This is a genomic window from Flavobacterium sp. MEB061 (assembly GCF_000834715.1).
Classification (GTDB): Bacteria; Bacteroidota; Bacteroidia; order Flavobacteriales; family Flavobacteriaceae; genus Flavobacterium; species Flavobacterium pectinovorum.
In genome coordinates this window covers 1-57,671 of the sequence record NZ_JXQR01000004.1, presented here as the reverse complement: position 1 = coordinate 57,671, position 57,671 = coordinate 1, and the positions used below count along the sequence as shown (strand labels likewise).

The window sequence follows — 57,671 nt, the reverse complement described above, 5'->3', positions numbered from 1 at the left end:
GGTGAAATTGCTACAACAGCCGGAACATCTGCAGTTGTTTATGCCGTAAGCGATCAGGATGCTTATGACAAACAAAACAGAATCAATACTTTTTTACACGTTAACAATACAGAAACTGAAAAGAAAAATGGCGTAATGCTGTGCATCAACGGTTCTGGAATTTTATACCAATGGTTGCGTAAAATCATGTCTGTTGACAGAGCTGATTTAATTGCTTACGAAAAATTAAATGCCGAAGCTGCAAAAGTCGAGGCGGGAAGCAACGGACTTCGTTTTTACCCTTTCGGAAATGGTGTTGAACGTATTTTTAACAATAAAAATGCAACATCAGGAATTCAGAATTTAAATTTCAATATTCATCAGCCATCACATTTAGTGCGCGCGGCCTGCGAAGGAATCGTGTTTGCAATGAACTACGGTTTTGATGTTATGAAAGAAGTTGGCGTTTCCGGAACTGTGGTTCGTGCAGGAAATTCAAACTTATTTTTAAGTCCGGTTTTTAGGGAAATCTTCACTAATACCACCCAAACTACTTTAGAATTATACAATACTTCGGGAGCAGAAGGTGCTGCAAGAGGCGCCGCTTACGGATTAGGATATTACAATTCGCTTGACGAAGCTTTTTCAGGATTGCAGTGTTTAGACCGAATTGAACCCAACAAAATCCTGACTTCACAATATCAGGATTTCTATCAGGAATGGAAAAATCAAATTAAAATAGAACAATAATAATGAGCACTACCAATCAATATTTTAAAAACATCGATACAATTAAGTTCGAAGGCAGAGAAAGTGACAATCCGTTAGCTTTTAAATGGTACGATGAAAATCGTGTTGTTGCAGGAAAAACTTTGAAAGAACATTTACGTTTTTCAATGGCTTACTGGCATACGCTATGTAATACAGGTGGAGATCCGTTTGGAGCTTCGACTGAAACTTTTGCATGGGATAAAAATGAAAATGCAATTTTAAGAGCTAAAGACAAAATGGATGCGGCTTTTGAATTCATGACAAAATTAGGTTTGCCATATTATTGTTTTCATGATGTTGATGTTGTGGATGATGCGCCAACTTTGGCAGAATTTGAAACTCGTATTCAGACAATGGTTGAATATGCAAAACAAAAACAACAGGAATCCGGAATTAAATTGTTGTGGGGAACTTCAAACTTATTCAGCAATCCGCGTTATATGAACGGTGCGGCGACAAACCCAAACTTTGATGTTTTGGCTTACGCCGGAGCTCAGGCAAAAATTGCTATCGATGCTACTATCGCTCTTGGTGGAGAAAATTATGTTTTCTGGGGAGGTCGTGAAGGATATATGAGTTTGTTAAACACAGACATGAAAAGAGAATTAGACCACTTGGGAAGATTCTTAAATACTTGTAAAGATTATGCTCGTAAAGAAGGTTTTAAAGGAAACTTCCTTATCGAACCAAAACCAATGGAACCAACGAAACATCAATATGATTATGATGCAGCGACTTCATTAGGTTTCATTAATAAATACGGACTTCAAAACGATTTCAAATTAAACTTAGAAGTAAACCACGCAACACTTGCCGGACATTCTTTCGAACATGAATTACAGGTTGCTGTTGATGCCGGAATGTTAGGAAGTATTGACGCTAACCGCGGAGATTACCAAAACGGTTGGGATACAGATCAGTTCCCAATCAATCTTCAGGAAGTAACACAAGCTATGTTGGTTATCCTTGAAGGTGGCGGAATACAAGGCGGTGGAGTAAACTTTGATGCTAAAGTGAGAAGAAATTCAATCGATTTAGAAGATAAATTCATTGCGCACATTTCAGGAATGGATGTTTTTGCAAGAGGATTAATCTGCGCAGATCAAATTTTACAAAATACAGATTACAGAAAATTACGCACACAGCGTTACAGTTCGTTTGACGGTGGTAATGGAGCTAAGTTTGAAAATGGAGAATTGTCTCTTGAAGATTTAAGCAAAATTGCACGTGCAAGCGGAGAGCCTCAGCCACTAAGCGGCAGACAAGAATTATTCGAACAGATTATTTCGAATGCGTATTAAATAATTACAGGTAACTAACTATAAATTTAAACCAATTCTTAATTATTATGAAAAGCAAATATTGTATAAAAACAACAATGCTGCCATATTACATGGCACTATTGCTTAGCTTATTTATGATACAATCTGGTTTTGCCCAAGAGCAATCCAAGTTTGTAAGCGGAAATGTTATTTCGGCAGATGATAACATGGGAGTTCCGGGTGCCACTATTTTGGTACAGGGAACTAAGACAAGTACTGCCACTGATTTTGATGGATTATACAAAATTGAAGCGAAGACCGGTGATGTACTGGTATTTAGTTTTATGGGATATAAAACGCAAAAAATCACTGTTGGAGAAAATAAAAAAATAAATGTAACCATGCAGGCTGAAACTGCAGAACTAAAAGAAATTGTAGTTATTGGTTACGGTACACAAAAGAAAAAGGTAAATACAGCAGCAACTTCACTTGTATCTGGAAAAGATATTCAGCAAGTTGCGAGTCTTGATGTTACCAATGCTTTGCAAGGTCAGGCATCTGGGGTAAACGTTACTTCATCTTCAGGGCAACCGGGAGCTAATATGGTGGTAAATATTCGTGGGGCCGGTACAGCAGGAAAAAGTGATCCGCTTTATGTGGTAGATGGTGTTGTTGTTGATAACGGTATCTCTTATCTTGATCCTTCGGTTATCGAAAGGGTCGATGTACTTAAAGATGCTTCTGCGGCTTCAATCTACGGAGCAAGAGCAGCAAACGGAGTTATCTTAGTTACAACTAAAAAAGGTAAAGACGGAAAAATGAATGTGTCATTTAATTCTTATACAGGTTTTCAGCAAGTTGCTAAAAAACTTGATTTGATGAATACACAGGAATATACTACAATCATGAATGAAGCTCGTGTAAACTCTGGGCTTACGCCATTATACACGCCAGCTCAGGTTGCAGCATTGCCAAATCACGATTGGCAGGATGATTTGTTTAATGAAGGAGCAATGAAACAAAATCACTCTCTTTTAATTACAGGTGGTGATAAAAAATCGACTATTGCTACAGGTGTTTCATACTATGGTCAGGAAGGTATGATTGGTGGTGCAAACAGCCAGTCTCAATACGATCGTATTACTTTTAGTGTGAATTCAACTTCAGAAGTAATTGAAAATCATTTGAAAATTGGAGAAAACTTCACTTTATCAAACACAAAATCTAGTGGAGTTGCAGATGATGGTATTTACAGCAACGGAATTAGAAGTTTCTTAAACGCGGCTCCAATTGACGCGGCGTATGATGCTAATGGAAATTTTGCTAAATCAACTATTTCTGCAGATGTGAGCAACCCGGTTGGTTCATTGTATTACAATAACTTCAACCAAACAAAGGTTAACCGTTATGTTGGGAATATTTTTGCAGAATTAAAATTCCTTAAAGATTTTACTTTCAGAACTAGTTTTGGTGTCGATATGACAGATAGTAACTATCGTTCTTTCAGACCTGTTTATTCTTTATCTTCAAGTGATAACAATACAGTTTCAAGTGTTACACAAAGTGGAACTAAAAGTTCAGGATGGATTTTTGAAAACACACTTCAATATAAAACTACAATTGCTGGCGCACATAATTTTGACTTTTTGGTAGGTACTTCTGCAAAAAAGAATACTGCAGATTATATGGAAGGTCAGGGTAGAAATTTAATTTTTACTGATTTCGAACATGCTTATTTAGATAATGCTAAAGATCCAACATCAAATGTGGTAAAAGGAAATCGTAAAGATTATGCAATCCAATCTTACTTTGGACGTATGTTATACGACTACAACAACAAATATTTATTTTCTGCAACAGTACGTAGAGATGGATCTTCAGAATTTGGACCAAATAACAAATATGCAATTTTCCCTTCATTCTCTGCAGGTTGGAATTTAGACCGCGAAGCTTTCTTTAAAGAAAATGCAGTTGTAAATACATTTAAACTTAGAGCGAGCTGGGGACAAAATGGTAACGATCAGTTCTCAAGAACATTTGCTTACATGTCAACAATTAGCTCAAAAGACAAAACATATCATTTTGGTACAGGAGACGAAACTTTACTTGTAGGTTCAAGCCCTGATCAGCTTTCAGATCCTAACTTAAAATGGGAAACGTCAGAACAATTAGATTTCGGTTTTGATGCTACATTGTTTACTAATTTTAGTTTGACATTTGATTATTACGACAAAAAAACAAAAGACTGGTTAGTATTGGCTTCTATCCCAACTTATGCCGGAGCTTCTGCACCTTATGTTAATGGTGGAGATGTAAGCAACAAAGGTTTTGAGGTTGCAGTAGCATATCGTAAAAGTTTCGGAAACTGGAATTTTGGTATCAATGCAAACGTTTCTCATAACAAAAATGAAGTGCTTAGAATTGCAAACAACGAAGGAATCATTCACGGAGAATCTAACTTATTGTTTCAAGGTTTAGACGAGATGAACCGTGTTGAGGTTGGAAAACCAATGGGTTATTTCTACGGATTAAAAACAGCTGGTATTTTTCAAAATGCAGCAGAAGTTGCAGCAGGAGTTCAGCCAAATGCACAACCTGGAGACGTTCGTTTTGTTGATTTAAACAAAGACGGACAAATCGATGCTAACGATAAAACAGAAGTTGGTAACCCAAATCCTGATTATACGTATGGCGTTAATTTTGATTTATCGTACAAAGCATTTGACTTAACGGTTAATACTTACGGATCTGCAGGTGGTCAAAACGTTTTTGGAATTCATGATTATACTCGTGCTTATACAAATAACACAACTGAAGTTTTAAACAGATGGACTTCTGAAGGAACTTCTAACACAACACCGAGAGTAACTTACGGAACAGATCCTAATGGAAACTATACTAAATTCTCAGATTTATATGTTCAGGATTCTGATTTCTTCAGAATTAAGAATATTACTATCGGATGTGATTTGACAAAATTAACAAACAAGTTAAATTTCTTTAGCAAATTCAGATTGTATGTTGCTGCTAATAACCTTTACACTTTCACAAAATATAAAGGTATGGACCCGGAAATTGGTTTCGGAAATACTACTGTAGGACAAGAATGGGCAAGAGGAATTGATGTTGGATTTTATCCACAGCCAAGAACGTATATGATGGGTCTTAATGTTAACTTTTAATTTATGAAAACGATGAAAACATATATAAAATTATTTGCGCTTTCAAGCTTATTGGTTTTAGGAGCTTGTTCGGAAGATTTTTTAGAAAATGAGCCTTATACAGATAAGGTAACAGACAATTTTTATAAAACGCCATCTGACGCTTTTGAAGGATTAGTTGCTGTTTATGATGTGTTGCAAAGAGAAGCATACGGAACACAATTAATTGTAAGCGAGCAGGCGTCTGACGATTGTTTTGGAGGATTTGGTATTGCAGATCCAACAACAGATTTACAATGGGATCGCTTTCAGTATACGACAGATAAAGATATGAATGCACTTATCTGGACCAACTCTTATTTGGGAATTTACAGAGCTAATATTTTATTAGAAAATCTTGATAAAGTAAACTGGGGATCTCAAACTGCCCTGAAAACACAATACGAAGCTGAAGCTCGTTTTTTAAGAGCGCACTTTCACTTCCAGGCTGCTAAAATGTTTGGAGAAATTGTTCCGTTAGACCACACCGTGACTACAAGCGAATTTCAATTGCCAAGACAGGCGGCAGAGGTTACTTATGCCTTAATTGCTAACGATTTAAAATTTGCTGCAGATAATTTAGGACCTGAGAATTATTCTAAAAAAGGAAATGCAAACTTCGGACGTATCACAAAATGGGCAGCAGAAGCTTATTTGGCAAGAACTTTTTTATTCTACACAGATTATTATGAAAAACCTGATTTAGCAGGTGTTGTTACCAAAGATCAGGCGATTACATACATAAATGATGTAGTAAGCAATAGCGGACACGGGTTGGTTCCGGATTTTGCTAATCTTTGGTTAGCAGCTTCTTTCGCAAATTTTGCAGGAGAAGATAATACAGAAATGGTTTGGGCTGTTCGTTTTAATAGTTCTGGAAAAGGAAATTGGGACTTACATGAAGGAAACCGTTTCCAGGTAAACATTGCACCACGTGGTGGAAGTGTTAACAACAAATATGCTACAGGATGGGGAGGAGCAACCGTTAACCCTAAATTATATGAAGCATATGAGGGAGGAGATACTCGTAGAGATGCAACTATTATTGCTTATGCAGAAGAAAGTTTAAGTTTTGATGCAGAAGCAAGAGAACAACGTCAGTATACAGGATATTCATGGAAAAAATATTGCCCTATTACTGACGCAGCAGGTACAGCAATTGTTGAAACAAATGGTGGAAATTTCCAAATTGATAATTATCAGGATCTTGCAATGATTCGCTATGCTGATGTATTGCTGATGGCTGCTGAATTGAATTTACTTTCAAATCCAGGGTTAGCACAAGCAGATTTAGATAAAGTTCGTGACAGAGCTTTTAAAAGTACTACTAACAGAGTTGTTGTTTCTAAAGAAACTATTATGACAGAGCGTCAATTAGAATTAGCATTAGAAGGGCAACGTTATTTTGACTTAATCAGACAGGATATGACTGTTGCTAAAGCTCAAATTGACAATACTGATGGTGGATCTGATTTTGCTGTAACTTTTAGACCAGAAACTTTAGGCTGGTTCCCATTACCACAATCTCAAATTGTACTTTCTAATGGAACTATCAAACAAAATCCAGGTTGGTAATAACTAAAAAACAAATGATTATGAAACGTATATTATATATAGTAATAGCAGCAATAACCATAGGCTCATTTTTATTTTCATGCGAGCCTGTAGAAGACCGTGAAAGTTTAGATGCCATTACATTAACACCGGCTACTACTAAATTTTCGGTTGTTCAAAATCCCGCGAACGATCACGAAGTGGCGATTAAAAATGAAGATCCAAATGTAATTCCATACTGGCATTATATCGACAGTAAAGGAAATGAGTTAGGACATTCTAACAAAGGTGATGATAAAATCATTTTACCTTTTGGCGGAACGTATAAGATTTTTTATACTGCTTATACAAGAGGTGGTGCTGTTGAAGCTCCTCCGGTAACGGTTACAGTAGCAGAAAATGACGAAGCTTATTTCAGTGATGAAAGATGGGGTCTTCTTGCCAACAGAACAGAAGGAAAAACATGGGTATTAAACATGGTAAAACCTCTTGAGTTTGTTGATGCAAAGTACATAAACAGTACACTTAGCCCTGCAGGCTGGTGGCCATTACTTTCAGAAATTCCTTGGGCAAACTTAGAGAATAAAGATTGGGGAGAAATCACTTTCGACCTTAAAGGGGGGTACAATGTATCAGTAACACAAACTAATCCAACTTTAGGAAGTACAGAAAAAACGACTAAAACAGGAACATTCAACTTTGCATTTTCAGATCAGTCAAAAAATGACAGGTTAATTTTTAATGGCGGACTCGAAATGCTACACCCAAATGATGCTACATATTTTAGTTCTTCATTTAGTTTTACAAATGTAAGACTGGTTGAGTTAACAGAAACTACTTTAAGTTTTATAGCTATCAGAGCTGATGGAGGTTATTTATCTTATCACTTAATTGCTAAAACAAATACACTATAATTATTTAATTCTATAGTCTCAGTTTTAAAGCGTTTATAACGTTCTCTAAAACTGAGACTTAAATTATTTTATAAGAAATAAAGCAATCATTTTTATTTCTAACTTCAATTTTCCAAAACAAAAAAACAGTACCAATGCGTAAAAGAAAGAATTTAAGCAGTCCACTTTTCTTATTAACATTAGTAACAATAATTCTTTTTGGTTCTTGCAGCAAAAAAGAAGACACTTTTGTTAACCGCAAAGTTTCTTTTAATTCAGATTGGAGTTTTCATCTAAATGATAGTCTGGCAGATAAAGACACCATTGGAACTTCAACCAAATGGCGAACCCTAAACGTGCCGCACGATTGGAGCATTGAAGGAAAATTTGATGAGAAAAGTCCGGCCGGATATGGGGGCGGAGCACTTACCGGAGGCTTAGGGTGGTATAAGAAAACTTTTAAATTAAATACCTCTGATAGTAGTAAAGTTATATCAATTGCCTTTGATGGTGTTTACAGAAACAGCGAAGTTTGGGTAAACGGACATTTTTTAGGAAAACGTCCAAACGGATATATTAGCTTTCAATATGACATGTCACCGTATTTAAATTATGGGGAAAAAAGCAATGAAATTATTGTAAAGGTTGACAATTCAAAACAGCCCAACTCACGATGGTATTCAGGATCAGGAATTTTTAGAAATGTCTGGATCGAAACCACCGATAAATTACATGTAGCAAATTGGGGAACTTACGTTACAACTCCAAAAGTGACTGCCGAAAAAGCTTCGGTACAATTTGAAACTACCATTCAAAACAAATATTCAGCTTCAAAAAAGGCAACAGTAACAACAACTATTTTTAAAGAAGATACCAAAGTAACGTCCGTTACGCAAAATATAACCATTGGTGCAAATGCCAATCAAACTATCAAACAAGAAACTCAGGTTGAAACACCAGTTTTATGGTCGGTTGAAAAACCTGAATTGTATACAGCAGTTACAGAAATTTCGGTAGACGATAAAATTGTAGATCAATACAAAACCAATTTCGGAATCAGAGATTTTAAGTTTGATGTTGATAAAGGTTTTATCCTTAACGGAAAACAGGTTAAAATAAAAGGAGTTTGCATGCACCACGATTTAGGACCTTTGGGTTCTGCAATCAACACGCGTGCAATCCAACGCCAGTTAGAAATTTTGAAAGAAATGGGCGTAAACGGAATCAGAACTTCTCATAATCCGCCTGCACCTGAACTTCTTGATCTTTGTGATAAAATGGGTTTCATTGTCATGGATGAAGCATTTGATATGTGGAAACAAAACAAAACCAAATACGATTATGCAAATGATTGGGACAAGTGGCATAAAAAAGATCTAACCGATCAATTGCTGCGTGACCGTAACCATCCAAGTATTTTTATTTGGAGTATTGGAAACGAAATTCCCGAACAATGGAACGAAAATGGTGTGGCAATCGCCAAAGAATTAGCAGCCATTACACGTCAATATGACAAAACACGTCCGTTGACCGCAGCGATGAATCCGCCGGTAAACATGAATATTGATGAGGTAACGTTACAATTCGAAAAAAAGAATGTTCAGTTTAATGCAATCGCAAAATCGGGAGTTTTAGATCTTATCGGATACAATTATGCACACCAAACGTATGAACATCATAAAAAGAATTTTCCGGGAATTCCGTTCATTGCAACCGAAACAACTTCTGGTTTACAAACCCGCGGTTATTACGATGCCGTTTCAGACACCATTAAAAAATGGCCGGTAAGATGGGATCTTAAATTTACTGGTGGAAATCCGGGAAACACGGTTTCGGCTTACGATCAGGTTCAGGCGCCTTGGGGTTCAACGCATGAAGCGACCTGGAAGGTTATTAAAAAACACGATTTCCTTTCTGGAATGTACATCTGGACAGGTTTCGATTATATCGGAGAACCAACTCCGTACGAATGGCCGTCGATCAGTTCTTATTTCGGAATTGTAGATTTAGCCGGTTTCCCAAAAGACGTATATTATATGTACCAAAGCGAATGGACAGACAAAACCGTGCTGCACATTTTTCCGCATTGGAACTGGAAAGCAGGACAAACCGTAGATGTTTGGGCATACTATAATAAAGCCGACGAGGTGGAACTTTTCCTTAACGGAAAATCAGTTGGAATTAGAAGTAAAAAAGGAGATGATTTACACGTAATGTGGAGAATTCCATATCAACCCGGAACTCTAAAAGCTATTTCTCGTAAAAACGGAAAAGTGGTTTTAGAAAAAGAAATAAAAACAGCCGGAAATCCATCAAACTTAAAATTAACAGCAGACAGAAGTACGATAAAAGCAGATGGAAATGATTTATCATTTGTAACGGTAGATATTTTAGATGAAAAAGGAACTTTGGCACCAAATGCTAATAACGAAATCAACTTCTCTCTAAAAGGAAATGGAAAAATCGTTGGGGTTTCAAGCGGAGATCCTGTAAGTCATGAATCGTACAAAGGTTTAAAACATACAGCGCTTAACGGAAAATGTCTGGTTATTGTTCAATCTGGAGATAAAACCGGACGATTAGAATTAACCGCTAAAGCGAATGGATTAAAACCGTCGACAATTGTAATTACAGCAGAATAATAGTTAGTTGTCATTCCTACAAGGTTTTCAAAACCTTGTAGGTATAATTAACACATAGAATAGGGCAACACAATACCTACAAGGTTTCGAAAACCTTGCAGGATATAAAGTAATAGATTACAGCAGAATAACCACAAATAAATAAAACTTAAAAAACACACAATGAAAAAAATAAAGATAGCCTCATTATCTCTATTCATGGGTTTTGGATTGCTTTCGCCAAAAGCGTCGGCACAAATTCAGAACGCCGATGTGCTAAATGCTCCGATAGATATCAGCAAAGATTTTCAGAATTATCTGAACACGTTTTATTTTGCCGATGAACTAAAAGCGTTTGATCCTGCTACAGGAAAAGGGACAATAAAATATTTGCGATACAATTATAAAACACGTCAGGCTTTCAACAATATGATGATGAAGCCGGACTCTGTTGCTGCAAACGAATTCCCGGCAACAGAATACGAAGCTTCGCCTTTATTGCCGTTTGAGATTCAGTTTATTTCTGATAGAACCATTAGAATAAAAACTACTTCAGGACCGCAATTTCATCCGCAAAAAGAATCTTTAATGTTGGTTGACGGTGTTGCGCCTAATCACCCGGAATTATGGAAGTATTCTAAAATCGAAGGCGGTCACAAATACACCAGCAAACATGGAGTTGTCGAAATCTTAGTAAAACCCTGGCACGTAAAAATTTACGATGAAAAAGGAAAACTGCTAACTAGTACATTGCACGATACCGATTTTAAAAATACGTATACGCCAACACTTCCGTTTTCTTATGTTCGTAGAAACAGCGATTATTCAAGAAGTATGGGCGCAGCTTTTAGCTTAGAGCCAGACGAAAAAATATTTGGCTGTGGAGAATCATTCACACAATTCAATAAACGCGGTCAAAAAGTAGTTTTATGGGCAGATGACGCCAACGGAATTCAGAATGAAACGATGTACAAACCGGTTCCATTTTATATCAGCAGCCGTGGTTACGGAGTTTTTATGCATCATTCAACACCAATTACAGTTGATTTTGGAAGATATTATTCTAGTGCCAACGAAATGTATATTGGAGATGACGAAGCCGATTTATTTTTCTTTATTGGAGAACCAAAAGACGTTTTAGACCAATACACAGATTTGACCGGAAAAGCAGCAATGCCACCACTTTGGTCATTTGGTTTCTGGATGAGCCGTATCACTTATTTTTCTGAAAAAGAAGGTCGTGACGTAGCAAGAGATTTACGTAAATATAAAATTCCAACAGATGTAATTCACTTTGATACAGGTTGGTTTGATGTAGACTGGAGAAACAATTACGAGTTTGCAAAAGCCCGTTTCCCGGATGCACAAAAAATGATGACCGATTTGAAAAAAGACGGTTTCCAGGTTTGTTTATGGCAATTGCCTTACTTCACACCAAAGAATACGTTGTTTAATGAAATCATGGATAAAAATTTAGCAGTGAGAGACCGTAAAGGAAATCTTCCGTACGAAGATGCTGTTCTGGATTTCTCAAATCCGGAAACTGTAACCTGGTATCAAGGAAAACTGAAACATTTATTCGATCAGGGAGTTGCGGTTTTCAAAGTAGATTTTGGAGAAGCTGCACCGCCAGACGGAATTTACCATTCAGGAAGAACAGGTTTTTACGAACACAATTTATACCCATTAAGATATAATAAAGCAGTTGCTGAAATTACACAGAAAGAAAAAGGTTATACTTTAATCTGGGCAAGAAGTACCTGGGCAGGATCGCAACGTTATCCATTGCATTGGGGTGGAGATGCTGAAACTACAAATGGCGCAATGTCGGCAGAATTACGTGGCGGACTTTCATTAGGTTTAAGCGGATTCAGTTTCTGGAGTCATGATGTTGGAGGATTTGCAACAAAATCGCCAGAGAATTTATACAGAAGATGGGCACCTTTCGGAATGTTTACTTCACACGTAAGAAGCCACGGTGAACCTCCGCGCGAGCCTTGGTTGTACAGCAAAGATTTCCTGGAAGGATTTAGAAAAGCAGATAACATGCGTTACGAATTAATGCCATATATCTACGCTCAGGCAAAAGAAAGTTCTCAAAAAGGATTACCAATGATGCGTGCTTTATTTGTAGAATATCCAAATGATCCGGGAGCATGGTTGGTTGATAATGAATATTTATTTGGCTCAAGCATGTTAGTTGCACCACTTTTTGAAGAAGTTACAGAAAGAGATGTTTATCTTCCGGAAGGAACATGGATTGATTACCAAACTAAAAAAGTATACCAATCCGGCTGGCATAAAATCAAAGCGGGCGAAGTGCCAATCGTAGTTTTGGTAAAAGACGGAACAGCTTTGCCTCACATCGCATTAGCACAATCTACAAAAGACATGGATTGGAGTAAATTAACGTTGAAAGTTTACGCAAGTGACAAAACAACTTCGGCGAAAGCCAAAGTATTTTTACCGGATGGCGATGCCGTTCAGGAAATTACAGTAAACAAAAACGGAAATGCATTTGACGTAACACCAAACGCATTAAGCGGAAAAACCACTTTTAAAACGGAGTGGGTTAAATAGAAAAAGTTAGCGACAGATAAAAGAATTAAAAATTGAGAATTAAAAATTAAAAATCTGCTCAATCTGCAAAATCTGCGTAAAAAAAAATAAACACATAGAAACATAGGATTTTTGTTAGTGAATAAAAGAAAATAAAAAGAAACTAGTTTCTCACACATAGACTATGTTTGTTTAAACTAGTGAAACGCCTTTTTTAAGTTTCCAATGAGCTATGATTCTATGTGTTAAAAAAAATTAAGGCACAGATCAAAAAAATTAAAAATTAAAAAATCTGCTTAAATCTGCAGAATCTGCGTGAAAAAAAACATCCCCAACAGGATAAAAATAAGTTTTAGTTTAGTTTAGTTTTAAATCGGATGAAGTTTTGAGCGCTTCATTCGATTTATTTGAGAATTCAAGAAAAAAAATCATGAAAAAAAACCTAGTCCTTTCCGCCGTATTACTTTCTATTACGATTGGATACAGTCAGAAAAATAAAAATGCTTACGAACTGGCTTCGCCAAACGGGCAGAATAAAATCAAATTTGAGTTAGTAAAAAACGCTCCAAAATATGCTGTATCTCACGGAAAAACCGAAGTGATTACACCATCAGACATGGGATTTTTATTAAAAGGAAATGAAAATTTAAGTTCTGACTTTGAAGTAAAAAGCGTAAAAAATACTTCTTTTGATGAAACCTGGGAACAAGTTTGGGGCGAGAAGAAAAACATCAGAAATAATTACAATCAGCTTTCTGTTCAGTTACAGCAAAAAAGCGGGAACAAACGTAAACTTGAAATTCAGTTTCGTGCGTTTGATGACGGAATTGCTTTTAGATATGTGTATCCAAAACAAAATGTAAAAGACAGTATTTTCATTATGGATGAAAAAACGACTTTTAACTTAAAAGAAGATGGAAAAGCATGGTGGATTCCGGCAAACAGAGAAAACCGTGACGAATATCTTTTTAAAGATGCAGCGGTAAGTACTTTAGATACAGTTTTGACTCCACTTACAATCGAAAGCAAAAGCGGATTAGCATTGAGTTTTCACGAAGCAAATTTGGTAGATTTCGCGAGTATGACTTTGGTTAATACTACAGGAACACAACTTAAATCAGATTTAGTGCCTTGGGCAGATGGTGTAAAAGTTCGAGTAAAAGATACATTTACGTCTTCTTGGAGAACACTTCAAATTGGAGAAACTCCGGCAGATTTAATTACGTCTTATTTGATTTTAAATCTGAATGATCCAAACAAATTAAAAAACACAGCAAGTTATTTTAAACCATACAAATACTTCGGAATTTGGTGGGGAATGCACATTGGGAAATATACATTTTGGGAAAGCGACAAACAAGGCGCAACAACCAAACATGCCGAAGAATATATTGATTTTACAGCAAAAGAAGGATTTCATCATTTATTGATCGAAGGCTGGAACAAAGGCTGGACACCGGCTTGGTATGAAAACCACATGCACATGTTCAGTTTCACAAAAAGTGCTGACAATTTCGACTTAGAAAAAGTGGTAGAATACGGAAACAAAAAAGGCGTTGCCCTTATTGGTTACCATGAAACAGGTTCAAACTTGATTAATTACTTAAAAGAAGTTGACGAAGGTTTTGCATTGTACAAAAAGCTAGGAATGCATTCCGTTAAAATTGGTCACGTAGGTTCTAAATTAAACATGAAAGAAAATCACTTCGGACAATTTGGGGTGAATTATTTCAGATATATTTTAGAAAAAGCAGCACAATATGATTTAGCTGTTTTATATCATGAATCAATAAAAGATACAGGAGAAAGAAGAACTTTCCCGAACATGGTTTCGAGAGAAGCAGCACGTGGACAAGAATATAACGCGTGGAGCGAAGGAAATCCGCCAAATCACTTAACGATTATTCCGTTTACAAGATTACTTTCAGGTCCAATGGACTTTACACCCGGAATTTTTGATGTTGAGGTAAAACAAGGTTTCCCTGGAAAAAGAGTGCACGGAACAGCAGCACAGCAATTGGCTTTGTATGTAACGATTTATGCACCAATCCAGATGATGGCAGATCTTCCTGAAAATTATGAAGGAAAACCAGCTTTACAATTCTTAAAAGATGTTCCGACAGATTGGGAAGATACAAAAGTATTAGAAGGAGCAATTGGGCAATATATCACAACCGTTCGTAAAGACAGAAGCAGTGCTGACTGGTATTTAGGAACGATTACAAATGAAAACGCAAGAGACGTAAATGTTGCTTTATCATTTTTAGATCCAAACGCAACTTACGAAGCTCAGATTTATGCTGATGCAGAAGGAACTGATGAAACACATAATCCTGCAGAAATTGCAATTTCTAAGAAAACCGTTAAAGCATCAGATTCATTAAAATTACATTTAGGTGGTGCTGGAGGAACAGCTATCCGTTTCAAAAAACTATAATTTATAGACATTTCAAACCCGACAGGTTTTTAAAACCTGTCGGGTTTATTTAACGTAACGATTAGATTTAAATAGCATAATTTATAAAAATTTCAAACCCAAGATTTTCAAATCCGGGTTAAATAACCACAAATTTTTAAGTGAAAAACCTCATTCTACATATCGTTTTTCTTTTGTCGGTCAATTTGATGTTGTCGCAGCAAAAACAATATCCTTTTCAGGATTCTAAATTAGATACTGAAAAGCGTATTGATACTTTGTTGTCATTGATGACACTCGATGAAAAAGTTCAGGCTTTGAGCACAAATCCATCGATAAAAAGATTAGGCGTTACAGGAACAGGTCACGTAGAAGGTTTGCACGGTTTAGCTCTGGGCGGACCGGGCGAATGGGGCGGAAAAAATAAATTGCCAGTAACAACAACTACTTTTCCTCAGGCTTATGGTTTAGGAGAAACGTGGGATGTTGATTTACTTCAAAAAGTGGCACAGGTTGAAGGTTATGAAGCACGATATGCTTTTCAAAAATACCATCGTGGCGGATTAGTCGTTCGAGCTCCAAATGCAGATATTGCAAGAGATCCACGTTGGGGTCGTACCGAAGAAAGTTACGGAGAAGATGCTTTTTTTAACGGAACAATGACCGTTGCATTTGTAAAAGGATTGCAGGGAAATAATCCAAAATATTGGCAAACGGCTGCGTTAATGAAACATTTTCTGGCCAATAGCAATGAAGATGGCAGAACCTATACTTCATCTGATTTTGATGAAAGGCTTTGGCGTGAATATTATGCTTTGCCTTTTCAAATGGGCGTTGTTGATGGAGGATCCCGTGCTTATATGGCAGCTTACAATAAAGTAAACGGAATTCCGGCAATGGTACACCCAATGCTAAAAAATATTACCCAAAAAGAATGGGGACAAAACGGAATAATTTGTACAGATGGAGGCGCATTCAAATTGTTGCTTTCAGATCATAAATATTATGCTGATAAATATCTCGGAGCTGCAGCATCCATAAAAGCAGGAATTAATCAGTTTTTAGATGAATATACAGAAGCAGTTTATGGCGCGCTTTCGCATGGATATTTAAAAGAAAAAGATATTGATGCCGTTATTCGTGGAAATTATCGGGTAATGATTCAACTGGGAATGTTGGATGTTTCAGATGAAAATCCGTATGCAAAAATCGGAACCGGAAAAGATACTATTGATCCTTGGAAAACAGAAGCACATAAAAAAATCGCTTTACAAGCAACACAAAAATCGATTGTTTTGCTTAAAAATGATGCTCAATTTTTGCCTTTACAAAAAGATAAATTAAAAACGATTGCTGTAATCGGAAATCGTGCTGATGAAGTGCTTCTGGATTGGTACAGCGGAACGCCACCTTATACAATTACACCTTTACAAGGAATTAAAAATAAACTAGGCAATAATGTCGAAATACTTTACGCCAAAAATAATATAGACGGCAAAGCGGCAGAAATAGCCAAAAAAGCAGATGCAGTTATTGTCATCGTCGGAAATCATCCGGTATGTAACGCAGGCTGGGCAAATTGTCCCGTGCCAAGCGAAGGTAAAGAAGCTGTTGATCGTCAATCACTGACTTTAGAACAGGAAGATTTAATCAAAATTGTGTATCAGGCCAATCCTAAAACTGTTGTGGCATTGATAAGCAGTTTTCCTTATGCCATAAACTGGACACAAGAACATGTTCCGGCAATTGTGCATATAGCGCAAAACAGTCAGGAAACCGGAACCGCTTTGGCCGATGTTTTATTTGGAGATTACAATCCGGCTGGACGCTTAACACAAACTTGGGTTAGGGATATTACTGATTTGCCGGATTTATTAGATTACAACATTCGAAACGGCAGAACGTACATGTATTTTAAAGGCAAACCTTTATATGCTTTTGGTCACGGTTTAAGTTATACAACTTTCAAATACAATTCTATTGAAACAAATTCAGAAACCATTTCTAAAAATGGAGAAGTAAAAGTTACAGTTTCTGTTACCAATACAGGATCTAAAGACGGAGATGAGGTAATTCAGTTGTATGTAAAACAATTGCAGTCGAAAGTAGAACGTCCTGAAAAAGAATTAAAAGCATTTCAGCGCGTTTTCTTTAAAGCGGGAGAAACTAAGAATATTTCTTTGGTTTTGAAAGCCAAAGATTTAGAATATTGGAATACAGCAAAGCAACAATTTGAATTAGAAAACAATACAATTGAAATTCAAATAGGAAGTGCTTCAGATAGAATCCTTTTAAACAAAAAAATAACAGTAAAATAATTTACAATGAAAAAAAATCTAACGTTACTTTTTATTTTACTTTCTCTAATCAATGTTCCGTTGTTTGGACAAAATGCTGCTGAAAACAGAACCATAAAAGTTGATTATAATAAAACAGCAGGAAAACTGAACACCATGTTCAAAGAATGCATTGGTGCCGGAAGAGCAAACGAAGGTTTACGTGCAGACTGGCAGCAGCAATTGGCAATGACCAAAAAAGAATGCGATTTTAAATACATCAGAATGCACGGTTTATTGTCTGATGATATGGCAGTTTACAGAGAAGATTCAAAAGGAAATCCGGAATACAATTACCAATATATCGATGCTTTGTATGATTTTCTTTTAAGTATAAAAGTAAAGCCTTTTGTAGAATTAGGATTTATGCCTAATGCATTGGCAAGTGGAAAAGAAACTATTTTTTGGTGGAAAGGAAATGTAACACCTCCAAAAGATTATAAAAAATGGGAAGATTTAATTCGAAACCTAACCCAGCATTTCAAAGAACGTTACGGAGACGAAGAAGTAAAAACATGGTATTTTGAAGTTTGGAATGAACCTAATTTATCTCCGGGTTTCTGGACAGGAACTCAGGCAGAATATTTCAAATTATACGAATATGCAGCGCGAGGCATCAAAAGTGTAAATCCGGCATACAAAGTGGGAGGGCCAGCAACGGCAGGTGCAGGCTGGGTTCCGGAAACAATTGATTTTTGTGCTAAAAATAATGTGCCTTTAGATTTTATTTCAACGCATACTTACGGTGTAAAACAAGGATATTTAGACGAATTCGGAACTTCGGGAACGGTTTTAAACAAAGAAGATTCCAGCATAAGCGGTGAAGTAATTACGTCTCGCGAGCAAATTTCAAATTCGGCTAAGCCAAAATTAGAATTACATTATACAGAATGGAGTAGCTCATACACACCGTCAGATCCAATTCATGACAGTTATCATTCGGCGGCGTATATTCTTCAGAAATTAAAACAAGTTGGAAATGCTGCGAACTCAATGTCGTATTGGGTTTTTACCGATATTTTTGAAGAAGCCGGACCAAGATTTACCCCATTTCACGGAGGTTTCGGATTATTGAATACGCAGGGGATTAAAAAACCAGCTTATTTCTCGTATTCCTTTTTAAATAAATTGGGCGAAACAGAACTTCAAAATAAAGACACTTCTTCATGGGCGACTAAAAATGCAAAAGGCGATGTTCAACTATTGGTTTGGGATTTCACCAATACACATCCCGGAGATTCTGTAAATAATCAAACGTATTATATAAAAGATTTACCGTCGAAACCAAAAGGAAATTTAAAAATTGAAGTAGAAGGTTTGCAAAAAGGAAAATACAATTTAGAAATCTACAAAGTAGGCTATAAATCGAACGACGCTTACGCGGATTATCTGGCCATGGGAAAACCAAGTCAGTTAACACGCGATCAGGTAAATACAATCAAACAAAAAAACAATGGTGCTTTGTGGGCGAGTGAAAAAGTAACCATTGATGCAAAAGGAACTTTTAGCAAAGATTTAAAAATCAATGAGAATGATGTTTTCTTATTGAATTTTGTAAAGCTTTAATTTTCAAAATAAACTATCTAAAAAACTAAAATTTATTAAGCATGAAAAACAAAATTTTATACCTGTCAGCAGCATTGGCTTTTGCAGTATTTACATCTTGTAAGAGTGATGTAAAAACCACAGATTCTGAAACAGCAGAAAAAGAATACAAAGGAAAAGAAATCGGATCTGAGTTTGATGCAGAAATCGACAAGTTGGTTTCTCAAATGACATTGGAGGAAAAAATAGGAATGTTACATGGAAATAGCATGTTTACTTCTGGCGGTGTAAAACGTTTGGGGATCCCGGAATTAAAAATGGCTGATGGACCACTTGGTGTTCGTGAAGAAATTTCGCGTGACAATTGGGCACCGGCAGGTTTAACAAATGATTTTGCAACGTATTATCCGGCTGGCGGCGGACTTGCTGCAACATGGAATGCTGACATGGCATATACTTTCGGGAACAGCCTTGGGCAGGAAATGCGCGCAAGAGATAAAGATATGCTGCTTTCGCCAGCCATAAATATCGTAAGAACACCGCTTGGAGGAAGAACATACGAATATATGTCTGAAGATCCATTTTTGAACAAAAAAATTGCTGTGCCGTTAATTGTTGGTTTACAAGACAATGATGTTATGGCTTGCGTAAAACATTATGCTGCAAACAATCAGGAAACAAATCGTGATTTTGTAGATGTTCAAATTGACGAACGTACACTTCGTGAAATTTATTTGCCGGCTTTTGAAGCTTCAATAAAAGAAGCGCATGCGTATAGCGTAATGGGCGCTTACAATAAATTTAGAGGCGAATATTTATGTGAAAACGATTATATGCTAAACAAAATTCTTCGTGACGAATGGGGATTTAAAGGCGTTGTAGTTTCAGATTGGGCTGCTGTGCATTCGACAGTAAAATCTTTAAATAGCGGATTGGATATTGAAATGGGAACTCCAAAACCATTCAACGAATTTTTCCTTGCCGATAAATTAATCGCTGCAGCAAAAAACAAAGAAATCTCAGAAGCAGAATTGGACAAACACGTGAAAAGAATTTTACGTACTTTATTTCAGGTAAAAGCAATGGGAAGTCAAAGTAAAGACCGTGCAAAAGGAAGTATTGCAACCGAAGCACATTATCAGGATGCTTATAAAATTGCAGCAGAAGCGATAGTTTTATTGAAGAATGACAACAATGCTTTACCATTAAAACTGGACGGAGTTAAATCTATCGCGGTAATTGGAAACAATGCAACGAAGAAAAACGCGCTTGGCGGATTTGGCGCAGGTGTAAAAACAAAAAGAGAAGTTACACCACTTGAAGGTTTAAAAAATAGATTGCCATCTTCAGTAAAAATCAATTATGCTGAAGGATATTTAGAGCGTTACGACGAAAAGAATAAAGGAAACTTAGGAAATATTACATCAAATGGTCCGGTAACAATTGATCAGTTAGATCCTGCAAAAGTATTAGAAGCTGTAGAAGCGGCTAAAAAATCAGATGTTGCGATTATTTTTGCGGGTTCAAACCGTGATTACGAAACAGAAGCTTCTGACAGAAGAAATTTAAAATTGCCTTTTGGGCAAGAAGAATTGATCAAAAAAGTAATCGCTGCAAACCCAAGAACAATTGTTGTTTTTGTTGCCGGAGCGCCTTTTGAGATTGAAAATATCAGTAAAAAAAGTTCAGCTGTAGTATGGACATGGTTTAATGGTTCAGAAGGAGGAAATGCTTTGGCAGATGTACTTTTAGGAAAAGTAAATCCGTCTGGAAAATTACCTTGGACAATGCCTAAAAATATTATGGATTCTCCAGCGCACGCTACAAACAGTTTCCCTGGAGGAAAAACAGTAAATTATGCAGAAGGAATTTTGGTAGGATACCGTTGGTTTGATACTAAAAATATTGCGCCATTATTTCCTTTCGGATACGGATTGTCGTACACGACTTTTGGTTTTGAAAATGCAAAAACAGACAAAACTACTTATGCGCAAGACGAAACGATTACAGTTTCTGTTGATGTAAAAAACACCGGAAAAGTTGACGGAAAAGAAGTTGTTCAGTTGTACTCTTCAAAATCAGATTCAAAAATTACACGTGCTGCACAAGAATTAAAAGGTTTCCAAAAAACATTGGTAAAATCGGGAAGTTCAGAAACAGTAACGATTAAAGTTCCGGTAAAAGAATTGGCTTACTATGATGTAGCGGCCAAAAAATGGACAGTTGAACCAGGAAAATATACTTTGAAACTAGGAAATTCTTCAAGAGACATCAAAAAAGAAGTTGTCGTAACAATCAAATAAAACCTAAAACATTAATGCTCTTTGATTTTTATTAAAGAGCATTATTTTAATAAATAAAAAATGAAGTTGCCTGAATAAAACTTATAACTAACTATTAAACCAAATCAAATGAAAAACACTGTAAAAGGTTATCTGTTAAGCACCGCATTATGTTTTTCTTTTTTAAGTCTTTGGGCTTGCAGTTCAGATAAAGAAGAAACAAAACAAGAGCAAAAAATTGTAGCTGCGGGCTTATATCCAAGTTACAATACAAACCCAATCCCTGCAGATGCAAGCGGAATGTCAAGTACAGCCGTGCAATTAGCAGCCAAAATAAAATTAGGCTGGAACATCGGGAACACGCTTGAAGCAACCGGAGGAGAAACCGCGTGGGGAAATCCAAAAGTAACAAAAGCCTTAATCGACGCCGTTAAGGCAAACGGTTTTAACGCCATTCGAATTCCGTGTTCGTGGAACCAGTATTTAGAAAATTCGGCTACAGCCAAAATCAAAACAGACTGGCTAAACAGAGTAAAAGAAGTAGTGCAATATTGCGTAGATAACGATATGTATGTTGTTGTAAACATTCACTGGGACGGCGGTTGGCTGGAAAACAATATTACCGAAGCCAAAAAAGTAGAAAACAATGCCAAACAAAAAGCTTTTTGGGAACAAATTGCAACACATCTACGTGGTTTTGATGAGCATGTACTTTTTGCAAGTGCCAATGAACCAGCTGTTGAAGATGCTGCACAAATGGCAGTTTTAACTTCATATCACCAGACTTTTATTGATGCCGTTCGTTCTACCGGAGGAAAAAATGCCAATCGTGTTTTAGTAATTCAGGGACCAACAACAGATATTGAAAAAACAAATAAATTGATGTTGACATTGCCAACAGATAAAGTGGCAAACAAAATGATGGTAGAAGTACATTACTATTCGCCATGGAATTTTGCCGGTTTAACCAAAGACGAAACCTGGGGAAAAATGTTCTACTATTGGGGAGCAAATTACCATTCAACAACAGATACAGAGCGAAATGCAAGTTGGGGAGAAGAAGCAGATTTAGAAAAAAACTTCAAATTAATGAAAACCCAATTTGTAGATAAAGGAATTCCTGTTTTGTTAGGAGAATTTGGTGCCATTCGCAGAACGACTTTAACCGGCGATGCCTTAACTTTACATTTGGCTTCAAGAGCTTATTATTTAAAAACGGTGGTAAAAACAGCAAAAGCAAACGGATTATTACCTTTTTATTGGGATGAAGGAAGCATGGGAAACAATGGTTTCGGAATCTTTAAAAGAAGCGATAATACTGTTTTTGATACTCAGGCTTTAACAGCTTTGAAAGAAGGATTGCAGTAAAAATTAAAATTCACCATATAAGTGATATAAGAAATTATAAGTTTTATTGTACGAAAAACTTAAATTTACTTATATCACTTATATGGTTTAAAAATAAAATGATGAAAAAATATACAGCCTTTATCTTTTTGATATTCAGTATAATGGCAAACGCAAATGTGCGAATGCCATTATTGTTTTCTGACGGAATGGTGTTGCAGCGCAACAAAGAAATTCCGGTTTGGGGTTGGGCAGAAGCCAATGAAAAAGTGGAAGTTCGTTTTAACAAACAAACCAAAACCATTCAGGCCGATAAAGACGGAAAATGGATGATTAAACTGTCTGCTGAAAAAGCAGGCGGACCTTTTGAATTAATCATTACAGGAAAAAATAAAATTGTCATAAAAGATGTTTTGGTTGGCGAAGTTTGGATTTGCAGCGGACAATCGAACATGGAATTTCAGATGTACAAAGTCATGAACGCTGAAAAAGAAATGGCCGATTCTGATTATCCAATGATTCGCCATTTTGGAGTCGCACAAGATCTCAGCGGAAGTCCAAAAGAAGATCTTAAACAAGGAAAATGGCTGGTTGCCAACAAAGAAAATATTCGCGATTTTACAGCGGCAGGTTTCTTTTTTGCCAAAAAATTATACGCCGAATTAAAAATCCCAATCGGAATCATAAACACATCCTGGGGTGGAACCAATGTAGAAACCTGGACCAGCCATGAAGCATTCCAAAAAAGCGACGAGTTCAAAGCCATGATTGCCGAAGTTCCTCAGGTAGATATGGATGCCGTTTTTGAAGTTTATAAAAAATCAGTTTTAGAAAATTTAAGAAAGATTCAGGGTTTTGATGTTTCTATGGAAAATGAAAACCAGTTTGCAGCATTCAATTTTGAAGATAAAAACTGGCCAGAAATAAAAGCACCATCATTATGGGAAAACCAACAAATTGGCAATATTGATGGAATTGTCTGGATGAGAAAAACAATTACATTAACTGCCGAACAAGCAAAAAGTGAAGCCGTTTTACATCTTTCAAAAGTAGACGACGAAGATATTACCTATGTAAATGGGGTTGAAGTAGGAACCAATAAAATTTGGGAAACATTAAGAGTTTATAAAATTCCAGCCGGAGTTTTAAAAGAAGGAAAAAATGTAATCGCAGTCCGCATTGCAGATTATTCAGGTGGCGGCGGAATTTATGGCGATCCGTCTGATTTAAAAATTCAGTTTAAAGACAGCAATATTCCACTTGAAGGACTTTGGAAATTCAATGTCATTCAGGTAAAAATTGCTATTTCGCCAAACAGTTATCCATCGTTATTATACAATGCAATGGTAAATCCGTTAGTTCCGTATGCGTTTCAGGGCGTTTTATGGTATCAGGGCGAAGCCAATGTTTGGCGTGCAAAACAATACAAAAAAGCATTTCCGTTAATGATTCAGGATTGGAGAACAAAGTGGAAACAAGGCGATTTTCCTTTTTACTTTGTACAATTATCGACTTTCAACGAATTCAACGGAAACAGTAAAGTCGGAAGCCGTTGGGCAGAACTTCGCGAAGCACAATCCGAAACCTTAAAAGTTTCCAATACCGGAATGGCCGTAACCACAGATATTGGTAATGCAAAAGACATTCACCCAACAAACAAACAAGACGTTGGTTTGCGTTTGGCTGCAATTGCGCTGAATAATGTTTACGGTAAAAAGCAAATTTATAGCGGGCCAACCTATAAATCTCAGCAAATAAAAGGCAATCAAATTATCCTGACTTTCGATAATATCGGTTCAGGATTATCGACTCCGGATAATTCAGAAAACGTAAAAGGTTTCGAAATCGCGGGTGCCGACAAAGTTTTTCATTCCGCGAAAGCGATAATCAAAAATAACAAAATAATAGTTTCAAGCGAAAACGTAAAAAATCCAGTTGCAGTTCATTATGGTTGGGCAGACGACGATACGGAAATTAATCTTTTCAATAAAGAAAAATTTCCCGCATCGCCTTTCAGAACCGATAATTGGGAAATGATTACTGCAAACGAAATATATAAGGTTAGTAAATAATATTTTGGTGTGACATTTGGGCGTGACCGTATTTACAAAAGGCGCTATTTAACAAACCGCTTATGTGCGCCTTTCGCAAATACGGTCGGGCTATCCGCATTACTTCGGTAATTTGCTCCTATCCCTCACGCGCGAAACCGTTAAACGAGATATTTATAAGCTAAGAAATCGAGTAATTTGGAAAATTGGATAGATTTGGAATATCCGTATCGTTAAAGACGGATTAATCCCGAAGCTTCGGGACGTCCCTACAAAATAATCCGAGCCGAAGGCTCTCTCAAAAGTTCCGGAGGAACGACCTATATTGTAGCAACGGATTTTAATCCGTTGATAAGAATGAGCATGATAACAAAGTTCCGTAGGAACGGCATATATTTAAACGAAATTCAAAATCAAAAAGAATACATGAAATCAAATCTCGTAAAAATATTCTTCATTTTACTATTCGCTTCTTTCAGCATAAACATATCGGCGCAATCCAAACATGTTTTATGGTACAATCAACCCGCAGAATTCTTTGAAGTAAGCTTGGTTTTAGGAAACGGAAAAATGGGTGCAACCGTTTTTGGCGGTGCAAATGCTGATAAAATTTATTTGAACGACGCCACACTTTGGTCTGGTGAACCCGTAAATGCCAATATGAATCCGGAAGCGTATAAAAATATTCCGGCAATTCGTGAAGCTTTAAAAAACGAAAACTACAAGCTGGCCGAGGAATTAAATAAAAAAATTCAGGGTAAAAACTCCGAATCTTTTGCGCCTTTGGGAACATTAGAAATTAATAATTCCGAAAAAGGAAAAGCTGTCAATTATCATCGTGAGCTGGATATTTCGAATGCAATATCAAAAGTAAGCTACGAAATGGCTGGCGTAAAATATACCCGTGAATATTTTGTTTCAGCACCGGATCAAATTATGATCATCAAATTGACAAGCGATCACAAAGGCACTTTAAATTTTGATATTAATTTAAAGAGTTTATTAAAATCAAATGTTGAAGTGCGAAATAATATTCTGGTAATGACAGGTTCTGCACCTATTCACGAAAATGCAGGATATACAGTTTTGCCAAAATATCTGGATATACAAGAAAGAGGAACAAAATTTACCACTTTAGTCCAAATCAAAAAAACCGACGGAAAAATTACAAATTCAAGAGAATCTTTAAGTTTAAAAGATGCTACGGAAGCCATTATTTATGTTTCTGTTGCAACAAGTTTTAATGGTTTTGACAAAAATCCCGCAAGTGAAGGTTTAGACGATATAGCAATTGCAGTGCAAAATATGAATAAGGCATTTGCAAAACCATTCGATCAATTAAAAGAATCGCACACAACTGATTATCAAAAATTCTACAACCGTGTTGATTTAAATTTAGGAAAAACAACCGCTCCGGATTTACCAACAGATGAACGTTTATTGCGCTACGCCGACGGAAAAGAAGATAAAAATCTCGAAATTCTCTATTTCAATTACGGGCGTTATTTATTGATCAGCAGTTCCAGAACTTTGGGCGTTCCGGCGAATCTGCAAGGAATCTGGAATCCGCATTTAAACCCGCCGTGGAGCAGTAATTATACGATGAACATTAATCTGGAAGAAAATTACTGGCTTGCCGAAAACACCAATCTTTCAGAAATGCATTTGCCGCTTTTGTCTTTCATAAAAAACCTTTCGGTAACAGGGAAAGTTACGGCCAAAACTTTTTATGGTGTAAACAAAGGCTGGGCTGCAGCACATAATTCGGATATTTGGGCAATGACAAATCCGGTCGGGCAATTTGGAAAAGAAGATCCAATGTGGGCTTGCTGGCCAATAGCGGGAGCGTGGCTGAGTACACACATTTGGGAACATTACGTTTTTACACAAGATAAAAATTACCTGAAAACAGAAGGATATCCTTTGATGAAAGGCGCAGCAGAATTTCTTTTAGGGTGGATGATTACCGATAAAAACGGGAATTTAATTACGTCACCATCTACTTCACCCGAAAACCAATACATTGCACCAGATGGTTTTGTTGGCGCAACAATGTATGGCGGAACGGCAGATTTGGCCATGATTAAAGAATGTTTTGGGAAAACGATAAAAGCCTCGAAAGTTCTAAATATTGATGCTGATTTCAGACTAAAATTAGAAACGGCGCTTTCAAAATTATATCCGTATCAAATTGGCAAAAAAGGAAATTTGCAGGAATGGTATTTTGACTGGGAAGATAAAGATCCAAAACACCGTCATCAATCGCAGTTATTCGGACTTTTCCCCGGCGATCATATTTCCCCGGAAAAAACGCCGGATTTAGCTGAAGCTTCCCGAAAAACTTTAGAGATAAAAGGCGATGAAACCACTGGCTGGTCAAAAGGATGGAGAATCAATCTTTGGGCAAGGCTTTGGGATGGAAACCGTGCTTATAAAATGTTTAGAGAATTATTAAGATATGTTGATCCCGACGGAAAGAAAACCGAAAAACCAAGAAGAGGCGGAGGAACCTATCCGAATTTATTCGACGCACATCCTCCATTTCAAATTGATGGAAATTTTGGCGGAGCCGCAGCCGTTGCCGAAATGCTGGTTCAATCTGATGAAAACGAAATACGATTATTACCCGCTTTGCCGGATGCCTGGGAAACCGGATCTGTAAAAGGGATTTGTGCCCGTGGGGGTTTTGAAATTGCAATGGAATGGGAAAATAAAATTTTAAAGAAAGTTACTGTTTCTTCTAAAATTGGAGGAAAAACAAACTTAATCAGCGGGGATAAAAAACAAAATGTCACTTTGAAAAAAGGGGAAATTTTAGAAATAAACTGGTAGAAAGTTCTAAACATAATCTTTATCAAACCCGACAGGTTTTAAAAACCTGTCGGGTTTACTATATTCGGGTTTGCTTTTAAATATTAAGCAAAACAACTGATTTACATTACAATAAGTTCTTAAAATTTTGTCACAAAGTTATTTTCATTAACTTTGATTAAAATATTATGATTATGACTTACAATCCAACAACAGTCGCCAATTATTTCATAGATAAATATTCCAAAACAGGAGATCTTACGCCAATGAAAATAATTAAGCTAACTTATATTGCTTATGGATGGTATTTGGCCTTAACAGATAAAAAAGAAAGATTGCTGGACGAAAGTCCTATTGCCTGGGATTTCGGGCCTGTTTTTCCATCTTTGTATTACAGTATCAAGCAATACAAGAAAGAAAAAATAACAGAAAAAATTCCGAATGCCTTAAAAGACGAAAAAATAACTAGCGAAGACGAGAAATTTTTAGATAAAATATGGGAAGTCTACGGAAGATTTGACGGTATTTATTTAAGTGCATTAACCCACAACGACGGTACGCCGTGGAGAAAAGTTTACCGCAAAGATTCTAATGCTGTTATTTCTGATGATGATATTTTTGAACATTATAAAACTAAGTTAAAACCAATTTAAGCTTATATGTCCTCCCTAAATCTTAACCAAATTTCAATTGCAAATAGTTCTTCATTAACCCCTGAAGACCTTAGCAAAGCGCGCCTGCAAAATCAGATTCTTGAAGACAGATTAGGAAGCGCAAAAGTAGGGCGTTTTTTAGAAGACACCAGACTTAGAAGGCATTTAACCTATATTTTTGCCTTCATTATTTTTCTCTGGCTAGCGGCTGTAGTGTCTATTTTATATTTCAATGATAATTTACTGCATCTGAATCTTTCAGAAAATGTATTGATTACTTTATTGACAACTTCGTCTGTAAATGTAATTGGAATGATGTTGATTATTCTGAAAAATTTATTTCCGAAACATCTTAATGAAGACGAATAAAAGAATAGCTTCTTAATGAATTATTCTTGTTTTTCAGTTTCAGTTTCTTTTTCCTTTTCGGTTTCAGATGTTTTCTTAACATGGTTTTCTTTAAATTCCTCGTACCATTTTTCGATAGAAGGATAAACAAAACCCGCTACTTTTTTAATGGGATTATAAAAAATAGATTTGTCTAAAGTTTCTTGTTTGGCAAAGGTATTGTCGAAATTTATTTTCTCAAACAGTGCAATTACAATACTTACGATCAGGATTGTTTTCAGGATTCTGAAAAATCCGCCACCCAGTTTATTCAGCCAGCCTAATTGTGCAAAATCTGCAATTCCTGTTAAGGCTTTCGCCAATAAGTAAACACCAATTACAACCAGAATAAATGTTAGCAGAAAAGCTGTAACCTGAATCGTATTTGGATTCCAGGAAACATGTTTTGAGATTGTTTCTGTCATAAAAGAAGAAAATTTAATCGCTAAATAGATCCCGAGCAATAAAGAAATAAAAGAAGCAATTTCTACAAAAAGCCCATTTTTAATTCCTTTGTATAAACTGTAAGCTAAAAGCGCACCCAAAATCATATCTAAAACACTCATATTTTCTGTCGTTTTATTGAGGCGCAAATATAAAAGAATTATCTAGTTTTTAAGGTGCAGATGTTCAGAGATGCAAAGGCGCAGAGGTTTTTTTTATAGTCCACAGATTATACGGATTTAACAGATTGACACAGATTAAAAAAGGTGTGGCTGAAAATATACTTTAAGAATAAAAAAACCTGTGTAAACCAGTTAAATCCGTATAATCCGTGGGTAATTTCTCTATACAATAAGGCAAACCGTTAATTTTAGGTCTTTGGATTTGAAGTCCGTATCTTTGCAAACTAAATTTTATGGTTTTTGAATTTATAATTCACAATTCATAATTTATAATTCAATAAAAATGTCAAGAGATACACAATTAAAAGAGCGTTGGGAAAAGCTCGTCGATATACTTTCAAATCAATTTTCGCAAGGCGAAGATTTAGATTTAGATGCCATTATTTACCTAATCGGAGTTCAGGAATTTGGAAAGATTCATAGAGAATTCAAAAAAGATGAAAAATTAAACTTAATGCACATCGCTATTTGCCGATTATTAGAGCCTTACGGATTTTATGAATTCGAATATTTTGATGAAGACGGATGGCCGCATTATAAAGTAAAAGAAGAATTACCACCGCTAAAAGCAGGCGAACAATCGGTTTTAATGAAAGAAGCGATTGTGAATTATTTTTTAGAAAGAGAATTTATTGAATAGTTTTTAGTTTACAGTATTCAGTCTGTAACTAACACTTAAAAAGAAAGAAATGTGTAGATATGCAATGACCTCTTATAAGCCTCATTATGCTTGTTTTGATTGTCGAAAAACATTTAAAAGAAGACTTTTTAAAGACATAAAAACAGGCAAACAATCAGATCTGGAAGTAAAGTGTCCGGATTGTGGAGGGTTTATGGCTAATATGGGACTTGATTTTGAATCTCCAAAAAAAGATGATGTAAAAAAATGGGAACATATGAAAAGCTTATATTCTGTTGGAATCGCTTTTCATTCTTGTGGCTGCAATGGTCCGGGATATATTCCTAATTCAAAAGAAAAATTGATAGAATATTTTGAAGATTTAAAAGTAAATTATCTTAAAAATATTGATTTTTGGAGAACCAGAACAGAACCCACTACAAAAGCGGAACGTGATAAAGATAACCAAAGAAACTGGGGAAAGTTAAATACTATTTCATCAAATTTTAAAAAAGAGGTTGTTAAAAATCAGGAGGGAATAGATTTTTGGCTGGGCAGAGTCCGGGAAATCGAAAGCAAAATAAGTTTAATAAAATAGTTATAAATGAATATCGTAACCCGCGAAGGGAAACTTTAAATTTTAGACTTTAAACTTGAAACAAATTATGTAAATTTGTATTCTCAATTATTGAAGGAAAATGATAGACAAGATAAAACAGCATATAGAGGAAGCAAAAGCCTTTAATGATAAAAATAAAGAATCTTTAGAGCAGTTCCGAATTAAATATTTAGGTAGTAAAGGGTTATTAAAAGAACTTTTTACAGAGTTTAAAAATATTCCAAACGACCAGAAAAAAGATTTCGGACAAGTAATAAATACTTTAAAATCCGTAGCTGAAGAAAAAGTAAGAGTTATTCAGGAAGAGCTTGAAAGCAAGCAAGAAGTAAAAGGTGTTTTTGGAGATTTGTCAAGATCATCAGAGCCTGTTATTATTGGTTCACGTCATCCTATTTCTATCGTAAAAAATCAAATTATAGATATTTTTGCCAACATTGGCTTCAACGTTTCCGAAGGTCCGGAAATCGAAGACGACTGGCATAACTTTACGGCATTGAACTTACCGGAATATCATCCGGCGCGTGATATGCAGGATACATTTTTCATTCAGACAAATCCTGATGTGTTATTGCGTACGCATACATCATCTGTTCAGGTGCGTTATATGGAAAATCACAAACCGCCAATTCGTACTATTTCTCCGGGACGTGTATTTCGTAACGAAGCCATTTCGTCACGTTCGCACTGTATTTTCCATCAGGTTGAAGGTTTGTACATTGACAAAGACGTATCGTTTGCAGATTTGAAACAAACATTGCTTTATTTCACCAAAGAAATGTTCGGAAAATCAAAAATCCGTTTACGTCCGTCATACTTTCCATTTACGGAACCAAGTGCCGAAATTGATATCTATTGGGGACTAAAAACAGAAACTGATTACCGTATTACAAAAGGAACAGGCTGGTTAGAAATTGGTGGCTGTGGAATGGTTGACCCGAATGTTCTTAAAAATTGCGACATCAATCCGGATGAATTTAACGGTTTTGCTTTCGGAATGGGAGTAGAACGTATTGCAATGTTATTATACCAAATTGGTGATATTCGTATGTTTTACGAAAACGATGTTCGTTTCTTAGAGCAATTCAAAGCCAATATTTAATTTTAGATATTAGATTGTAGATTTCAGATTAATTCTGAAGATATAATTCTCATTAATACAATAAACCTTTGTTGAAGTTTAGACTTTGACAAAGGTTTTAAAGCTTTAAATAAAGATGAAAAAAGATATAACAATCCCCGAAGTAGAAAACGTATTTTTAGCCGCCGTTCAGGAATGGAGCGACGATTTTATGGAGAAAGTGTGGTACGCTTATCTTGTAAACGATAGCGACTTTAATCTCGACAGCGTTATGGTAGTTTCAAAAGCATTTGGAACTATTGATGGCGAAATGAAAAAAACATCTGTTTTACGCCACGCTTTTGTTGAAGTTCCGGCAGTTTCAGTAGTAAAAATTGAAATGATCGAAAAAAGCCTATTGGTTTTAAATAATGAATTCATGGTGACTTTCTTCATCGGAAATACTCTATACGACAAGAAATTCATTTTCAAATCTAACCTAATTAGCGAAAATAATACGGAAGAAGTGCCGATTTTGTTTGTTGAAGGAGTTATGGTGAAGTAAAGAAAATAGAGAATAGAATAAAGAAAATAGACTTTACAAAATAGTAAAAGAAAAAAGAGCCAAGACTAATTATTTAGATCTTGGCTCTTTTTTTATGTCATAAACAAAAGTCTATATTCTTTTCTCTATACTCTTTTTTCTTTAATCCAAAGACTCAGTCAGTTTCTTAAATACAGATTTAGCATCTTTTCCTTCGTATAAAATGCTGTAAACGGCGTCGATAATAGGCGTTTTGGCACCGTAACCCTGATTTAGTTTATAAGCACTTTTGGTGGCGTAATAACCTTCGGCAACCATACTCATTTCCATCATCGCACTTTTTACAGTGTAGCCTTTTCCAATCATGTTTCCGAACATTCTGTTTCTGGAGAATACGGAATATCCTGTAACCAATAAATCGCCCAAATAAGCCGAGTCATTGATGTTACGTTTCATTTTATGCACTTTTCTGATAAATTTCTTCATCTCACGAATTCCGTTACTCATCATTACTGATTGGAAATTATCACCATAACCTAAACCGTGCGCAATTCCGGCTGCAATGGCATAAATGTTCTTCAACATCGCTGCATATTCAGTTCCGATAATATCGTCTGAGATTTTGGCTTTAATATAATTTCCTGATAAAGATTTTGCTACAATGCTGGCTTTGTCCGGATCGCCACACGCAATGGTTAAGTACGAAAGTCTTTCCAACGCTACTTCTTCTGCGTGACAAGGACCGGTAATAACCCCAATATTGTAATAAGGAATGTCGTATTGAATATGAAAATGTTCTCCAACAATTAAACTCGTTTCAGGAACAATTCCTTTAATAGCTGAAAAGATTATTTTATCTGTTAAAGAAACAGTCAGATTTTTTAATTCAGCATCTAAAAAAGCAGACGGAATAGCAAAAATTACATAATCTGCATATTCAACTGCTTCGTTTATATTGTTGGTTAATTTAAGTTTAGTAGTGTCAAATTCGACTGAACTTAAATAGTTTGGATTGTGTTTGTATTTTTGAATGTGCTCTATTGCAGCATCATTACGCATATACCAAGCTATTTCTGAAAGATTTACGCATAACATCTTAGCAATTGCCGTTGCCCAACTCCCTCCTCCAATTACTGCAAACTTTAATTTTTCGCTCATTATTTTAATAATTTAAAGCAAAAGTACTTAATAATGTAGTAATAATACAAAATCTGATTTAAGAAATTTAAAAACAAGGTCTGTAAACAATGGTTTTCAGCTAGTTCTAAATAATTATCAAAAATATTTTATGCTTTGCACAATAATAATTCAATCCTTACGTTATAAGTGTTTATAAATTAGAATTTTAATGAGTTTAGCAAAAATTGAGTTAGTTAGTTTTGTTTTAGTATTTTAAAAAGGCGTTCCTAAATATTTTAAGAACGCCTTTTTTTCTAAATTCCAAATTTTTTAAATTCCAAATTCCAATTGCTTCAAACTAAATATTTAAGCTTCAAATAAAAAAATCCAAATTCCAATAACTATGTGTGCAATTGGAATTTGGAATTTAAAAATTTTGGAATTTTATTCCTTAGTAGCTAAGCTCAACAATCGATTTTACTTTATCTAAAGTTACCAATTGGTTTTCGCCAAGACCTTTCCAGCCTCTTTCATCAAAACGTTTTACAATAAAATCTGCTGTGTTGGTGTAATCATCTGTATATTGAGACAGTTTAGTATCCATTCCCATGGTGTGGAAAAATTCAACTGTTTTATTGATCGCTTCTTTGGCAACTTCGTCATCAGAACCTGTTAGGTTGAAGATTCTTCTTCCGTATTGTGCCAGTTTTCCTTTTTTAGTTTCGAACATTACCGTGTATAAACTTGGGCCAATAATAGCTAAAGTTCTGGCATGGTCTATATCATATAAAGCGGTTAATTCGTGGCCAATCATGTGAGTTGCCCAGTCAGACGGAACTCCTTTTTGAATCAATCCGTTCAAAGCCATCGTGCAGCTCCACATAAAGTTGGATGCCAATGCATAATCTGTTGGGTTTTCTACCACTTTTGGACCAACTTCAATTAACGTTTGTAAAATTCCTTCGGCAATTCTGTCTTGTAAAAAACCTTCGTGCGGATACGTTAAATATTGTTCCATTACATGTGTATAAGCATCTACAACACCGTTTTGCAATTGTCTTTTTGGCAACGATTCAATTACGGTTGGGTCACAAATAGAGAATTTAGGAAACAAAGCACTTCCGCCAGAAGCTAATTTTTCCTGAGTAGCTTTAATTGTTACGACATATCCGGAATTCATTTCGCTTCCCGTTGCAGGCAAAGTCAAAATAGTTCCAAAAGGCACTGCATTTTCTTTAATCAACAAACGTTTTTGTAAAATATCAAGTGGGTTTCCGTCAAAATTTACGGCTGCCGAAATAAATTTCACACCATCAATAACAGATCCGCCGCCAACAGCCAGAATAAAATCGATTTTTTCTGCTTTGATAACTTCAACGGCTTTCATCAACGTTTCAAAATGCGGATTTGGCTCAATTCCTCCAAATTCAACAATATCAAAACCTTTTAAATTCTTGATTACTTGTTCGTGAATTCCGTTTTTAAAAATACTTCCACCGCCGTACGCCAATAATATTTTAGCATCTTTTGGAACTAAAGTCGAAAGTTTTTCAATTTGTCCTTTTCCGAAAATTAGATTTGTCGGATTATATAATTCAAAGTTTAGCATTTTTTTTGAGTTTCTGAGATGCTAAGTTGCTAAGGTTCTAAGTTTTTTAATCTTAGCAACGTAGATCTTTTATTAATAATTTCTGATATACTAAGGTTCTAAGTTTTTTAAAGATTTCCAAAATCTTAGTAACTTAGAACCTTAGTCCCTAGCATCTTATTTTAATTTTTCCAATAATTTACCAGCGACCAATTTAGACGAAGCTGGGTTTTGTCCTGTAATTAAAAGACCATCTTCTACAGAATAAGGAGCCCAATTTGGACCTTTTGAGAATTTTGCTCCATTTTGAGTTAAAGCATCTTCTAATAAAAACGGAACAACTTTGGTTAAACCAACAGCTTCTTCCTCTTCATTGGTAAAACCGGTTACTTTTTTACCTTTCACTAAAAATTCACCATTTACTTTTACGTTTTTCAAAACGGCTGGAGCGTGACAAACAAAAGCTACTGGTTTTTTATGCGTGTAAAAAGATTCAATTAATGCAATTGAGCTTTTATCTTCAACTAAATCCCAAAGCGGACCGTGACCTCCAGGATAAAAAACAGCATCATAATCTTTTTGATTTATTGTCGAAAGTTTATGCGTATTTTTTAATTTTTCCTGTAATGTTTTATCAGCATCAAAACGTTTGGTGTCTTCTGTTGCTGATGATGGATCTGCACTTTTTGGGTCAATTGGTGGCTGACCTCCAAGTGGTGATGCGATGGTAATTTCTACACCTTTATCTAATAGTTCATAATAAGGAGCCGCAAATTCTTCTGACCAGAATCCGGTTTTTTCTCCCGTATTGCCCAGTTTATCATTACTGGTCACAACAAATAATACTTTTTTCATCTTTTTTGTTTTTTGAGCTGTTGCCGAAAAGCCAGCTGTTAATACGATTATTGCGATTAATGCGATTTTTTTCATGTCTTATTATCAATGTTTAAATTTTGATCAAATTTACGGTTTATGTGATATTAGTAAAAATAAAATAAACTATGTTTGTTATAAATAAAGTTATATCATGGTAAATTTGGAATGGTACAGAACTTTTAAGTCTGTATATAAAAATGGAAATTTTTCTGTCGCTTCAAAAGAGTTGTTTATGAGCCAACCCGCGGTTAGTCAGCAAATAGCTATGTTAGAAGCGCATGTAGGTTATAAATTATTTAACCGAAAATCTAAAGGCGTAGAACCAACAGAGTACGCTAAGTTACTGAATAATTTAATTATAGATGCGCTCGATAGATTAGAAACTGTTGAAAACGGATTCAGGGCAAAAGCAGAAGATTCTGTGCGGTTAATTTCTGTTGGTGTTTCAAAAGATTTATTCAACAGCTGTGGAAGTATTTTGATCTCCAAATTTGATTTTATTGATTTTACGTTTGCCGAAGATGATGCGCTTTTTGCACTTGTCGATGCCAAGAAACTCGATTTTGCCATTACCACAAAAAGATATGATACATTCGATACTATTTATGAAATCGTTGGTAAAATTAAACTGATTATGGTGGCGCCAATGAATTTAAATATCGAAGAATTCCGCCAGAAACTAAAAGCAGATAATTATACCGAAACTGAAAAATGGCTTAACAACCAAAAATGGTACAGTCATGATGCAAGAATTCCGCATATCAAGTTATTCTGGCTGCATGCTTTCAGTAAAAAAAGACCATCTATGGTTCCTAATTATATCATTCCATCAGAATCTGAAATGTTGGAAATGCTGTCTAAAAATTCGGGACTTGCGATAACCTGGAATTGTAATGCGAGAAAATATATTAAAGAAAACAAATTACAGTTGGTATGGAATAGTTTTCACGTTCCTGAGGAATTTGTATACTTATTGACCGCTAAAAACAATAATTTAAATTCTTTTTTTGAAGCTATTTCTAAAGAATTAAAGTTGTTTTTAGGAAATAGGTTGTAGTTTTTTTGCTCTTTAAAGAATATATTTGATAGAGAAACCATTAAATTTTGGAAAATGAAAAAGATTAAAATTATTTTAATGCTAATCGCAGTAGTTTTTGTAGCTAATTCATGCAGTAAAAAAGATGATGATGTGATTATAGATTGTTTTGGAGATTCAATTTTAACGTCATTAAAACATTCAGCAGATGGAACTAATTCTAAAATAATTAATTATTCAATAGAATATAGTGGGAGCAATACTGTAAGCTCTGTAAAGTGGACTTTTGGTGATGGAACTCCTGCTCAAACCTTAAACAGTGCTACCGGAGCAATATCGCATACTTATACTACCGCAGGAACATTTGAAGTTAGGGCAGATGTCACGCTTTCAAAAGAAGGAGGCAGTTGTACTGTAAGCCCAAAGAAAAATGTGACCGTAAATTAAAAAAGATATAATTATTCCATGAGAGTCAATTTTATAATTTTATACTAAACGATAAAATTATAAAATTGACTCTCATTCGTTATATTTGTTTAATTATGATTTAGGATTATGGAAAATTTTCAAAATATTAGAATCGCAGTTGATGCCATTGTTTTTGGATATAAAAACAACAGTTTATATGTGCTTTTAATAGAACAAAAATTTGGTACTGCCGAAAAATACTGGGCGCTTCCGGGCGGTTTGGTAAAAAATGAGGAATCGTTGAGCAACGCTGTAATCAGGGAGTTGCATGAGGAAACCAATGTGGAATTAAAGTTCATGGAACAGCTTTACACCTTTGGAGATGATATTTTCAGGGATTCCAGAAATCGTGTTATTTCTGTTGCTTATTATGCTTTGGTTGATGCTTCAAATCTTGAAATTAAAGCAGATACAGATGCCGATAAAGTACAATGGTACAAAATAGACGAAATTCCTTCTTTGGCATTCGACCATAATTTAATTATCAAAAAAGCGATTTCAAGATTAAAGGCCAAACTTACTTACGAGCCTGTTGGTTTTGATTTACTTCCCGAAGAATTCTTGTTTTCGGATCTTGAAAATTTGTATTGCACGATTTTAGAAAAAGAAATTGACCGACGAAACTTCAGAAAAAAAATATTGAGTTACGGATTTTTAGAAGAAACAGACAAATTTTCGCCCATAAAAAGCGGTCGCCCGGCAAAATTATTTAAGTTCAATAAATTGAAATATAATGATTTGATAGAAAGAGGCTTCCATTTTGAAATAAAATTTGCTTAAACTAAATATAATGATCAAACCATTTCCATTCCATTCTGATTTAAGAGATTATTTTAAAAAGCAAGACAAAACCTGGTCTTGGTTTTCTGAAGAAAAAGTAAAAGCAGAACAGCAAGAAGCCTTTAAAACCGATTTATTAAAGAACTCTTATCGAATAGATCCGGAAACGGAATCGAAAGTTTATGAAATTTTAAACAAGGCAAAAGATAAATTAGGAATCATCGTCCCGATTACGATTTATCAATCGCAGAGTACGGATAATAATGCCGGAGTTGTTTTTTTTGAAAACGAAGCCCACATTATTTTATCGGGAACGATATTAAAATTGCTAAACGAAGACGAATTACTGGTTTTGTTCGGACATGAATTGTCGCATATTTTGTTGTTTAATATGGAAAATGGCGATTTTGAAATCACCAACAGAATTATCAATACCATTGCAAGCGATAATAACAGCGAATTGTTTTATTACGAAACTGCAAGATTGTATCAGCTTTATACCGAATTATATTGTGATTTAGGTGCTTTAAAAGTCAGCGGAAGTCTGGAAACTACAATACAGACATTAGTAAAATTAAATACAGGTTTAGAAAAAGTTTCGGCAGAAAGTTATCTGAAACAAGCCAATGAAATTTTAGAAAGAATAGAAAAAGGTTCTGACGGAGAAACACATCCGGAGAATTTTATCAGAGCCAAATCTCTGGAAATTTTCGAAAATGACAATGCCAATTTTTATTCGAAAGTAGAAAAGATTATTTCCGGAAAAACCGATTTGCATCAACTCAATTTATTTAATAAAAAGCTGGTTTTTGATATTACAAAAGAATTAATCTCGATTATTTTAAAACCAAAATGGACGCAATCTGAATATTGTAACGCACTTTACAAACAATATTTTTCCAATTCAGATAAAAAAACAGACGCTTTTATAGACGATGCCTTCAAACTGAAAATAGAAAACAGCAAGAAAAACCTAAAAGAATATTATGCTTACGTAATGCTCGATTTTGCGTTGTGCGATCCGGATTTGAAAGAAGCATTTATCGGGCATATTCTGGATATTTCGGAACAATTAAGTTTAGAAGATGAAATGAAAACGATTCTCAAAAAAGAACTGAATCTTACCGAGAAAACCTATAAAGCATTTGCCCAAAATTGCACTTCTACCTTAAATACTATTTTAGAATCAGACTTAGAAAACACTTATTAAGATGATTACACCAATAAAGGAATCCGCTTTTTATCAATTTATTACCGAAAACTTTCAAAAAGGAGTATTTGCCAACGATGATATTATTGCCATAATAATGCCTTTGTTAAAAACGGTTGCAACTATTCATAATCAGGGAAAAGTGGCGTCGCTGCAGGATATTTCGGCGATTTATATCGAAAATCAACATTTTCATATTTTGGATAATGCTTTCGAAATACAAGATAATTCGAAAGTAATTTCGGCATTCTTTAAAAGTAAAAGCAGAGCATTTGAAATTTCGGGCGAACATTTTAATACGACCGAAATTGGAGAAAATGTAAAAAGAGAATACAGTGACAAAAGTGTTTCTGAAGATGATTTAGAAGATTCTAAAAAACCGGTTTATGTAAAAGATTACAGTTGTTTTGAGTTTGAATTTGACCATCATGATCCGTTGACAGATATTTTTGTTTTGGGAATGATTCTGGCGAGTATCGCTTTGCAGTTTGATTTTACAGATATTGAAGATGTAAAACGTTTTGTAGAATATCGCAAGAAAATGTACTTCCTGAACAGCAAAATAAATCCTGCAATTGCCAATATTATTTTGGGAATGACGGAATTGAATCGCGAAAATCGCTGGAAGGATTTAAACGAAATTGTAGAAAAACTCCAGAATTACAGAGATTATAATCCTGAAACCGAATATGATTTATCACATTTAATCGACGCAAAAGTTCAGAATAAAAATCAGTTTATTCACGAGAAACTTCGAAACCGATTATTTGATAACAGCAAACGAAACCGACTTTTGTATTTTCAGCCGAATTTAAAATTCCTGAATCTTACCGTTTCATCCGTTCCGCAAGCGTTGAATTATGAGAATATCGATCCCAATGCTATTTTTTACTGGAATGCTGAAATCTCCAAAAAAATCAGCAACACCAGTACCATTTCGCTCAATAAATATTTAGAATTTCAAGACAATACGTATATCGTTCCCACGCTTGATAAAATTCGTTTAGAAGCCAATAAAGACATTAACGAATACGGATTTAGTCAATTAAAACTCGTTTTGTGCAACCTGAACTGGTTCAATACCAAAGAAGATAGTTCAGAAAAAATAGTTTCGCCTTTGCTTTTGGCATCGGTTACACTAACAAAGAAAAAAGGAGTGAAAGACGATTATACATTGGAATTCCTGGATTCTGAAGTCGAGATAAATCCTGTTTTGGCCAACATGCTAAAAGATTTATATGATATTCGTTTGCCCGAAAGAATTCAGCTTTCTGAAACTAAAATTGAAGAAATCTATGAATTATTAAGAATTCAAGTCGAGAAAAACAGTTCGGGAATTGTTCTGGATTATATTGAAAAACCCAAGATAAAACTGATTCATTCGCAGGCAAAACAAATTCTGACGCAGTTTAATAAACGTTCCAAAAAACGAGAAGCGATTCAGGATCAACGAAGCCTGAATTATTCTTATAAACCCGAAAATTATCAGCCGTATGGTTTAGAGTTGTTTCGGAATTATGTTTTCAAACAGGCTTCATCTTTAGAATATCTGATAAATAGTGATATCAAACAGAATCCGCATTTTTTTAATGAAAATAAAACCATCGAAAGAGAATTTTATCAGCTTGATGAAGGCGACGTAAATCCTTTCCGTTGGGAATTTGATACTTGTAATTTAATCTTAGGCAATTTTAATTATAAAAAAATGTCTTTGGTTCGCGATTACAATCAGGTCATTGAAAATGACGTTGAGAATAATGTTTTCAAGAGTTTGTTTAATTCATTGGCACAAAAAGATTTTAAAAATGAACTGGAATCCGGAAATAGTTTTACCAAAACGTTTAATGTTGTGGCGAGCGATCCTACGCAAAACAATGCCGTAAAATATTCAGAATCTGGAGAAAGCTATATTATACAAGGTCCGCCGGGAACAGGAAAATCGCAAACCATTGCCAACTTAATTGCTAATTATGTGGCAAATGATAAAAAAGTTTTGTTCGTTTGCGAAAAACGTGCTGCACTAGATGTCGTTTTTTACCGACTTAAAAATCAGGGATTAGATGATTTATGCTGTTTAATTCACGATTCGCAGGCAGATAAAAAAGAATTTATTTTTGATCTGAAACAAACTTTCAATGACTTTACAGCATCCAAAAATAATTTTGAAGCCATAGCAAAAACGCGAAATAAACTCGTTGAGAAAATTGATGCTGAAATCAATAAAGTAGCAATTTTTCATGAATTTATGAATGCCAGAATCGATTCTGAAACCAATCTTACTATCAAATCTATTTTTGATGTTTTGATTTCGAATTCACACAAAGCATTATTAGACAATTTAAACACGCTCGACGACAGGGCAGGATTAGAAGACTGGAACAAAAACCACGAATTATTCGAGAAATTATTTGCGATAAATCTGGAAACCAATCAGTCTGAGTTTTTCTCTGTGCATCCGTTCCGCTTTTTAAAAATGGATGCGTTTCGTAAATACCAGCATATTTCAGATTTAAAAAAGGACTTAGAAAACAGTCAGGAATTATTAGAAAATATTTCAGAACGACTTGATTTTGTTTCTATTCCGCCAAAAGTAGACACGTTTTTTGAGATTCATAAATTCCTTCGAAAAGCAATTGGGACTTTTATTTATTTTGATAATAATGTTGCCGAATTATTAGAACCAAACAGTGCGCTTTTCAGATCGTTGGAAAAAGATGTTCAGACTTTATTGAAGTTACGATCTGATATCGAAAAACTGGCAAAACAATATCCGTATTGGACAAATACAATATCTGAAACCGAAGCTAAAACGGCTTTGGAAATCATCAGAAAAAACGAAAACAGCTTTTTTAATTTTATAAGTTCTGATTTTAAGAAGACAAAAAACGAAATTCTTGCCGTTTATGATCTTAATAAACATGCTGTAAAACCAAGTTTATCAGTTGTTTTAGAAAATTATATTGCGCAATTTGAGCTTGAAGAGAAATTTAATACTTTAAAAAACGATTTTGAAAGTAATTACAATTTAGGTGATTTATTCGAATTAAAATACCATACAGAAACACTTAAAAAAGAACTAGACGCCACGATTCTAGAGTTTGCCAAAAACCTGAATGCAGAAGAAAGAAAAGAAGTTTCGGAAATTAAGAATCTGTTTTTAAAAGTAAATTCGTCTTTGTGTGACAGTATCGAAAACTATGAGAATTTAAGTTTATCAGCTATTGAAAACGAAATTACAGCGATCAATACCAAGAAAGCTTATTTTGACTTGTACGCCTCTTTTTTTGATGAAATACAAGATGTAAATCCGTCGGTCATTCAATTATTGAAAGGAACGAAAATTCCGCTCGATCATTTAAAAATTACTTTGGCAGAAAGATCACTGGAAAAATATTATGCGATTAATTACACGCATAAAAAATTCAACATGGATTTGCTGCATACTTCTATCGAAAAAGTAAAAAGAATGTATGCCGATTTATTAGAACTAAACGGAAAATACATTATTGCAAAACAAGTCAGCAATTTAAAAGAACTGATTTTAACGTCTGAAATGTCGGTTTCCGGAATGACATCGGAACAAAAAGAAAGTAAAAGATCGATTACCGAAGGAAGAAAAATTCTGGAAAATGAATTCAGCAAAAGCATCCGATTTAAATCGATTCGCGAATTAGCGTCTTCAGATTCGGGACAGATTATCCGCGAAATAAAACCCGTTTGGTTAATGAGTCCGTTGAGCGTTTCAGATACTTTACCGGTTGATGAAAACTATTTTGATGTTGTCATTTTTGACGAAGCGAGTCAGATTACGCTCGAAGAAGGATTGGTGCCCATTTACCGAGCCAAACAAACCATTATTGTTGGAGATGAAATGCAAATGCCGCCAAGTAATTTCTTCGGAAGTTCCTCCGGAAACCAGGACGATTTATGGAAGGACGCCACAGAGGATGATGATGATTATTTCTCTTTAGATGCCGATAGTTTCCTGACACAGGGCGCACGCAAATTTCCGTCGATTATGTTGGGCTGGCATTACCGTAGTAAACACGAAGCTTTGATTGGTTTTTCGAATGCTTCCTTTTACGATAGTAAATTGTTGACGATTCCTGATTTAAAAGATCACAGCAAAGTGGGCGAAGCGATTGTTGTGAATGATGTAAAAGAGGCGAAAAACAATCTTGATCACTTATTTTCTAAACCAATATCCTATCATTATATTCAAAAAGGAATTTATAATGCCCGTTCGAATACTTTGGAAGCGCAATATATTGCCAATATGGTTCGCGAACTTTTAATTCAGAATAAAGAGCAAAGTATTGGGATTGTTGCTTTTTCGATGGAACAGCAAAACGAAATCGAAACGGCGATCGAAAATATTTGTATTGATGATAAAGTTTTTGAAAACCTGATTGAAGAAGAATACAAGCGTATCGAAAACAACCAGTTTGTTGGACTTTTTGTGAAAAACCTCGAAAATGTGCAGGGAGACGAACGCGACATTATTATTATGAGTACGTGTTACGGTTATAACCCAACGGGGAAAATGCTGATGAATTTTGGACCAATTAACAAACGTGGCGGTGAAAAACGCTTGAATGTAATTTTCTCCAGGGCCAAGAAAAGTATGTGCGTCGTCAGTTCTATAAAATACACAGACATTAAAAACGAATACAACGAAGGCGCAAATTACTTTAGAAAATACCTTCAATATGCGGAACTGATTAGTTTGGGACAATTGGAAGCGGCAAATAATGTTTTGAATTCGATAAACAGTAAAAACAAAATTGAAACTTCGAGTTTAATCGCCAATCAAATTCAGGCAGAAGTAGAGAAAATGGGCTACTTCGCCACGCAAAATATTGGACAAAGTAAATTTAAATGCCATTTAGGAATCAAGAAAGCGGTGGAAGACGAAGAATTTGTTTTGGGAATTATGATTGACGATGATCTTCATTATGCGAATAACGATATTCTGGAACAATATCTTTTAAGGCCGGAAATTCTAAAAGCCAACGGTTGGACGGTTTGCCAGATTTATTCGAAAGACTGGATTGAAAACAAACCAAGAGTTTTAAAAATGATTGGGGCAGCGTTGCACAATCAGTCGTTTTTTGATGATGTTGAAATGGAAGAAACGACTATCGAAATCGAAAACAACGTCTCAGAAAATAATTCTGAAACGGCAACTAACGCGAATACTAATTTTGAAAGATACCTGAATACCTCAAACGGAAGTAATAAGTTTTGGGAAATTTGTACAGAAGGTAATACGATAATTGTTCAATACGGCAGAGTAGGAACCAAAGGCCAAAAAATGGTAAAAGCCTTTGACAGCGAAGATAAAGCCTTAAAAGAAAAACGAAAACTAATTGCTCAAAAAGTAGCCAAAGAATATTTTAAAGAAGCTGCTGACGATAACTAACATAAAAGTGTAAAATTTTTCACCATTAAGATATTAAGAAAATTAAGTATACTGCTTAATGAAACTTAATATCTTAATGGTGAAAAAAAATAATCTTAATCGTTGAAAATCTGTAGCTAAAGAATAAAAAAAGCATGTTTGCGTAAATTTTACACAAAATAAAATTGTTTATTAAATAATTAAATCTATATTTGCGTATAATTAACGCAAACTAAAAAACCATGATACTAAATTTAGACCCAAAATTCACTCCTGTAACGAATCAGGAAGAAATCAAATTTCAAAGTTTTACATTTTCTGGAGGAGAACCACATATTAAAATCAATCCGGATTTTGATCATAATCAGAAAGTAACAATTACACACCGATTAAATTCATTCAACGATTTGGGTTTATTGTGTATTACTGTAGATGCTTTGCGTAGAATGGATGTTAAAGTTATCGATTTGTTTATTCCGTATTTTCCGGCTGCAAGACAAGATCGTGTTATGATAAAAGGAGAATCTCTTTCTGTAAAAGTGTATGCAGATATCATCAACGGACTTCAACTGAATAAAGTTTTTGTTTTTGATGCGCATTCTGAGGTCACTCCGGCATTGGTAAACAATTGTGAAGTGATTCCGAATCATACTTTCATCAAAGAAGTTTTAAATATAATTGGAGAAAACGTAAAATTAATTTCTCCGGATGGTGGTGCTCTTAAAAAAATCTACAAAGTGTCTGAGTTTTTAGGCGGAGTTGATGTTGTAGAATGCAGTAAAAGCCGCGATGTAAAAACCGGAAAATTATCTGGTTTTAAAGTATACGAAGATGACTTAAACGGAATTGATTGTTTAATTGTTGATGACATTTGCGACGGCGGCGGAACTTTTGTTGGCTTAGCCGAAGAATTAAAAAAGAAAAATGCCGGAAAATTATACTTAGCCGTAAGCCACGGAATCTTTAATAAAGGATTTGAAGTTTTAGATTGTTTCGACAAAATATTTACAACGAATTCAGTAAAAGACTTCGAAGGCGAAAGTGTAACAGTAGTTAAATTAACTATGTAAATATGTTTCAGGTTTCAAGTTATCCAAAGCAACTTGAAACTTGAAACCTGAAACAAAGAAAACCCCAAGCAAAAAAACTATAACCAAACAACTAGAAATTATGAGCGATGATTTAAAACCAAGATTTATTGAGTCTTTAAAAAGAAACAATGATCAGATTAGAGAAGACAGAGCCAAAACCATTGGTGAAGATTCTGAATTAATTTACAGACGTCGAGTTGAAGACATCGAATTAAAAATAAAAAGACTCGAAAGAGAGCAGGAAGGCCTTATCGATATTAGTCCGCTTGACAAGAATAGTTTGACTTTTGCCGACTTTCAACCGGAAGCGTTTGTACAAAAAGATATGGAATTATCATTAACAATCAGAAATTTAAATATTCAGTTTGAAGTGACAAAAAAGAGATTTGAATATTTATTTGGTAAAACATTTTAATCATGGGAGGTACAAGATACGATTTAGGCGCTCGTTTGAGCAGAGCCGAAGCAGCAGGTTACGGAAAAAAATCAGCAAGTGAAATTTTTACGCAAAATTCATTGCATATGGCACATGAATCTATGAATCCGAACGGCATTACGTTTAGAGAAGCCAGAGATTCAGAAGTTCACCCAAATACAGTTCCAATTATTTTAGGACTGGATGTTACGGGAAGTATGGGGCATATTCCGCATGAATTGATTAAGGATGGACTTCCGAAATTAATGGGCGGAATTATTCAGGGAGGAGTTCCGGATCCGGCACTTTTATTTTTAGGAATTGGAGATCACGAATGCGACAGATTTCCGCTTCAGGTTGGACAATTTGAATCTGGAGATGAAGAATTGGATATGTGGTTAACGAGAACGTATATCGAAGGTGGAGGCGGAGGAAACGCTGGAGAAAGTTATCTTTTGGCGTGGTATTTTGCCGCTTTTCATACCAAAACCGATGCTTTCGAAAAAAGAGGTCAAAAAGGATTGTTGTTTACCGTTGGTGACGAACCAAATTTACCAACACTTCCGGCATCTGCCATAAAAGAAATTATGGGTTCTGGACAGCAAACGTATACTTCTGTCGAATTATTAAAAGAAGCTCAAAAACGCTACGAAGTGTATCATATCAGCGTTTTACATTCTGATCAGGCGGTAAGAGCAAATGTGGCCTGGAAAGAATTATTGGGAGAAAACTGTTTGTCTATTGAAGATCACAAGGAAATCCCGAATGTAATCAAGAAAATCATTTGTGATAAACATAAAAATTCTGGTTTAGGTTTAGGAACAATTCCGCTTGACGGATTAGATAATATAGAAATGCTTTAGTTTTTTAATTAAAAATTAAAAATTTGAAAACGCATTTCACATAATGCTATGCGATTTATTATAAGTGGAACGCCTTTTTAGGTTCTGTAAAGCTATGTTTCTATGTGTTTAAAAAAATATTAAAATGAAAACAGCTCAAATAGTTATAGGTTTAGGATTTGGTGATGAAGGGAAAGGAATTACAACAGATTTTCTGGCGAAGCAAAATCCTGAATCTATAGTTATTCGGTTTTCAGGCGGACAACAAGCGGCACATACTGTAATGATTGACGACAAAAAGCACGTTCATTCGAGTTTTGCCAGCGGAGCACTTCGCGGTTTGCCTTCTTATTATAGCGAACATTGCACGATTCACCCCGTTTTTTTATTTAATGAAAAAGAAGAACTCGATGAAAAAGGCGGAAATGTGGAACTACATATTCATCCGTTAGCGAAAATAACAACTCCGTTTGATGTTTGGCAAAACCGAAACAACGTAAGAAATCTGGATCACGGAACTTGCGGAAAAGGTGTTGGGGCCACAATGAAACGTAACGAAGGTCAGTACAAATTGTACGCCATAGATTTGATCGCGCCAAGACAAATGCTCTTGGAGAAATTGCAAAAAATCGCTTATTACTACGGTTTTTTAAATGAAAGTGAAATCGATGCAGAAGTAGATTATTATCTGGAAATCATCGATAAAATAAAATGGAATATCAGTGATTACAGTTTTTTAGAAAAGTATGAGAACCTGATTTTTGAAGGAAGCCAGGGAATTTTACTCGACATGGATCACGGTGTTTTTCCGAATGTAACTTATGCGAATACAACTTCAAAAAATGCATCTGAAATCTGCCAGAAATTAAAAATCGAAGATGTTGAGGTTTATTATGTTACCAGAAGTTATTCAACCCGACATGGAAGCGGCTGGATGGCAAATGAAAGAGAGTTAAAATTAAAAAATAACGAAGAAGAAACCTGTGTTTACAATGATTTTCAAAGAGAATTTCGAACAGGCGATTTAGATTATGAGCTTTTAAATTACAGTTTAAAGTTGGATGCAGCTTACAGTTTTAATGCAAAAAGAAATTTGGTTGTAACCTGCATGGATCAGCTAGAACAAGATTATGAGTTTAAACATTTAACAACAGAGTTTAAGGAAATTTACGGATCATTTTCACCTGATTCTAAAGATTTTAAACAGATAACTTCTTTGTTTCAATAAATAGAAAAAATGAAATATACTATAGAAAATACAGCCGCAGAAAGTAAGTTTTTGTTTTTCTGGGGACATCAGCCCAATAAAGACGGAAGTATTTCGAAAACCTGTTTTAGTCAATGGTGGTTAAGTTCTTTCGAAGTCGATAAAGTGATCTACAAAACTGCAGAACATTGGATGATGGCCAAAAAAGCCGAATTGTTTAAGGACAATGTAGTTTTAGAAAAAATCATTAAAGCCAATTCTCCTGCCGAAGCCAAAAAGTTAGGTCGCGAAGTAAAGAATTATAATGAAACGCTTTGGTTAGCCGCCAGATTTGACATTGTGAAAGAAGGGAATCACCATAAATTCAGTCAAAATCCGGAGTTAAAAACTTTTTTACTCAATACAAAAGACAGAGTAATAGTAGAAGCAAGTCCTGTAGATGCGATTTGGGGAATCGGGATGGCTGGTGATCACAAAGATGTTTTGACTCCGAAGAAGTGGAAAGGCTTGAATTTGCTGGGTTTTGCTTTGATGGAAGTTAGGGATGAATTAGAATAAGTTTAGAAAAATGAAAGATATTCAATATACAAAAGGAGACGCAACGGCTCCTCAATCAGAAGATAATAAAATCATTGTGCATATCTGTAATGATATTGGAGGTTGGGGAAAAGGATTTGTTATGGCGATTTCAAAAAGATGGAAAAAACCGGAAAATCAATATAGAGAATGGTTTAAATCTAAAGATGGTTTTGAATTGGGTAAAGTTCAGTTTGTTCAGGTAGAAGAAGATCTTTGGGTAGCAAATTTAATTGGTCAGCATAAAATCAATAAAGATGAAAATGGAAATGCTCCAATACGATATAATGCTATAGAAGATGGCTTGAAAGAAGTGTCTTTGTTTGCAAAAGAAAATAATGCCAGCATTCATATGCCAAGAATTGGCTGTGGTTTAGCAGGCGGAAAGTGGGAGATGATAGAACCTATTATTCTCAAAACACTTTCAAATAATGATGTTTAAGTCGTTGTATATGACTTCTAGAAAAAAATATAATAATAATGAATGAGAAAATAACAAAAGATGTGAGTAAGTTCCTGAGTTTGATACTTAGACACTCACCAGAAAAGATTGGATTAAAATTAGACGAAAACGGTTGGGCAGATGTTGAGGAGTTGATTACAAAATGTAATAAGAAAGGAAAAACATTAAATTCAGAACTTCTGGATTATGTAGTAGTAAATAACGATAAAAAGCGTTTTGCTTTTAATGAAGATAAAACGAAAATAAGAGCAAGTCAGGGACATTCGATTTCGGTTGAATTAGATTTAAACGAAACAGAGCCTTCAGAATATTTATATCACGGAACAGTTGCTAAGTTTTTGGAAAGCATTAAAAAAGAAGGTTTACAAAAAATGAGCCGTCAGCATGTACATCTTTCTAAAGATCGTGAAACAGCCATTAAAGTAGGAAGTAGAAGAGGAGTTGCTCAAATTTTGACCGTTAGAAGCGGCGAAATGCATCGGGATGGTTTTAAATTTTATTTGTCTGAAAATAATGTTTGGTTAACAGATGAAGTTCCGGCGAAATACATTCAATTTTAATTCAAAAATATGCTGCATATAAAATTGGTTTACTTAGAAGATGAACTTGGAAACTCATGGAGAAATGATTTTTCAGAATGTGAGAATCTCAGTATAATAAAAGGGGATATTACAAAAATAAAATCTGACGCAGTTGTAAGTCCAGCAAATTCATTTGGATTCATGGACGGCGGATTAGATTGGCATTTGTCAGAAAGATTTGGATGGCATTTGCAGGATGAACTACAAGTGAAAATTGCTGAACTTGATGAAAGAGAACTCTTAATTGGAAGATCAATCACATTAGAAACAGGAGATAGTGAAGTTCCTTTTTTAATTTCAGCTCCAACTATGCGAGTTCCGATGAGCTTTAATATTGCAACTTCAGTAAATGCCTTTCTGGCTATGAAAGCAATTTTGATAGCTTGTATAAATAATCCTAAAATAGAAACAGTAACAATTCCGGGTTTATGTACTGGATGCGGAAGAATGCCTTTTCATATAGCTTCTAATCAAATGTTTTTGGCTTATGATGAAATTATAAATAGAAATTACAGAGAATATAAAACTTTCGGCGATACCCAAAAGTACCAATATAGACTAAACGAAAAAGGACTAATCTGGGATTATTAAGTAACAAAAAACACTACTTCATAAATAAATATAATGAGAACATTAGTCTTTGGCGATATTCACGGTGGTTTAAAAGCTTTAATTCAATTACTTGACAAAGTTGCCGTTAAAGAAAATGACAGACTTATTTTTCTTGGAGATTATGTAGATGGCTGGAGTGAATCAGCACAAGTTGTTGGTTTTTTGATCGACTTATCTCAAAAACAAGAATGCATTTTTATACGCGGAAATCATGATGTTTGGTGCCATGAATGGTTGAACAAAGATGTTATAAATGATATTTGGTATCTGCATGGAGGAAAATCAACCATCGAAAGTTATCAGAGCATTGATTCTTTGGAAAAAGAGAAACATCTTGAATTTTTTGCAAATATGAAAGATTATTTTGTAGATGAGCATAATAATTTGTTTATTCACGCTGGTTTTTCATCCATGCACGGTCCGGAAAAAGAACATTATGCAAGCAATTTTTCGTGGGACAGGACACTTTGGGAAATGGCTTTAACGATGGATAAGAGAATTCAAAAAGATTCGCTATCCTATCCTAAAAGATTGTTGCTTTATAATGAAATTTACATTGGCCATACGCCAACACTTCATTATAATATTGAGATTCCAATGCAAGGCTGTAATGTCTGGAATATTGATACAGGCGCAGGTTTTTATGGAAAATTAAGTTGTATTGATACAGAAGCAAAAGTATTTTGGCAAAGCGATGTAGTACAATCATTTTACCCAAACGAAAAAGGAAGAAATAAAGCTTAAATATTACACAAAGACACACGAAGAAAAACACAAACAGCACAAAGAAATTAAAACTTGGCGAGTCTCTGTGATAAACTTTGTGAATCTCTGTGAAACCCAAAATTTACGAGAATTTAAATAACTAAAATATATGAACCCACTATTATTAACAGATGGTTACAAAGTTGACCACAGAAGACAATACCCGGACAAAACAACATTAGTATATTCTAACTGGACACCAAGAAAATCAAGAATTGAAGGTCTTGATGAGGTGGTGTTTTTTGGATTACAATATTTCATTAAAAAATATATTATTCACGATTTTGATGCTGATTTTTTCAAACAGCCAAAAGAAGAAGTAGTGAAAAAATACGCACGAAGAATCAATAATTATTTGGGCGAAAACCAGGTTGGAACAAAACATATCGAAGATTTACACGATTTAGGATATATTCCGATGGTTTTTAAAGCCTTGCCGGAAGGAGCAAGTGTACCTTTGAGAGTGCCAATGTTTACGATGTACAATACGATTCCGGAATTTTTCTGGCTGACGAATTATTTCGAAACGTTACTTTCTGCGGTAATCTGGCTTCCTTGTAACTCTGCTACAATTGCCAAAGAATACAGAAAAGTATTAGACAAATACGCTGATGAAACTTCATCTGTTCCTGAATTTGTAGATTGGCAGGCACATGATTTCTCTATGAGAGGTATGGGCGGAATCGAAGCGGCGATAACTTCTGCTGCCGGACATTTATTGAGTTTTACAGGATCTGATACTATTCCGGTAATTGATTTCTTCGAAGATTATTACAATGCCAATTCAGATAAAGAGTTAATCGCAGGTTCAGTGGCTGCAACAGAGCATTCTGTAATGTGTATGGGAACTACTGAAGGCGAGTGCGAAACTTTCAAAAGATTAATTACAGAAGTTTATCCAAAAGGAATTGTTTCTATCGTTTCTGATACTTGGGATTTATGGAAAGTGCTAACGGATTATTTACCTCGTTTGAAAGAAGATATTGTTGCGAGAGAAGGTAAAGTAGTGATTCGACCAGATAGTGGCGATCCGGTTGATATTATCTGCGGAAATCCAAACGGAAAAACAGAACAAGAGAAAAAAGGCGTAATTGAGCTTCTTTGGGATGTTTTTGGAGGAACAACCAATGCAAAAGGATATAAAGAGCTTATTCCGCAAATTGGCGCTATTTACGGCGATAGTATCACGGTTGCAAGAGCAACACAAATTGCAGAAAGATTAAAAGAAAAAGGTTTTGCTTCTACAAACGTTGTTTTAGGAATCGGTTCTTTTACTTATCAATACAATACCAGAGATACTTTCGGATTTGCCATGAAAGCAACTTACGGTGAAGTAGACGGAGAGGGAAGAGCTATCTTCAAAGATCCAATTACTGATGACGGAACTAAAAAATCGGCTAAAGGATTAATGAAAATTGATTTAGTTGATGGTGTGTACCAATTAACCGATAATGTTTCCTGGGAAGAAGAAAAACAGGGCGAATTGAAAGAGGTTTTTAGAGATGGAAAACTTTTGGTTGATCAGTCTTTGAGTGATGTTAGAGCGAGAGTAAAAAGTGCCGTTAATGTTGAAGCATAAAAAAGTTTAATTATGATTTAGAATAGTCCCAAAGGGACGACATATTTATAGGATTTTAGAGATTGCGAGAAGTAAACCCCATCAGGGTGATATACTTGGAGGTCAGAATATCGCTCCCATGGAGCTCTGGAACAAACGCTTATTGTTAGCTATAAATATTAAGCTCCGCTGGAGCTATTCATAAATAATTTAATATTAAAAACGAAAGCCTGAATTTTATAATTCAGGCTTTTTTTGTACGCCAGTTTGTCATTTCGAGGGACGAGAAATCTTCGCAAGTAACTCTACAAAGATTGGCGATTTTGCATGTGTAGAATGGATTGAAATCCATCGCTACAATATAATCCGTTCCTCCGGAACTCTTTATGAAATTCCAAAGGAATGATTTATTTTGTAGCAAGGGATTTTAATCCCTTGAGCGCACAGTAACCCCAACATTGTCATTCCGGGGCACGAGGAATCTTCGCGAGAAGCTCGACAAAGATTGATTCTCGTTACGGAGTTACTTGCGGAGATTTCTCCTTACGTCGAAATGACAAGATTGCGAGAGATAAAAAAAAAGCTGTCTGATTATGAACATGCCCCAAAAAGTTAGATACTATTTGGGGCATTTTTTATGGAAAGAAAAGTAAAGTATGACTATGCATTTAAGTTAGAATGTGTAGAATTGGTTTTAAAGAAGCATTATTCAGATGGATATGTTTCAAAATTAAAACAGACTGCAAGATGGAATATTCGTAAGTGGGTCAGTTTTTATAAGGCATATGGTAAAATTGGTTTATTGCCACGAATTAATCAAAGCTATTCAGCCGAATTTAAACTAAAAGTACTCAATAGCATACAAAAAGAATCTCTTTCCTTGATGCAGGCTGGCATAAGATTTAATATTCCCAATATGTCCATAATTTTAAAATGGAAAAAAGATTTTGCTAACTTTGGGCTAGCAGCATTACAACCAAAACAAAGAGGCAGACCCATATCGATGAGTGATAATAAAGGCAAAAAACGTAAATCAGACAAACTCCTTACAAGAGAGCAAGAACTGCTAAAAGAAAACGAAAGACTTCGCTGTGAGAATGAATTGCTAAAAAAGCTTCAAGCCTTAATTCAAGCCAGGAAAAATCCAAAGCCATAAACGAATTAAGGCATAAATTTGGTTTGGAATTACTTCTGGACCTAGCAAATATGGCGCGCAGCAGTTTTTATTATCATCAAAAACAAAGTAAATCACCTGATAAATATAAAGAAACTAAAGAACTGATTAAAGCCATTTATCAAAAGCATAAAGGATGCTATGGCTATAGAAGGATAACCGATGAACTGCAAAACAGAGGGGTGCTTATCAATCATAAAAACAGTTCTCAGATTAATGAATCTATTAGGGCTGAAAAGTGTTATTAGAGTAAAAAAATATAAATCTTACAAAGGTGAAAATGGTAAAATAGCTCCAAATATACTGGAACGAAATTTTAGGGCACAAGCCCCAAATCAAAAATGGGCAACCGATATAACAGAGTTCAACGTAGGGGGAAACAAATTATATTTATCACCAATAATTGACTTGTTTAATCAAGAAATAATCAGCTATGAAGTTACGGAGAGACCAGTGTTCAATCAAGTGGTTATGATGCTGAGAAAAGCCTTTAGAAAAATACCAAACAATACAAATTTAATACTTCATTCTGACCAAGGCTGGCAATACCAAATGAAACATTACCAACATTTATTAGAACAAAAAGGAATCAAACAAAGTATGTCAAGAAAAGGAAACTGTTTGGATAATGCAATTATTGAAAACTTCTTTGGAATATTAAAATCTGAAATGTTTTATACTCAAAAATTCAAATCAATAGAACAATTAAAAAAAGAAATTAATAGATATATAATCTATTATAATAACGAAAGAATTAAATCAAATTTAAACAAAATGAGCCCGATAAAATATCGAGCTCATTATTATCAAACTTAATTATAAATTTGTCTAAACTTTTGGGTGCAGTCTATTATTTCCAGACGGCTTTTTTTACTTCTTATAAAAATTATTATGATCTATATATTCCCAAACTTTTGGCGGTAAAAGCGGCTGAATATTTTTCCCTTCTTTAATGCTGTTTCGAATAAAAGTAGAAGAAATCTCCACAATTGGCGCATCAATAACATGCACTTTTGGATGTGATTTTAGTTCAGTATTTTCAGGTTCTTCAGAAATTCTCGGATAAACATAAATATCATAATGTTCCAGAATCACTTCATAGTTTTTCCATTTATGAAGCGTTTTCAGGTTGTCTTCGCCCATAATTAATGAAAATTCATGAGTTGGATATTTTTCCTGTAAATGAACCAACGTATTTACCGTATAATTCGGTTGAGGTAATTTAAACTCAATATCCGAAGGTTTAATTTTTGGATAATCTTTTGTCGCCAGAAAAACCATTTGCAAGCGCTGATGATCGTCTAATAAAGTAGCTTTCTTTTTTAACGGATTATGAGGCGTAACCACCATCCAAATCTGATCTAAATCGGCAAACTCAGCCATGTGATTGGCAATAATCATATGACCAACATGAATGGGATTATATGTTCCGAAATAAAGACCTATTTTCATTTTTAGAGTACTTAGTTATTAGTCCTTAGTTCTTAGTCTTTAAGATTTTTAGAAAAAGCATTTATCATTTTGCTTTCTTCTTCAATCAAAAACATAATCTCGTTAAATAGATTATCATCAGAAATAAATTCTAATTCTTTTGCAATAATTAATTGTGTTTCTATCTCATTCAAAGAACCTCTGGAAATATTCAAAAAGTGATTGAATGATTTATCGGTTTGGCGTCCAAAACCTTCTGCTATATTTGAAGGAATGGATACGCTCGCCCTTTTTAATTGACTTGTTAAGGCGTAAATTTCTTCTTTAGGAAAGCTCTTTGTGAGTTTATAAACCAGAACAACTATTTTGATTCCTTTTTGCCAAATGAATAACTCTTTGTACGATTTAATACCACTCATGTTAATCTTAATTTAATTTCCTCACAGACTAAGGACTAACAACTAACGACTAATTACTATTTGGAAACAAAAGCTTTCACTAACTGATAAGCTTCTTCTTTAGCTGTATCTAAATCGTAATTTTTAATGATTGTATCAAATTGTGGCGCCGTAGCCAATTCAACCGAAGCTTTTGCAATACGCATGTTGATTTTGTCGTCACTTTCGGTAGAACGCTCTTTTAATCGGCGTTTTAATTCGTCAACACTTGGTGGTTTTACAAAAACGGCTAAGGTTTGTTCCGGAAATTTGTGTTTAATACGCAATCCGCCGGCAACATCAATATCAAAAATCACATTTTTTCCTAAAGCCCAAATACGCTCAATTTCCGCTTTTAAAGTACCGTAAAAATTATCGCGATAGACTTCTTCCCATTCCAGGAAATTTTCGGCTTTAATGTGTTTTTTGAATTCTTCCAGCGAAATAAAATAATAATCTTTTCCGTGTTCTTCTTCTCCGCGAGGGTCGCGTGAAGCCGCTGAGATCGAAAATTCTAAATTTAAATCCCCTTTCCCAAGTAAATGTTTTACTATAGTTGTTTTTCCTGATCCAGATGGTGCTGAAAAAACAATTAATTTTCCTTTGTTCATTATTTATACTTTAGGCTTTAATTTATGCTTTAAGCTTTAGGCTGTACGCTTTAAGCTTTAGTTTGCTGTGTTTTTTGCTTATAGCCTATAGCTTAAAGCCTACAGCTTTTACAACACATTCAAAACCTGTTCTTTAATCTTTTCCAATTCATCTTTCATCATCACAACCAATTTTTGCATTTGAGCGTGATTTGATTTTGAACCCATTGTATTAATCTCACGACCCATTTCCTGAGTAATAAAGCCTAATTTTCTACCATTTGCTTCTTTACCTTTTATAGTTTCTAAGAAGTAATCTAAGTGATTGGTTAAACGAACTTTTTCTTCGGTAATATCCAATTTTTCAAGATAATAGATCAATTCCTGTTCAAAACGATTTTCATCTACATTAACTTTCAATTCTGAGATTGCAGTTTGCAAACGGTCTTTTATTGCCTGAACGCGTTCCGGATCAAGTTCTAAAGCATCTGTCATATATTGACGAATATTTCCAATTCTAAGGTTGAATTCTTTTTCAAGAGATTCACCTTCGTCTTTTCTAAAAGTCAGGATATTTTGCAGCGCTTCTTCAATAATAACCTGAATTTGTTCCCAGTCGTTTTCGTCGATTTCTTCGCGCTCGGTTTTTAAGGTGTCCGGCATACGAATCGCCATTTTCATTAATTCAGTTTCATCTGCGGCAGGATATACTTCTCTTAACTGAGCAATATAATTTTTAACAACAGGAACGTTTACTTTTGTCGAAGTTTGTTCAGCAGTACTTTCGATATAAATTGCAAAATCAATTTTTCCTCTTTCAAGTTTGGTAGAAATCTGAGTTCTTAAACCTAGTTCCATTTCGCGATAAAGCGACGGCATTCTTACGTTTAAATCTAAACCTTTACTATTTAAGGATTTTACTTCGACGGTAATTTTTTTTGTAGGCAATTGCAAAGAAGCTTTGCCAAACCCTGTCATAGATTGTATCATATAATTGAGTATAAAGGCGCAAAGATAAATAAAACTTTGCAGTGTTGGGTTTTAATTCGTTAATCTGTTAAAACAGTTTGTTTGCCACGAATCTCACGAATTTTCACGAATTACTATTGTTTAAATCTTTGCGAATTAGCAAAAATGAATTTATTGATTTTTTCGATTAATTAAAAATTTTAATTCGTCCAAATTTGTCTAATTAGTGGCTAACTTTTTAGAGCTAAGATTGTTTTTTGGGCGTTCCCTTCGGTCGGGCTATCCGCTCCCAATCTTTTTTTGAGCAGAAAAAGCTCAAAAAAAGGATTTCCGCTTCTATCCCTAACGCA

General features: G+C 34.9%; 43 protein-coding genes and 1 pseudogene (1 of these 44 running past the window's edge). 36 read left to right on the top strand and 8 right to left on the bottom strand.

The window, feature by feature from the left end; genetic code table 11:
* The 16 genes from RT99_RS01430 to RT99_RS01355 all read left to right on the top strand — a co-directional run.
* A protein-coding gene (locus RT99_RS01430) for a xylulokinase (protein WP_042562949.1) crosses the window boundary here: on the top strand, positions 1–729 show its 3' portion. Its footprint begins 765 nt before the window's first position; only the last 729 of its 1,494 coding nucleotides appear in the window; its start codon lies off the left edge, out of view; the stop codon is at positions 727–729.
* Between the two features lie 2 nt (positions 730–731).
* On the top strand, positions 732–2,051 hold the full coding sequence (gene xylA / locus RT99_RS01425) for a xylose isomerase (RefSeq protein WP_042562948.1): 1,320 nt from the start codon (positions 732–734) through the stop codon (positions 2,049–2,051).
* A gap of 47 nt (positions 2,052–2,098) precedes the next feature.
* On the top strand, positions 2,099–5,194 hold the full coding sequence (locus RT99_RS01420; RefSeq protein ID WP_042562947.1) for a TonB-dependent receptor: 3,096 nt from the start codon (positions 2,099–2,101) through the stop codon (positions 5,192–5,194).
* 12 nt (positions 5,195–5,206) lie between these two features.
* Complete coding sequence (locus tag RT99_RS01415; protein WP_042562978.1) at positions 5,207–6,787, top strand: RagB/SusD family nutrient uptake outer membrane protein; 1,581 nt, start codon at positions 5,207–5,209, stop codon at positions 6,785–6,787.
* Positions 6,788–6,807: 20 nt separating this feature from the next.
* Positions 6,808–7,680 (top strand): hypothetical protein, encoded by an 873-nt coding sequence (locus RT99_RS01410; RefSeq protein WP_242607158.1) that lies wholly within the window; start codon positions 6,808–6,810, stop codon positions 7,678–7,680.
* A 134-nt stretch (positions 7,681–7,814) separates the two neighbouring features.
* A complete protein-coding gene (gene galB, locus RT99_RS01405; RefSeq protein ID WP_042562946.1) occupies positions 7,815–10,301 on the top strand; it encodes a beta-galactosidase GalB in 2,487 nt (828 codons plus the stop codon).
* Positions 10,302–10,463: 162 nt separating this feature from the next.
* A complete protein-coding gene (locus RT99_RS01400; protein WP_042562945.1) occupies positions 10,464–12,860 on the top strand; it encodes an alpha-xylosidase in 2,397 nt (798 codons plus the stop codon).
* Between the two features lie 409 nt (positions 12,861–13,269).
* A complete protein-coding gene (locus RT99_RS01395; protein ID WP_042562944.1) occupies positions 13,270–15,276 on the top strand; it encodes a glycoside hydrolase family 97 protein in 2,007 nt (668 codons plus the stop codon).
* A gap of 140 nt (positions 15,277–15,416) precedes the next feature.
* Complete coding sequence (locus RT99_RS01390) at positions 15,417–17,573, top strand: glycoside hydrolase family 3 C-terminal domain-containing protein (protein WP_042562943.1); 2,157 nt, start codon at positions 15,417–15,419, stop codon at positions 17,571–17,573.
* A gap of 6 nt (positions 17,574–17,579) precedes the next feature.
* Positions 17,580–19,157: a glycoside hydrolase gene (locus RT99_RS01385; protein WP_042562942.1), complete on the top strand. Its 1,578-nt coding sequence runs from the start codon at positions 17,580–17,582 to the stop codon at positions 19,155–19,157.
* Positions 19,158–19,198: 41 nt separating this feature from the next.
* Positions 19,199–21,439 (top strand): glycoside hydrolase family 3 C-terminal domain-containing protein, encoded by a 2,241-nt coding sequence (locus tag RT99_RS01380; RefSeq protein ID WP_042562941.1) that lies wholly within the window; start codon positions 19,199–19,201, stop codon positions 21,437–21,439.
* Between the two features lie 108 nt (positions 21,440–21,547).
* On the top strand, positions 21,548–22,786 hold the full coding sequence (locus RT99_RS01375; RefSeq protein WP_117614784.1) for a glycoside hydrolase family 5 protein: 1,239 nt from the start codon (positions 21,548–21,550) through the stop codon (positions 22,784–22,786).
* A 101-nt stretch (positions 22,787–22,887) separates the two neighbouring features.
* The gene (locus RT99_RS01370) at positions 22,888–24,837 is read left to right on the top strand and encodes a sialate O-acetylesterase (protein WP_042562940.1); all 1,950 of its coding nucleotides are present in this window, start codon (positions 22,888–22,890) and stop codon (positions 24,835–24,837) included.
* A gap of 405 nt (positions 24,838–25,242) precedes the next feature.
* Entirely contained in the window at positions 25,243–27,648 is a 2,406-nt protein-coding gene (locus RT99_RS01365; RefSeq protein WP_042562975.1) for a glycoside hydrolase N-terminal domain-containing protein, read from the top strand.
* A gap of 173 nt (positions 27,649–27,821) precedes the next feature.
* The gene (locus tag RT99_RS01360) at positions 27,822–28,280 is read left to right on the top strand and encodes a Panacea domain-containing protein (RefSeq protein ID WP_042562974.1); all 459 of its coding nucleotides are present in this window, start codon (positions 27,822–27,824) and stop codon (positions 28,278–28,280) included.
* Positions 28,281–28,286: 6 nt separating this feature from the next.
* Positions 28,287–28,649 (top strand): hypothetical protein, encoded by a 363-nt coding sequence (locus RT99_RS01355; RefSeq protein ID WP_042562939.1) that lies wholly within the window; start codon positions 28,287–28,289, stop codon positions 28,647–28,649.
* A 20-nt stretch (positions 28,650–28,669) separates the two neighbouring features.
* Here the strand turns inward: RT99_RS01355 and RT99_RS01350 are convergent, their stop codons facing one another.
* Complete coding sequence (locus RT99_RS01350; protein WP_042562938.1) at positions 28,670–29,233, bottom strand: CvpA family protein; 564 nt, start codon at positions 29,231–29,233, stop codon at positions 28,670–28,672.
* A gap of 343 nt (positions 29,234–29,576) precedes the next feature.
* Between RT99_RS01350 and RT99_RS01345 the strand changes: the two genes are divergently transcribed.
* From RT99_RS01345 to RT99_RS01330, 4 genes are all read left to right on the top strand, one after another.
* Positions 29,577–29,933, top strand: coding sequence for a hypothetical protein (locus RT99_RS01345; RefSeq protein ID WP_042562937.1), 357 nt, complete (start codon positions 29,577–29,579; stop codon positions 29,931–29,933).
* A 49-nt stretch (positions 29,934–29,982) separates the two neighbouring features.
* On the top strand, positions 29,983–30,510 hold the full coding sequence (locus RT99_RS01340; RefSeq protein WP_042562936.1) for a hypothetical protein: 528 nt from the start codon (positions 29,983–29,985) through the stop codon (positions 30,508–30,510).
* Positions 30,511–30,610: 100 nt separating this feature from the next.
* Positions 30,611–31,630, top strand: a complete 1,020-nt coding sequence (locus RT99_RS01335) for a phenylalanine--tRNA ligase subunit alpha (protein ID WP_042562935.1) — start codon at positions 30,611–30,613, stop codon at positions 31,628–31,630.
* Positions 31,631–31,745: 115 nt separating this feature from the next.
* Entirely contained in the window at positions 31,746–32,153 is a 408-nt protein-coding gene (locus tag RT99_RS01330; RefSeq protein WP_042562934.1) for a hypothetical protein, read from the top strand.
* Between the two features lie 141 nt (positions 32,154–32,294).
* On the opposite strand, the gene RT99_RS01325 is transcribed toward RT99_RS01330, so the two are convergent.
* From RT99_RS01325 to RT99_RS01315, 3 genes are all read right to left on the bottom strand, one after another.
* Positions 32,295–33,290, bottom strand: a complete 996-nt coding sequence (locus RT99_RS01325; RefSeq protein ID WP_042562933.1) for an NAD(P)H-dependent glycerol-3-phosphate dehydrogenase — start codon at positions 33,288–33,290, stop codon at positions 32,295–32,297.
* A 412-nt stretch (positions 33,291–33,702) separates the two neighbouring features.
* Positions 33,703–34,860 carry an iron-containing alcohol dehydrogenase gene (locus RT99_RS01320; RefSeq protein WP_042562932.1) on the bottom strand — a complete coding sequence of 386 codons (1,158 nt, stop codon included), beginning with the start codon at positions 34,858–34,860 and terminating at the stop codon, positions 33,703–33,705.
* 156 nt (positions 34,861–35,016) lie between these two features.
* On the bottom strand, positions 35,017–35,769 hold the full coding sequence (locus tag RT99_RS01315; RefSeq protein ID WP_042562931.1) for a type 1 glutamine amidotransferase domain-containing protein: 753 nt from the start codon (positions 35,767–35,769) through the stop codon (positions 35,017–35,019).
* Positions 35,770–35,866: 97 nt separating this feature from the next.
* On the opposite strand from RT99_RS01315, the gene RT99_RS01310 reads away from it, so the two are divergent.
* The 16 genes and pseudogenes from RT99_RS01310 (at position 35,867) to RT99_RS25885 (ending at position 54,710) form a co-directional block, all read left to right on the top strand.
* A complete protein-coding gene (locus RT99_RS01310; protein ID WP_042562930.1) occupies positions 35,867–36,772 on the top strand; it encodes a LysR family transcriptional regulator in 906 nt (301 codons plus the stop codon).
* Positions 36,773–36,826: 54 nt separating this feature from the next.
* Positions 36,827–37,198: a PKD domain-containing protein gene (locus RT99_RS01305; RefSeq protein ID WP_042562929.1), complete on the top strand. Its 372-nt coding sequence runs from the start codon at positions 36,827–36,829 to the stop codon at positions 37,196–37,198.
* Between the two features lie 108 nt (positions 37,199–37,306).
* On the top strand, positions 37,307–37,999 hold the full coding sequence (locus RT99_RS01300; RefSeq protein ID WP_042562928.1) for an NUDIX domain-containing protein: 693 nt from the start codon (positions 37,307–37,309) through the stop codon (positions 37,997–37,999).
* A gap of 10 nt (positions 38,000–38,009) precedes the next feature.
* The gene (locus RT99_RS01295) at positions 38,010–39,209 is read left to right on the top strand and encodes a M48 family metalloprotease (RefSeq protein WP_052483498.1); all 1,200 of its coding nucleotides are present in this window, start codon (positions 38,010–38,012) and stop codon (positions 39,207–39,209) included.
* 1 nt (position 39,210) lies between these two features.
* Complete coding sequence (locus RT99_RS01290) at positions 39,211–44,631, top strand: AAA domain-containing protein (protein WP_042562927.1); 5,421 nt, start codon at positions 39,211–39,213, stop codon at positions 44,629–44,631.
* Between the two features lie 221 nt (positions 44,632–44,852).
* On the top strand, positions 44,853–45,680 hold the full coding sequence (prs, locus tag RT99_RS01285) for a ribose-phosphate diphosphokinase (RefSeq protein WP_042562926.1): 828 nt from the start codon (positions 44,853–44,855) through the stop codon (positions 45,678–45,680).
* Between the two features lie 100 nt (positions 45,681–45,780).
* Complete coding sequence (locus RT99_RS01280) at positions 45,781–46,116, top strand: hypothetical protein (RefSeq protein ID WP_031455095.1); 336 nt, start codon at positions 45,781–45,783, stop codon at positions 46,114–46,116.
* 2 nt (positions 46,117–46,118) lie between these two features.
* Positions 46,119–46,979: a hypothetical protein gene (locus tag RT99_RS01275; RefSeq protein WP_042562925.1), complete on the top strand. Its 861-nt coding sequence runs from the start codon at positions 46,119–46,121 to the stop codon at positions 46,977–46,979.
* Between the two features lie 124 nt (positions 46,980–47,103).
* Positions 47,104–48,186 (top strand): adenylosuccinate synthetase, encoded by a 1,083-nt coding sequence (locus RT99_RS01270; protein WP_042562924.1) that lies wholly within the window; start codon positions 47,104–47,106, stop codon positions 48,184–48,186.
* A 9-nt stretch (positions 48,187–48,195) separates the two neighbouring features.
* On the top strand, positions 48,196–48,723 hold the full coding sequence (locus RT99_RS01265; RefSeq protein WP_042562923.1) for an NADAR family protein: 528 nt from the start codon (positions 48,196–48,198) through the stop codon (positions 48,721–48,723).
* Positions 48,724–48,733: 10 nt separating this feature from the next.
* Entirely contained in the window at positions 48,734–49,183 is a 450-nt protein-coding gene (locus tag RT99_RS01260) for a macro domain-containing protein (RefSeq protein ID WP_042562922.1), read from the top strand.
* 38 nt (positions 49,184–49,221) lie between these two features.
* Positions 49,222–49,764, top strand: coding sequence for an RNA 2'-phosphotransferase (locus RT99_RS01255; RefSeq protein ID WP_042562921.1), 543 nt, complete (start codon positions 49,222–49,224; stop codon positions 49,762–49,764).
* Positions 49,765–49,773: 9 nt separating this feature from the next.
* On the top strand, positions 49,774–50,376 hold the full coding sequence (locus RT99_RS01250) for a macro domain-containing protein (RefSeq protein ID WP_042562920.1): 603 nt from the start codon (positions 49,774–49,776) through the stop codon (positions 50,374–50,376).
* A gap of 30 nt (positions 50,377–50,406) precedes the next feature.
* Positions 50,407–51,141 carry a metallophosphoesterase family protein gene (locus RT99_RS01245; RefSeq protein WP_042562919.1) on the top strand — a complete coding sequence of 245 codons (735 nt, stop codon included), beginning with the start codon at positions 50,407–50,409 and terminating at the stop codon, positions 51,139–51,141.
* A 130-nt stretch (positions 51,142–51,271) separates the two neighbouring features.
* Positions 51,272–52,741: a nicotinate phosphoribosyltransferase gene (locus RT99_RS01240; protein ID WP_042562918.1), complete on the top strand. Its 1,470-nt coding sequence runs from the start codon at positions 51,272–51,274 to the stop codon at positions 52,739–52,741.
* 616 nt (positions 52,742–53,357) lie between these two features.
* Positions 53,358–54,710: pseudogene (locus tag RT99_RS25885) on the top strand (IS3 family transposase).
* 54 nt (positions 54,711–54,764) lie between these two features.
* Here RT99_RS25885 and nadD read toward each other — a convergent pair.
* The 4 genes from nadD to RT99_RS01205 form a co-directional block, all read right to left on the bottom strand.
* Positions 54,765–55,346, bottom strand: a complete 582-nt coding sequence (nadD, locus tag RT99_RS01220; RefSeq protein WP_042562916.1) for a nicotinate (nicotinamide) nucleotide adenylyltransferase — start codon at positions 55,344–55,346, stop codon at positions 54,765–54,767.
* 32 nt (positions 55,347–55,378) lie between these two features.
* Positions 55,379–55,744 carry a four helix bundle protein gene (locus RT99_RS01215; RefSeq protein WP_052483496.1) on the bottom strand — a complete coding sequence of 122 codons (366 nt, stop codon included), beginning with the start codon at positions 55,742–55,744 and terminating at the stop codon, positions 55,379–55,381.
* A 56-nt stretch (positions 55,745–55,800) separates the two neighbouring features.
* Complete coding sequence (gmk, locus tag RT99_RS01210; protein WP_042562915.1) at positions 55,801–56,373, bottom strand: guanylate kinase; 573 nt, start codon at positions 56,371–56,373, stop codon at positions 55,801–55,803.
* 108 nt (positions 56,374–56,481) lie between these two features.
* Positions 56,482–57,342: a YicC/YloC family endoribonuclease gene (locus RT99_RS01205; RefSeq protein WP_042562914.1), complete on the bottom strand. Its 861-nt coding sequence runs from the start codon at positions 57,340–57,342 to the stop codon at positions 56,482–56,484.
* Positions 57,343–57,671: the final 329 nt, after the last annotated feature.

Bases quoted from the DNA above. Each gene is read 5' to 3' on its own strand.
- xylA (WP_042562948.1), top strand. From the start codon at position 732: ATGAGCACTACCAATCAATATTTTAAAAACATCGATACAATTAAGTTC.
- RT99_RS01420 (WP_042562947.1), top strand. From the start codon at position 2,099: ATGAAAAGCAAATATTGTATAAAAACAACAATGCTGCCATATTACATG.
- RT99_RS01415 (WP_042562978.1), top strand. From the start codon at position 5,207: ATGAAAACATATATAAAATTATTTGCGCTTTCAAGCTTATTGGTTTTA.
- RT99_RS01410 (WP_242607158.1), top strand. From the start codon at position 6,808: ATGAAACGTATATTATATATAGTAATAGCAGCAATAACCATAGGCTCA.
- galB (WP_042562946.1), top strand. From the start codon at position 7,815: ATGCGTAAAAGAAAGAATTTAAGCAGTCCACTTTTCTTATTAACATTA.
- RT99_RS01400 (WP_042562945.1), top strand. From the start codon at position 10,464: ATGAAAAAAATAAAGATAGCCTCATTATCTCTATTCATGGGTTTTGGA.
- RT99_RS01395 (WP_042562944.1), top strand. From the start codon at position 13,270: ATGAAAAAAAACCTAGTCCTTTCCGCCGTATTACTTTCTATTACGATT.
- RT99_RS01385 (WP_042562942.1), top strand. From the start codon at position 17,580: ATGAAAAAAAATCTAACGTTACTTTTTATTTTACTTTCTCTAATCAAT.
- RT99_RS01380 (WP_042562941.1), top strand. From the start codon at position 19,199: ATGAAAAACAAAATTTTATACCTGTCAGCAGCATTGGCTTTTGCAGTA.
- RT99_RS01375 (WP_117614784.1), top strand. From the start codon at position 21,548: ATGAAAAACACTGTAAAAGGTTATCTGTTAAGCACCGCATTATGTTTT.
- RT99_RS01370 (WP_042562940.1), top strand. From the start codon at position 22,888: ATGAAAAAATATACAGCCTTTATCTTTTTGATATTCAGTATAATGGCA.
- RT99_RS01365 (WP_042562975.1), top strand. From the start codon at position 25,243: ATGAAATCAAATCTCGTAAAAATATTCTTCATTTTACTATTCGCTTCT.
- RT99_RS01360 (WP_042562974.1), top strand. From the start codon at position 27,822: ATGACTTACAATCCAACAACAGTCGCCAATTATTTCATAGATAAATAT.
- RT99_RS01355 (WP_042562939.1), top strand. From the start codon at position 28,287: ATGTCCTCCCTAAATCTTAACCAAATTTCAATTGCAAATAGTTCTTCA.
- RT99_RS01350 (WP_042562938.1), bottom strand. From the start codon at position 29,233: ATGAGTGTTTTAGATATGATTTTGGGTGCGCTTTTAGCTTACAGTTTA.
- RT99_RS01345 (WP_042562937.1), top strand. From the start codon at position 29,577: ATGTCAAGAGATACACAATTAAAAGAGCGTTGGGAAAAGCTCGTCGAT.
- RT99_RS01340 (WP_042562936.1), top strand. From the start codon at position 29,983: ATGTGTAGATATGCAATGACCTCTTATAAGCCTCATTATGCTTGTTTT.
- RT99_RS01335 (WP_042562935.1), top strand. From the start codon at position 30,611: ATGATAGACAAGATAAAACAGCATATAGAGGAAGCAAAAGCCTTTAAT.
- RT99_RS01330 (WP_042562934.1), top strand. From the start codon at position 31,746: ATGAAAAAAGATATAACAATCCCCGAAGTAGAAAACGTATTTTTAGCC.
- RT99_RS01325 (WP_042562933.1), bottom strand. From the start codon at position 33,290: ATGAGCGAAAAATTAAAGTTTGCAGTAATTGGAGGAGGGAGTTGGGCA.
- RT99_RS01320 (WP_042562932.1), bottom strand. From the start codon at position 34,860: ATGCTAAACTTTGAATTATATAATCCGACAAATCTAATTTTCGGAAAA.
- RT99_RS01315 (WP_042562931.1), bottom strand. From the start codon at position 35,769: ATGAAAAAAATCGCATTAATCGCAATAATCGTATTAACAGCTGGCTTT.
- RT99_RS01310 (WP_042562930.1), top strand. From the start codon at position 35,867: ATGGTAAATTTGGAATGGTACAGAACTTTTAAGTCTGTATATAAAAAT.
- RT99_RS01305 (WP_042562929.1), top strand. From the start codon at position 36,827: ATGAAAAAGATTAAAATTATTTTAATGCTAATCGCAGTAGTTTTTGTA.
- RT99_RS01300 (WP_042562928.1), top strand. From the start codon at position 37,307: ATGGAAAATTTTCAAAATATTAGAATCGCAGTTGATGCCATTGTTTTT.
- RT99_RS01295 (WP_052483498.1), top strand. From the start codon at position 38,010: ATGATCAAACCATTTCCATTCCATTCTGATTTAAGAGATTATTTTAAA.
- RT99_RS01290 (WP_042562927.1), top strand. From the start codon at position 39,211: ATGATTACACCAATAAAGGAATCCGCTTTTTATCAATTTATTACCGAA.
- prs (WP_042562926.1), top strand. From the start codon at position 44,853: ATGATACTAAATTTAGACCCAAAATTCACTCCTGTAACGAATCAGGAA.
- RT99_RS01280 (WP_031455095.1), top strand. From the start codon at position 45,781: ATGAGCGATGATTTAAAACCAAGATTTATTGAGTCTTTAAAAAGAAAC.
- RT99_RS01275 (WP_042562925.1), top strand. From the start codon at position 46,119: ATGGGAGGTACAAGATACGATTTAGGCGCTCGTTTGAGCAGAGCCGAA.
- RT99_RS01270 (WP_042562924.1), top strand. From the start codon at position 47,104: ATGAAAACAGCTCAAATAGTTATAGGTTTAGGATTTGGTGATGAAGGG.
- RT99_RS01265 (WP_042562923.1), top strand. From the start codon at position 48,196: ATGAAATATACTATAGAAAATACAGCCGCAGAAAGTAAGTTTTTGTTT.
- RT99_RS01260 (WP_042562922.1), top strand. From the start codon at position 48,734: ATGAAAGATATTCAATATACAAAAGGAGACGCAACGGCTCCTCAATCA.
- RT99_RS01255 (WP_042562921.1), top strand. From the start codon at position 49,222: ATGAATGAGAAAATAACAAAAGATGTGAGTAAGTTCCTGAGTTTGATA.
- RT99_RS01250 (WP_042562920.1), top strand. From the start codon at position 49,774: ATGCTGCATATAAAATTGGTTTACTTAGAAGATGAACTTGGAAACTCA.
- RT99_RS01240 (WP_042562918.1), top strand. From the start codon at position 51,272: ATGAACCCACTATTATTAACAGATGGTTACAAAGTTGACCACAGAAGA.
- nadD (WP_042562916.1), bottom strand. From the start codon at position 55,346: ATGAAAATAGGTCTTTATTTCGGAACATATAATCCCATTCATGTTGGT.
- RT99_RS01215 (WP_052483496.1), bottom strand. From the start codon at position 55,744: ATGAGTGGTATTAAATCGTACAAAGAGTTATTCATTTGGCAAAAAGGA.
- gmk (WP_042562915.1), bottom strand. From the start codon at position 56,373: ATGAACAAAGGAAAATTAATTGTTTTTTCAGCACCATCTGGATCAGGA.
- RT99_RS01205 (WP_042562914.1), bottom strand. From the start codon at position 57,342: ATGATACAATCTATGACAGGGTTTGGCAAAGCTTCTTTGCAATTGCCT.